We start from the raw sequence: 57,671 nt of genomic DNA on the forward strand, positions 1-57,671 counted from the left end.
GAACAGTACCGGCACGGAACATTTTGTATCCAATCAACTCGGACAAAATTCGTTTTAGGTTTCTTCCGCTCCACCATAAAAAAGCAGGGTTTTATCCCTGCTTTTTTTGTGGTGAAACTATGTGGAAATGAGAAATTTTGAGTCGTAGGCGATAGTTCGCGGTGGCGACAAATACAGCCGCAATTCGCTTTGTGCGCCACACTCGCCACCAAGGGAGCGACAGCGACCGCCTCTCCCCTTAGCTCCACCATTTTCGTTAAAGGTTGAACACATAAAGTGTGCAACCTTTTTTATTTTCAATTTTCGCGGAAAGCCTGCGCGCGAACCCCGATTTTTCGTTGCCGCTTTGCTTTTTCGGCTGTTTCTCAGTTTTGTTTGTTGTGTTTAGTCGGTTCGTAGCGAGCCGCTTGTTTTATCAAGCACCCGCCACAGTGCCATTATACTTTAAGCGCAGTTATATAGTTGAAAATGCCGTTTATTTGTGATATAATATAAATATCTTAAAAGGCGGTTTAATCGAAATGGAATATATAAAACTCACTCTTGAAAATTTAGATAAAGAACATATCTGTTGCGCTATCTCAAACAATAAAGATATTCAAGTAACGAGCAAAAAAGCGTGGCTATCCGAAAGACTTAAAGACGGTTTGGTGTTTTTGAAATCTACCGAGCGTGGTAAATGCTTTATCGAGTATATACCCGCCGAAAACGCTTGGTGTCCTATCGAAGCGGACGGCTATATGCACATAAACTGTTTTTGGGTTTCGGGTTCGTTCAAGGGACACGGCTATGCTAACGATTTATTAAACGCTTGTATTGCCGATGCAAAAGCGCAAGGCAAGAACGGCATAACCGTTATATCTTCACCGAATAAAATGCCGTTTTTATCAGACCCGAAATATCTCGCCTATAAAGGTTTTTCGGTAGCGGACAAAGCCGAGCCGTTTTTTACATTACTGTATATGCCTTTTGACGATAATGCACCCGTTCCGAAATTCAAAGACAGCGCAAAAACGCCGCAAATAGATAAGCAAGGTTTCATAGTTTATTATTCGCACGGTTGTCCGTTCACGGCTAAATATATTCCGATAGTCGAGCAAGTTGCGAAAGAAAAAGGCATACCGTTTGAAAGCGTGTTGTTAGACAGTAAAGAAAAGGCGCAAAAAGCACCTATGGCGTGGACAAATTATGCCGTATTTTACAATGGGCAATATGTATCCAATGAAATTCTTAACGAGAAAAAGTTTCTTGACCTTGTAGCACAGTTGGCTTGAATTATAAAATTCGTTTTACGTTACATATTCTCCACCATTTTCGTTAAAGAACGAACCGAACAGGTTCGTTCTTTTTATAAAACTATCAATTCACTATTCAACGCTTATACATAGCGGAAAATGTAAATTTTACGCCGACGGAGCAATTCTCCCAAACTTGACAAACCCGTTTGCAAGTTATATAATATTACGGTATAAAATCAGTCGAACACGGCGGAGGTAAAAATGGAACAACTTTTGCTTAAGGCATGTCAAAACGGACAAAAGGGCGTTGTTATCGCCTTTCTCAAAAAGGACGGCATAAACGTGGACGCGGTAGACGGCGCGGGACTTTCGCCTCTGCACTACACATGCAAAAAGGGCTATAAGGATATAGTAAAACTTTTGTTAGACAAGGGCGCGAACATAAACGCGATTTCCAACACGTCGGTGTCTCCCCTGCACTATGCCGCCGCGTCGGGCAACAAAGAGGTAATCAAACTTGCCGCAGACGGAGGCGCGGACGTTAACGCAACGGATAAAGACGGCAAAAACGCGCTCATGTACGCAATAGAGGCGAAAAAAGCAGAAGCCGCAAAATATCTGATAGAACTCGGCGCAGACGCGTCGGCGGCGGACAACGCCGGGCGCACCGCGTTAGACTACGCCAACGCTTACGGACTCGTTCAGCTCATAGGAAATATTTCCGCGGACGAGGCGGGCACTACCGACGCATACGGCAACACGCCGCTTCATCAGGCTTGTCACAATGGGCAAAGCGAAGTGGTGAAAGCCATGCTTGCGAGCGGCAAGTGCAATATAAACGCACGGAACGACGGTATGTTTACCCCGCTTTGCACCGCGGCGGAAGACGACAATTTATTGATTGCCGAGCTGCTGCTCGACGCGGGCGCGGACGCGAACATAAGCGGCGAAGAAGGCAACACGCCGCTACACTACGCCGCAAACAACGGCAACGAGCGGCTCGTTAAAAAGCTGATAGCGTGCGGCGCAAAGCTCGACGAGCGCAACGAAGACGGCGAAACCGCGCTCATACTCGCGGCGTACGGCGGCTACAACTACATAGCGGGCGCACTCATAGACGGCGGCGCGGACGTTACGGTTGCCGACCTTGACGGTCACACCGCGCTTTACTACGCCACGGAAGCAGGCTACAACGATATAGTGGAAAAGCTGATTACGGCGGGCGCGGAAAACTGACAAATTAAGGAGAAGATAATGGATATCAAGCAGCTTACCGAAAAACTTTCCAAATCGAGCACAAGTTATCAAGGTAAATACGTGCCCTGGTGGAGCAATCGGGAAAACGACTCCATGCACAGATACAACATATTTTCCAAGGAAGAAATCGAAGAAGCCGAAGACGCCGTTGCTTCCGCGGCAGACGATGAACTAACCTCACCCGTTTGCGCGTACAAATACACGCTGTTGCACTTGCTCGTGTGGCATAACTTTTACAATGCCGTAAAATCTATAGCAGAGCGCAAACTCGATATAGACTTAACCGACGGCGGCGGCAAGGGCGTAACTCCTTTGATGCTCGCGTGTTACCGCTCCAATCTCGAAATGGTAAAACTGCTTTTATCCGCGGGCGCGGACAAGAGCCGCACCGACTCCGAGGGCAGAACGTGTTGGCATTTTCTCTCGGGCACTCGCACGGAGCTTGTAGGCGATTTTTACAGCCGAAACGCAAGCAATCCTCAAGTTATCGAAATAGCAGATTTGCTCGGCGACAATTTCGACGCTCTCGACTCAAAGGGCTATTCTCCCCTTGCGTATCTCGTAAAGAGCAACGACAACGAAACTTCGAGCCGCTTGTTCCCCAAGCTCCTCGACATGGGCGCAAAAATAGACTACAAAGACGAGAACGACAATTCCCTGCTTTTAATCGCAATAAAGAACAACCACAACACGGTCGCGCTAAGCCTTGCGCACGAAAAATCGCTCGTGAACGAAGCGAACTCCGCGGGCGAAACGCCGTTGCAAGCGGCGAAAGATTTCAGAAAAGAAGGGCTTTGCATTGCGCTCAAGGAAAACGGCGCAAACGGCGAATGCGAATACACCCGCCTTCCCCTCTCCGAACTAAGCCGCATTACCTCAAACGCATTTGCATTTGATAAAGAAAACGACTGCCTTGCACCCGCTATGTTTTTAATGCAAAAACTAATAAACACAATAGACTCGGACGACGACGACGAAATCAGACATTTGGCAAACCTTCTTCCCGACGTTCTGCGTAAAGACGAAAGCGGTGCAATTCTCGATATGGTGCAAAAGGCGGGAATAAGTCTTACCGAAAAATACAGCAGCGGCGGGGTTTGGTGCTTGCGCGACAAGTGCTTTTCGTGGCGTGCGGGAATAGGCGCGATAAAAAAGCTCGTATCTATGGGCATAGATATAAACTCCGCCATAGCGGACGGCAAAACGCCCATACACATAATTGCCGCTCAATCCGGACCGAACTGTTTCGGAAACGAGAAATGCACGTATTTCGAAGAGGCGGCGCGGCTGTTCGACGGCGAGTCGGCAACCGTGCTCGATAACAGCGGCGTTTCGGCCATGCACGCCGCCGCATATTCGGGTCACGCGGAAATGCTCAAAGTAATGGCGGAACTCGGCGCGGACGTAAACGTAACGCAGGACGCGCCCGCGCAGGCGGGCAACACCCCGCTTCACTCGGCATGCGAAAGGTTTCAAGCGAACGCGGTAAAAACGCTTATGGAACTCGGCGCGGACGACTCGCTGAAAAACGTTAACGGTTTGACCGCGGCGCATATAGTCGCCAACAAAAAATCTTATTTCGGGGGCAACGACCGCGAGCGCATGGACAAAAACAGACTGAAAATACTCGAAACTCTCAAAACGCTCGACGAGCCGAACAACGACGGAATTACTCCGCTTATGCTCCTGCAATTCGAAAATCTGAATTTCTTGGTTGCCGCGCAACAAATACTGCTCAGTCGCGGAGTCGACGTAAACCGCAAGGACTCGCGCGGCAGAACGGCTCTTATTTTAGCTACCGACAATCACTGTTACAAAGACGCCGTAAAAGAGCTTATACGCGCGGGCGCGGAACTCAACGCCGCCGACCAAAAAGGCAAAACCGCGTTGCATTACGCGCTCGCTTACGGCTCGCAAGACGTTGCGAGATTTCTTATCAAAAAGGGCGCGGACTACAACCGCGCCGACAACGGCGGCGTAACCCCAGTTTCCCTCGCCGCCGAAAAGGGTTACGACACCGTACTCGAACTCATGACCGATATCAAATAGGCTACAATGCAATTGGTTTTTTAGGCTTAGAATTTAATTCGGTAACCGTCGTACGATACCTCTATCCCGCTGCCCGCGAAAATCTTTTCCACGTATTCGTGAGTGCCTGTGTGGTTGTGCGTAATGTGCGTTATTATAAATTTCGATGATTTATCGCACGCGCCCGAGGATATCAAGTATTCTTTGAGCTTTTTGTTTTCGTCGTGGTTCATGTGCCCTTTGTAGTAGCTGTCGCCCATTGTCGCGTCCATTACCACGCAGTCGAATTTCTTTCCGTAATTATTTATAAAGTCAAGCGTTTCTTCGTACGGATATCCGCTGTCTACCAAATACAACAACGCTTTCTCGCCGTCGTCTATTATGTAATTGAGACTGTCTTCTTCGAACGCGTGGCATGCCTTAATCGGCGTTATTTTGTATTCGCCCGCGGTAAACGGCTCGAAGGCACGCACAACATGCAACACTATGCTTTCGCGAATTTCCTTGCCTATGGGAAACAGCTCGAACGTGCCCTCGAATCGGCGTTTTACGTCCTTATTACCGTATATATTCAACTTTTCCGCCGCCATATTGTGCGCGAAGCCGCCGCCGCGCGTGTCGAGTATTTCGGGCACGTAGTGGTCGGCGTGCGTGTGGGTTATGAGCAAGTGCTCCACATGCCCCAAACCAAACCCGTGCGCCAAGCAATGGGCGTGAGTAGCCGCGGGCAAATCGATAAGCAATTTTCCGTCTATAAGCGTTTGGCTGAGCGAGCGCAAACTCTTGCCGCCCGCTTTCCTCGCCGCCTTGCAATGGTCGCATTCGCAAAACAACGCGGGAAATCCCTCTCCGCCGCCGCTTCCGAGTATTTTAAGTTCCATAAAGTTCCCTCCGCATGTTAACGTTCGAATATAATTATACTCTCCGATTATACCGTTTGTCAATGCTTTATTTCGGCGAATGACAAAGAACTTAAACAAAAAGCCCGCCTTTGAAGGACGGGCTTTTTGCGTTTGATTTTATCGCGAATTAAAGTTCGGCGAAATATTTTATGGTTCTAACCATTTGGCTGGTGTAGGAGTTCTCATTGTCGTACCAAGAAACAACCTGAACCTGGAAGAGGTCGTCGCCCACTTTGGACACCATGGTTTGGGTAGCGTCGAACAACGAGCCGTATTTCATGCCGATAACGTCGCTGGAAACGATGGGGTCTTCGTTGTAACCGAAGGAAGCGGAAGCCGCCTTCTTCATTGCGGCGTTGATGCCCTCTTTGGTAACGTCTTTGCCCTTAACAACGGCGGTAAGTATGGTGGTGGAACCGGTGGGCACGGGCACGCGCTGAGCCGAGCCGATAAGTTTGCCGTTAAGCTCGGGTATAACGAGACCTATAGCCTTTGCCGCTCCCGTGGAGTTGGGAACTATGTTGGCTGCGCCTGCGCGGGCACGGCGCATATCGCCTTTGCGGTGCGGTCCGTCGAGTATCATCTGGTCGCCGGTGTAAGCGTGAATGGTGCTCATTATGCCGGACTGAACGGGCGCGTAGTCGTTGAGAGCTTTAGCCATGGGCGCAAGGCAGTTGGTGGTGCACGAAGCAGCCGAAATTACCTGGTCGTCTTTGGTAAGAGTGTTCTCGTTAACGCTGAAAACAATGGTTTTAAGGTCGTTGCCTGCGGGCGCGGAGATGATAACTTTCTTTGCGCCTGCGGTGATGTGAGCCATGGATTTCTCTTTGGAGCAGTAGAAACCGGTGCACTCGAGCACAACGTCTACTCCGAGTTTGCCCCAAGGCAGGTCTTGCGCTTTGGGCATAGCGTATATGGTTATCTCCTTGCCGTCAACGGTAATGGAACCGGGAACTTTAACGGTTTTGCCGTCGGCTTCGAATACGGGTTCTTTAGACGATACGGTGTGCGTATTCTCGCCTATCTTGCCGCAGTAGCCGCCTTGAGCGGTATCGTACTTGAGCAGGTTTGCAAGCATAGCGGGGCTGGTAAGGTCGTTGATAGCTACTATCTCGTAACCTTTCGCGCCGAACATCTGACGGAACGCAAGGCGTCCTATCCTGCCGAAGCCGTTGATGCCGACTTTTACAACATCTTTGTTTGCCATATTGGGAAATCCTCCGAAGATTTTTTTATTGCGTATATATGATATACTTTTTTTGCTTTTTTTGCAAGCAAATCAGCGGTCTTTTTGCAAAAAACGGTTTTTAGTAAAGATTTAATTCTTTCAGCCGAGCCGCGACAGCCGCCTCGGGCGCGTTGTAACGCTCGGCGAGCGACTCGAGCACCGCAGGCAAATGCCTTTCTCCGTCTACCGTGGCGCGATTTACCCCGAATTGCGCGTAAAGCTCCGCAACCTGCCGCTTAAATCCGTTTTTGGGCAAAAGCAGTTTGAGCGCGAAACTCGCCGCGCCCTCCTCCGCTTCAATGAGCGCAAACGCCGAATTTATATTCGCGCTTACGTTGCGCTCGCTTTCCACCGACTCCAAGCCGAACGACAGTTGCCCGTTCTCCTGCTCCCCGTTTTTCACTCGGTAAAACAAATACTCGGCGCAAAGAATGGCGAGCGTAAAGTTATACAACGCGCCGTTACCGCTCTCTATAACGTCGCGTTCCACTATAGCCGACGGAGCGACGCAATCCGCAAAACCGCAACGGAGATATATCCGTTGCGGCTCGAAAACAGCCGTGCCGAGAATTTCGGTACAGTCGCCGGTTATGTATTCGCACATTATCTCCAGTCCCAAAAAGCGTGCAAAACGCTCCATAGACACCGCGCCGCCGTTTAGCGACGCGCGGTCGAACTTATACAAAATATAAGACGCCGTGTCTTCGGCAACGTATTTCGCGCCGAAATTCAGCTTTATATTTTGCGCAAAATCAATCATTTCGCGGCGTACAACCTCTTGAGATATTTGAATTTCTTGTTTCCGAGCTTATCGAGCAAAAAGAAATGCAATTCTCTGCGCGAACCCATGGTAAATCCTTTCGCGTCGAGAATGTAAGCCTGCGTTTTTCCTATAAAGAGGTAAAACGCTTCTTCGCGCTCCTCGGCTTTTAATATTGCGTCGTAAGATATCTGCGTGTCTTGCGCCGTTACGTACTTGCTCGACTCGTTTGCCATCATGCGGTCGGAAGCAAATCTGAATATCTGCGTGGTTTCGTTTTTGATTAGCGGCGAATTTTTGAGCGCGCGCTCTATCATGGCGCGGGTGAAAATCACGTAGAACACGGGAAGCGAAACGCCCACTATAATTACGGGCACGGAAAAAGGCATTCCCAAGTCTTTATCGAATAAGCACGCAATGCCTATGCCAATCAAAACCGCCATTAAAGCGAAAGCTATCCAAATGCGCTTCATTGCCTGCGTGCGGTTGTATTTACGCATGAGTTGCGCGCTCAAAATCGTTTTAACCTCTATCATTTCCTTTCCCCGCTTTATTTAAGATTTTCGGGATTTAAGCATTCGAGTTCGGGAAGAACGAACCTGCCGTCCTTTCTTATGAGCACGCCGTCGAACCAAATTTCGCCGCCGCCGTATTCGGGAGTTTGAATGAGCACCAAGTCCCAATGAACCGCGCTGTTGTTGCCGTTGAACGCGTCTTCGTAGCTCGCGCCGGGCGTAAAGTGAATAGAGCCGGAAATCTTTTCGTCGAAAAGTATATCACCCATGGGTTGCGTAACGAACGGATTAACGCCTATCGCAAACTCGCCCACGTAACGCGAGCCTTCGTCGGTGTCGAAAATGGCGTTGCACATTTCAGTGAAATTGCTCGTTGCTTCCACGATTTTGCCGTCTTTGAACACAAGGCGCACGTCTTCGAATTTAACGCCCTGTTGAATACTCGGCGCGTTATAATGTATTACGCCGTTTACGCTGTTGCGCACGGGCGCGGTGTAAACCTCGCCGTCGGGTATATTCATGTTGCCCGCGCACTTTATCGCGCCTATTCCCTTTATGGAAAAGCTGATATCGGTATCACGCGCAACGAGCCGCACTTTGTCGGTCTTGTCCATAAGTGCTTTGAGCGAGTTCATTGCCTTGTCCATTTTGGAATAGTCGAGGTTGCACACGTTAAAGTAAAAATCCTCGAATTTTTCGGTGGGCATGCCCGCAAGCTGAGCCATGGAGTCGTTGGGATAGCGAAGCACCACCCAGCGAGTTTTGCACACGCGAGTGTTGTGGTGCACGGGGTGACTGTAAAGCACGGCGTACTGCTCGGTCTGCGCACTCGGAACGTCGCTCGTTTCGAACGAGTTGAACGAGCCGCGCACTCCTATATAGCAATCCATATCCTGCATTCGGTAAATATCGTACTTGCACCAATTCTTGAAATATTCTTCGTTGCCGCCCATGAGCATTGCGCGGTGCACCTTGTTGTCGCGAATTTCCACAAAGGGCTGTCCGCCCGCTTCGAATACTTTCTTTACGAGTTCGGTAACTATTTGACTGTCGGTTTCAAACGCTTCTATGAGCACCTTGTCGCCTTTCTTCACTCTTACGGAATAATTTACGAGATTGCTCGCGAGTTTTTCCACTCTGGGGTCTAACATTATTATCTTCTCCTTTTGCAGTAAGCGCGTTGTTGCGTTTCCGTCTTCAATTCAATTATAGTACCCCGCCGAAAAAAAGTCAATTTATTTACGTGAATTCGATAGCCAAATTACACTATATATAGTATAATAGAGTCGCATTACATAAATCGGAGGTATTTTTATGCCATTAGTAAACACTAAGGAAATGTTCCGCAAAGCGTATGAGGGCGGTTACGCCATAGGCGCGTTCAACGTGAACAACATGGAGATGATACAGGGTATCGTGGAGGCAGGCAAAGAAGAAAACGCCCCCCTCATTCTTCAGGTTAGCTCCGGCGCGCGCAAATACGCAAATCCCCGCTACCTCAAGAAATTGGTTGAAGCCGCGGTGGAAGACAGCGGACTTCCCATCTGCTTGCATCTCGACCACGGAGACACCTACGAACTCTGCGTTTCGGCTATTGAGGACGGGTTCACTTCCGTTATGATAGACGCAAGCCACCACACTTTTGCCGAAAACATCAAAATCACCTCGCAAGTGGTTAAATACGCGCACGACCGCGGCGTTGTCGTGGAAGCCGAGCTCGGCAGACTCGCCGGCGTTGAAGACGACGTAAACGTATCCGACGCTAACGCTTGCTACACCGACCCCGACCAGGTTGAAGAATTCGTAAGCAAAACGGGCGTGGACAGTCTCGCCATTGCAATCGGGACAAGCCACGGCGCGTTCAAATTCAAAGGCGACGCCCGCCTTCGTTTCGATATCCTCGAAGAGGTTGCCAAACGCCTTCCCAAGTTCCCCATTGTTCTCCACGGCGCGAGCAGCGTTTTGCCCGAATACGTGCAGATAATACAGGCGAACGGCGGCTCTATGCCCGGCGCAAAAGGCGTTCCCGAGGATATGCTCAGAAAAGCCGCAAGCATGGCAGTATGCAAGATAAACATAGATTCCGACCTTCGCATGGCGTTTACCGCGGCGGTAAGAAAGCACTTTAACGAAAACCCCGCTCATTTCGACCCCCGCCAGTACCTCGCCCCCGCTCGCGAAATGATAAAACAGTGCGTTAAACACAAACTCGTAAACGTACTCGGCTGCAACGGCAAAGCCTAAAAACAATATATAACTAAATAAAAAACACCGCGTACAAATCGGCTACGCGGTGTTTTTGTGTGTTATGTATTACAAACAGCTTTACCGTAAACAACGCGGCTATAAATACCGCTCCGCGTCTTTGCCGTTTCTTGCTTTTCCCGAATTTATAATTCTCCATGCCAATTCATCCTTATCTACACTTTCTTGCATTATCGTTATATAATACATGTGTCGAATGTCAAATACCCTTTGGAAAATTCATACAAAAAAATACGCCCAAATATTGAGCGCATTTGTACGGGTTTGATGAATGAGATTGCCACGGGCATAAATGCCCTCGCAATGACGGGTTTGGTGATACATGTCATTGCGAGCGAGTGAAACGAGCGTGGCAATCCCCAACATGGAACACGTACAGCGGCTGTGCCTTTTCTCTCGGCTGAGATTGCCGCGTCGGGCTACGCCCTCCTCGCAATGACGTGCAGACCGTATGAGATTGCCCTTCTTGATACTTTTATACATCATTCTCTCCTCCGTACTGATTTTTATAAATCGAATTGATATGAATAAATAAATGGGTAAATAGCTATGGCGTACACATCGTCACACACATTTGGCACATATTCGAATTCTTTCATAGATACAAGATTTAAGTATTTATCCCCTCTTTTTACCGCAGGAATATATCCCGGAAATCTATCTTGTTTTACATATAAAAAATATCTTTTTTCCTCATCAATATTTGCTGCTTTGAAATGACTGTCGGTATAAGTTTTGCAATTACCATTCTCATCCATTTCCAATTCCACTTTTATATTATCCTCAAAAAAGTATCGCTCCCACGGTTCGCTCGCATCATCAGATAATCTGTCTTGCGTATACATACCGTATGTTGCACAGCCAAACGATACTCCGCCGTTTGCGTTTATTTCTACATATACAAATCCGGTAGGCTCGAATTCCACCAAAAAATACTTGAATTCGTCGTTTTCGTCATATAACTTGAAAAGCTCGTAGCCGTCGTACTTTCCCGTTTTTATATACTTTTCTTCCACCCTTTCCGACACTCTTTGTACGTGCTCTTCTTCGGTGTAATAGTTTGCCGGATGATTTATGGGAATACACCCGCTAAAAGTTATTACGCACAGTATCACCGTAAACAGCGCGGATATAAACACCGCTCCGCGTCTTTGCCGTTTCTTGCTTGCGCCGACTTTTACTTTTACCATACAAATCCCTCCTTGAAATAAAAAAGCGCAAAAGTAAATAAACCGATTTACTCTTGCGTTAATTAACCAACCGTTTTCATAACGGATACCTCCATAATCTTGTTAAAAACGAACGCTGCTCTTTGTGCCCTGAATCAGCTCCTTTTAGGGTAATTTTTCTTATATATTGATTTTAGCACACGTTCCAAACTTTGTCAATACCCTTTTGAAAAAACATTCCCTTTTCTCTATTATACGGTTTGTAGTAAAATGTTTTCAGCCGCAGATAGCGGAAATAAAACCTATAAGGAGAAAAACAAAATGACAAACTTTACCCAACCAACCGTGAACGAGGACGAGTTCAACTACTACCTGCCCAAAATCAAAAAGTTTTTGATTGAGGAATGCGAATTCGAAACACGACCGTTCTATGTAATTCGCAACCTCACTATTCTCATTGCGAGAAACATGAGCGCGAACAATCTGAAAATCGCGAACGAGTACACAGCCGTTACGGGCGACAAAATGAAAGGCAACTCCCTGCGGGTTATGCTCACCAAGTTTTTGAAAGAAAACCACAAAATCATAAGAGCGGCGGCGAAAAAAACTCATTGTTATAACTTGCAAAGCCAATTCCGCGGAGTCAAATCTTTTATAGACGATATTTCTTTTATGTTCTATTCCGAATAACGGCAGATTAGTTGTAATTACCCTAAAACAGCGTAAATAAACAAAAAAAGGAGATTATGAAAATGTTAAACAGCAACCTTCCTACCGAGAGCGAAATCAGCTCTTTCTTACCGCAAATCAAAAAGTTTTTGATTGAGGAATGCGAATTCGAAACACGACCGTTCTATGTAATTCGCAACCTCACTATTCTCATTGCGAGAAACATGAGCGCGAAAGACAATCCCAAACTCGCAAACGAGTATACCGCCGTTACGGGCAGCAAGAAAAAAGGCGACTCTTTGCGAGTCATGCTCACAAAGTTCTTGAACGAGAACTACGAAATCATAAAAGCAGCGGCTTGCAAATATCACACGTGCACTTTGAGAAAAGACTTTAAAGGAGTCAAGAATTTCATCGACGAAATCTCTCTTATGTTCTTCTCCGAGTAATACGGATAAGAACCAAACAAAAAAATACCTACTCTTATAGATATGTTTTATATTTCCCGCAAAATTCAATCGTTTGCGTTCTTTCATTTTTCGTGATATAATGATTGTGCGATAAACAGTAATTTAGCGGAGAGCGTCTAATGAAAAGAAAAACAGCTTTTATCGTTGAAATCGTAAAAATAATTATTAATTGTGCAATCGTTCCGTTGTATTTCATAAAGTTTTTTTGTGATGAAGCTGTATTGCCGGGCTATAATGAAAACGGCGAGCAGATTATTGGTAGGTATTATTATTATTACAGCATTTTCGATAAAATCAACAGAGATGGAATTGCGTATCTGCTGTGGTGTGCTATTGCAATAATAATCGCATCAATTACGCTCTCAATTTTGCGTATGACGGTGAAAGAGAGTAAAGCACTCAAAATAGCAAGCCACATAGTCTTTGGTGTTGCAATAATTTTGTTCTTTGTCTTGTTATTTATTGCAGGTAATATAAGATACGGATATTAAATTTATTTGATATATAAATTTCAATTTATCGTTATTAAAATGTATAGTTAAAAGCTCTCAAACAAATTTGTTTGAGAGCTTTTTATAATCGTATGTCTGTTCCCTATGGGGAGTGCGCATTAAGGCAGACCGAGAATTAAGCTATCGTAGGGGGTGTTGCGGGCTTAACCTGTTTACACATTTTTCATTTCGTCGATTGCAGACAAAATTTTCTTTTTAAGCTCGGCATATTTCTCGGCTTTGGCTTTTTCCTCGTCTATTAGTTTGGCGGGAGCTTTCGCCGTAAAGCCTGCGTTGTTGAGCTTGCCGAGAGCACGGGCAAGTTCGGACTCGCACGTTTCGAGTTCTTTATTGAGCCGCTCGAGTTCCGCCGCGGGGTTAACGAGTTCGTCCATGGGAATGTATATCTCCGCCCAAGGCGTGGCGACGGTGGCGCACTTTCCGCTCGGCTTGCCGAACGTAACGCTGTTGCCGCCCGCGAGTTTTTCCATATATCCCGCGCCCGCTTTAAGCAACTTTTCGTTGCCCTCGGCGGGAACTATATACAACGCCGTGCGCTTGTTCGAGGGCACTTTCATGTCCGCGCGGAGCGTGCGTATGCGAGTTATCATTTCCATTACCGCGTCCATTTGCTTTTTTGCGGCGGCGTATCTCGGCGCACCCGAAGGATACTCGCTTACCATAATGCTTTCGGTTGCGTTTTGAGGCAGGTTTTGATATATCTCCTCGGTTACGAACGGCACTATGGGGTGCAACAACTGCAATATGTTGCGAAGAACGTGCACGAGAACGCTCACCGCGTCAGAGCGCACTCCCCTGTCGGTGCTATACAGACGAGTCTTGCTAAGCTCTATATACCAATCGCAAAAATCGCTCCAGGTAAAATCGTAGAGCGCGGAAGCGCAAAGCCCCACCTCGTATTTGTCCATATATTTCACGCAGGTTTTTATTACGTCGTCGAGCTTTGTGAGTATCCACTTGTCGGCAAGCGTGAGTTTCACCTTTTCGAGCGCAAGCACGTCGGCGTTTTCGAGATTAAGCACGGTAAAACGCGCGGCGTTCCACAACTTGTTCATAAAGTTGCGATACCCCTCGAGCTTTTCGGACGAAAAGCGAATATCGCCGCCCGCCGATATGCCGCACACGAGCGACATTCTCAGTGCGTCCGCCCCGTGCGTTTCTATGATTTCGAGCGGGTCGACGCCGTTTCCGAGCGACTTGCTCATTTTGCGCCCCTGCGAGTCGCGCACTATGCCGTGTATAAGCACTTTGTGAAAAGGTATTTTTCCCGTATGCTCGAGCCCCGAGAATATCATGCGGGCAACCCAAAAGAATATTATATCGTATGCGGTCACGAGCACGTCGGTGGGATAAAAATAGTCGAGGTCGGCGGTTTTGTCGGGATATCCGAGCGTGGAGAACGGCCAAAGCGCGGAACTGAACCAGGTGTCGAGCACGTCGTCGTCCTGACGAACTTTGCCGCCGCAGTGCGGGCACGCCGAAATATCCTCTTTGCTAACCGTCATTTCGCCGCAACCGTCGCAGTAAAACGCGGGTATGCGGTGTCCCCACCAAAGCTGACGGCTAATGCACCAATCGCGGATATTCTCCATCCAGTGCAAATATATCTTTTTGAAGCGTTCGGGCAAAAACTCTATGCTCTTATCGTTTACCACTTTTATGGCGGGCTCGGCGAGCGGTTTCATCTTCACGTACCACTGCCGCGAAACCATGGGCTCTATCACGGCGTGGCATCTGCTGCAATGCCCCACGTTGTTGTCGTGATTTTCGATTTTTACGAGCAGTCCCTCTTTCTCGAGGTCGGCAACCATTCTTTTGCGAGCCTCGAACCTGTCGAGCCCCGCATACGCGCCCGCGTTTTCCGCCATTGTGCCGTCGTTATTCATAACGCATATCGTTTCGAGTCCGTGGCGTTGCCCCACCTCGAAATCGTTGGGGTCGTGCGCCGGCGTTATCTTCACCGCGCCCGTGCCGAAATCGCTCTCAACGTATTCGTCGGCTATTACGGGTATCTTTCTGCCGGTGAGCGGCAACACGAGATTTTTGCCTATCACGGAAGCGTACCGCTTGTCTTTGGGATTTACCGCAACGGCAGTGTCGCCGAGCATGGTTTCGGGGCGCGTTGTGGCAACGGTAATATATCCGTCTTCGCCGTCGATTTTGTATTTTATGTGCCAAAGGTGCGAGGCGGCTTGCTCGTATTCCACCTCCACGTCCGATATAGCGGTTTTACAGCAAGGGCACCAATTGGTAATACGGTTGCCGCGGTAAATAAGCCCTTTATTATATAGATTAACGAACACCTCGCGAACGGCTCGGCTGCACTTTTCGTCCATGGTAAAAGCGAGCCTGTCCCAATCGCAGGAAAAGCCCATTTTTTTGAACTGCTTCACAATCCTGCCGCCGTACTTGTCTTTCCAAGCGTAAACGCGCTTAAGGAATTCTTCGCGCCCCAGCCCCTCTTTGGTAAGCCCCTCTTCGCGCAAAGTTTCCATAACTTTAACTTCGGTTGCCAAAGCGGCGTGGTCGGTGCCGGGAAGCCACAGCGTTTCGAAACCGCGCATGCGCTTATAGCGAATTATGGCGTCTTGAATGGTGTCGTCGAGCGCGTGCCCCACATGGAGCTGACCCGTCACGTTGGGCGGCGGTATAACTATGGTAAACGGCTTTTTGTTTTTATTCGGTTTTGCCGCGAAATACTTTTTCTTTTCCCAATCGGCGTAAATTCTGTCTTCGAAACTTTTAGGTTCGTAGGTCTTGTTCATTTTATATGCTCCGTAAATATTACACAAAATTATAACACTATCGGGCGAATAAATCAAGTTTTTTGCGCACCATACACACAATCCCGAGTTTAGGCATAGTATGAGATATAAATGCCGCGTCGTAGCGTGCGGCGTTTGTAAAAAAAGGAGAAAAACAAAAAATGAAGAAAACGAAAAGACTACTCGCAACTGTTTTGGGCGTACTTGTGCTATGCTTACCGATATTCGGTTGCGAACAAAGCGACAAGAAAGTAATCAGACTGAGCGAAGTGACGCATAGCATCTTCTATGCTCCGCTGTACGTAGCCATGAATAACGGCTATTTCGACGAATACGGCATAGAAATCAAGCTCAGCAACGGCGGAGGTTCAAATAACGTTATGACGGCTATCGCCTCCAAATCGGCGGATATCGGTCTTATGGGCCCCGAAGCTACGGTATAAAGCCCCGCCTCGAAAGCTACCTAAAGTTACCGAAAATTACTTATTATTACTTAAAGTTGCCGATTTCTTCTCAATAATGCAAAATCTTTCTATATTGTACGCGTTAATGCAATATTTTACATGCGGCAATAATTTATACCGAAGTGTTGTAAAATATAAATATAAAAAATGTAGAATTACGAAATAGGGAGAAGCATTATGTTGAATTCAAAAGAAACCGACAAAGACGAAGAGATAGAAAAAGAACTGCCGAACATCAAACACTTTTTGATTTTCGACTGCGGGTTTTCCAAATTCACCTTCGACGTTATCACCAATCTTACCAAACTCGTGGCGCGAAATTTGTTTCTCGGCGAACTTGTAATGACCGAAGAATACAAGTATCTCGCAAGAAACGAGAGCAAGGGCGATACTTTGCGCGTGAAACTCACCTACTATATCAAGAACAACTACGACGAGGTGAGAAACGAAATAATGAATAAATACGGTTACAAAATGGAGAAAGATTTCGAGGGCGTGAAAACTTTCGTTGAACACATCACCACCGTATACAGCATGACAATCTTTTAACCGCGCGATTTACTTTTCCTCTTGCAACTTTACGCGGCGCAGTTCCCGCTCGCATTTTACGTGAAAGTCGCGGTTGTCTTCCGCATTCACGGTAAACTTTTCGAGCATAAACTCCGCGTCGGTCATGGTTTTGCCGTCGGCGGTTACATGGGTGATTTTAGGCCGGATACGCTTTTTACGCATATTACCGTATATGCGCGGCGGCTTGCCCGAGTTCATAGGACCGTTACATTCACAAAACAGTTACAATCATAAAACCATTACATAAGATAACGGTCTATGCTTTTTTATTGGACTTTTGGCGCGAGTAGTTGTATAAAAAGGAAGGCATTGAAATTTATGGCAAAAACAAACAATAAACTTTCCGCCGTATGAGAGCGGCTTTGTACTGCAGAGTGTCCACCCTCGAGCAAGCAACCGAAGGGTATTCAATCGGAGTACAAAAGGAAAAACTCAAACATTACGCAACCGCTCAAAGTTACGAAATAGCGGGAATATATTCCGACGAGGGATTTTCGGGCAAGAACCTCGCCCGCCCCGAAATGGAGCGACTGCTTTGCGACGTTAAATCGGATAAAATAGACGTTGTGCTTATCTACAAGCTCGACAGACTTTCGCGCAAGGTAAAAGACGTGCTCGAACTGGTCGAGCTTTTCGATAAGTTCTCGGTGTCGCTCTACTCGCTCGGCGAAAATCTCGACCTGTCGTCCCCTTTCGGCAGAGCCGCGCTCAAGATGTCGGCAACCTTTTCCGAACTCGAGCGAGAAACCATAGTAGAGCGCATGGAAATGGGCAAACACGCCCGCGCCAAAAGCGGGAAATACACCTGCCCCGGCAAACCGCCTTTCGGCTACAAACTCAACAGGGAGCTTGACAGGCTGGAAATTGTGCAAAACGAAGCCGAGGCGATACGCGAAATGTTCGTTAAATATACCGAAGGCTGTTCGTTCAGAAAGTTGTACGAATATTGCAAACTCCGCTTCCCCGATATCAAATATTTTTCAAACCCCATGTGTTGCAAGCCGATTATAGAGCGGCCGCTTTATGCCGGCTATTTCAATCATTGCGGCGAACTCATAAAAGCGGTAAACTGCGAACCGATAATCTCTTACGAAACATATCTTAGGGCGCAAGAGGTTGTGGAGCGCAACCGCACCGTTCGCGAGCACGACAACACCCCCTACCTGCTCACAGGACTTATTACGTGCGGCGCGTGCGGCAGAGCCTTTTGCGGCAAGCGCAGAGAGCACAAATCTTGCGGCGAAACCAAATATACATACACCTCTTACGGATGCGCGGCTCGACTCAAATTCAATCCCGCCGAACACGGAAGCGCGCCCTGCCGAAACGAAATTTATCCCGCCGACGAATTGGAAAAACTAATAGAGCGAGCGGTTTGCAACCTCGAGTTCGCCGAGTTTGCGAGCTTAATTCACGGCTCCACACTCGCCGACGAACTGACGGCGCAAAACGCCGAACTTAAAAAGCAAAAGGAGCGAATGCTCGATTTATATCTAAGCGAGCAAATAGACAAAGACACCTACGCCGACAAATTCGAGGAACTCGACAAGAAAATACGAAAGAACGCTGCCGTTATAGAAAACGAGCGGCGTTTTGTTTCAAACGCGCCGCAAATTTCGATAAGCAAACTCAAAGCCATACATGCGGGCTTTGAGAGCGCGTCCAAAAAGCAAAAGCGCGAACTGCTCAAACTGCTCATAGAAAAAATAATTATAGACGGCGAAAGCGTTACTATTAAGTGGAACGTGAAATAGCTCTCACCTCTTTTTTGGGTCTTTTTACGAAGCAACGCTTTACTGCCATGTGGAAGGACAAAAAGACTACCCCGTTATATTCGGACAATTGACCCAGCGCGACGGCTCTTTTCTCGTAGCCAAAAATCCCGAGCCTAATTTCAAATGGTCGGACACCGAAGGCAAGCACATACTCGCGGGGCGTAAAGGCGGCATGCCGGCAATGACGCTCGAATACGTGATGAACCAAGCGGGCGTTGACACCTCTGGACCGAATTTCGACACCACGGTGCAATTCGACGTAATGGTGGGCGCGTTCGAGGGAAACAACGCGTGCGACTACTGCACCATGTTCGAGCCGACCGCCTCGGAATTTCAGGCGGCAGGCAAAGGCTACATCGTAGCGAGCGTAGGCGAAGCGAGCGGCTTTGTGCCGTATACCGCTTTCTCCGCCAAGAAAAGTTACATTGCGGATAACAAAGACACTGTAACCGACTTCTTGCGAGCCGTGATACGCGGATACAATTTCATGAAAGAGAACGACTCCGAAACGGTAGCCAAATCGCTCGAAAAATCGTTTGCCGGCACTACTCTTACATCTATAGCCGCGGCTGTGGAAAACTATCTCAAAATAGACGCATGGTGCCACAGCCCCGTTATGAAAGAAGAAGATTTCAATCTTTTGCAAGATATAATGACCAACGCGGGCAACTTAAGCGGCAGAGCGGATTTCTCTCTTGCCGTAGACAACTCGATTGCCGATATCGTAGCGGCGGAACTGCTTTAGCCGCAAAGGAGTCGGCTATGGAAATACTGAAGATTGACAACGTTTCGCTAATATATCAAACCGACGAAGCGGAAACCGAAGCTCTCAAAGACGTGAACTTAAGTATACAAGAAGGCGAATTCGTGGCGGTTATAGGTCCGAGCGGCTGCGGAAAAACCACAATACTCACGCTTATTTCCGGTCTTATGAAACCCACGAGCGGCAAAATATATCTCGACGGCGAGATTATAGACCGCCCCGTAGGCGACATAGGATACATGCTGCAACGCGACCACCTGTTCCCTTGGCGCACAATACTTTCAAACACACTGCTCGGGCCGGAACTGCAAAAAAAGAAAACTCCCGAGGCGGTGGAATACGCGAGCGGGCTCATAGACAAATACGGCTTGGGCGAGTTCAAAAAAGCGTATCCCAATCAGCTCTCGGGCGGCATGAGGCAACGCGCGGCGTTAATTCGCACGCTCGCCTACCGCCCCAAAATACTGCTGCTCGACGAACCGTTTTCCGCGCTCGACTACCAAACGCGTCTTAAAGTATGCGACGACGTGCACGGAATAATCAAGTCCGAGAAAAAGACCGCCATACTCGTAACGCACGATATTTCCGAAGCGATTAGCCTTGCCGACAGGATAGTGGTGCTCACGCACCGCCCCGCAACCGTAAAGAAAATTTACGAACCGAAGCTATCCGGCTCGCCGCTCGCTCGGCGCGAAGACCAATCGTTTTCCCGGTGGTTCGACGTGATTTATAAGGACGTAAGCGTATGAAAAAGACTTTAACGCTCAGGGAGCGATATTTATCCGACAAACGCAAGAAAAAAATAAAGATAATAGCCCTGCAAATAGGGTTATTGATACTGTTTTTCGGGCTGTGGGAACTGCTCGCGCAAACCGAGGTGATAGACTCGTTTATCACAAGTTGCCCGTCGCGCATGTTCCGCACGCTCAAACTGCTCGTTAAGCAAGACCTTTTCAAACATCTCGGCATAACTCTTCTCGAGTGCATTTGCGGCTTTTTGATAGCAACCGTGCTCGGCACGATTATTGCAATACTGCTTTGGTGGTCGAAAACGCTCAGAAAGGTGCTCGAGCCGTATATAGTGGTGCTCAATTCCCTGCCCAAAATCGCGCTCGGACCGGTAATAATAATCTGGATGGGCGCGGGCTACGGCGCGATTATCGCCATGACGGTGCTTATCTGCATTATAGTTACCATAATGAGCGTGCTCGCGGGATTTATGGAGTGCGACGAAGACAAGATACTTTTAATGCGGGCAATGGGCGCAAACAAATTTCAGATACTGTTTAAGCTCTTGCTCCCCGCCTCCCTTCCCAATCTGATATCCGTACTCAAGATAAACGTGGGACTCAGTTGGGTAGGCGTTATAATGGGCGAATACCTCGTTTCGAGCGCGGGACTCGGTTACCTCATTATATACGGCGGGCAGGTTTTCAAACTCGACCTCGTTATGACAAGCACAATGATACTCTGTTTGCTCGCGGCTCTCATGTATCTCACCGTTGCTCTCATAGAAAAGCACGTAAAAAAATCGAGATAAACGCGATAAAAAAACAACGCAAAAGCGGCGGATAGTTCCGCCGCTTTTTACATGTATTTAATATTTATGTATTAAGTATACCCCCCCCCGTTGAACTTTTGTCAACAGATTGAACGCCCTTTCCGAAAATTTTTTTACGCGGTTTTGCCGCCTTGCACACGAACTTAATACACATAACTATGTATATCAATCCCACAACGCCCACGAGCGGATAGAAAAGCGAAACAACGCGCGTAAAGCCGAGAAAAGAGGTGACCGTGCCGGCTATGACAACCACTGCGGAATTGAATACTTTTCCGCCCGCCTTACCGCCGAGATACCCCACGAGTCCTCCCACCGCCGTGAGCATGGTTGTGAATATGCTTATTCCCGTTACCGCCGCAAGCAGAACGTAAAGCCACTTGCCCGCGCCCGCCGAAATTTCGAGTATGGGCATTTCCGCCGAATAGTTACCCGTGCAATTGAGTGCGGTTATGATTAGCGCGAGCAAAGCGGTTATGCTCGCCGCGGCTATCGCGCTCGAAAGCACTATCTGCTTGCGGGTCAGTTTGCCCAAAGTGGTAAGCACGGTGGAGGCGAGCATCATGTTCATGCTCACGTACATTGCCGCTATGGGAAATATGCGCATGCGAAACATGCCGAGCGACGCATCCATTACCTCCGTGCCGAACGACGCGAAACACACTGCGGCGAGCACGGCTATTATAACGGGCACGACTATAAAGTTGCAATCGAGCATACCGCTCACGCCCTTAGAGGCGATAACCGCGCACAACACGGCAGCCGCCGCTCCGAACACGGGAAAGGGCACGAACGGTTTTAATAGACTGTTTAATCCCGCTATCATGGCGGACAAAACGATTAGATTGTTTACAAGCAAAAAAATATCCGCCGCAAAATGGTATTTGCCGAGCAGAACGGAATTTATTTTATCGAAACTTTTTTCGCCTATTCGCGAGCCTATGGAAAGAAAGAGCATGCAAACGAAAAAGATGCTCACGCCGCACACGGGCGCAACAACTATCGAAACGCCGCTTCCGAAAAACGACACTATTTCCCGTCCCGAGCAAAAGCCCGCGCCGATTACCGTGCCCACAATAAGCATGGCTATAGAAAAAATCCTGCGCATACTTATGTGTATGTTCCGCAGGATTGAAATATGTACTTGTCATTGCGAGCGAGCTATGCGAGCGCGGCAATCTCCTACATGGAACAAGTACAGCTACTGTTACTTTCTAATGCACGAGATTGCTTCGCTTTGCTCGCAATGACATACTTTTGCCGCTATTCCTCGCTTACCTCTTTTTCGCTTGCCGAAAGAGCGGGTTCGGCGGCAATCTTTTTCTGCCTGTTTATTATCATGCCGTTTATCATAAGTTCGAACACGCACCCCAAAAACTCGGCGGCCTTTTCGCAAAGCATTATTCGCGTTAGATAAATCTGCATGTAATCCATGGTAGACGAAATATCGTCCATGAATATCACAAGCCTTATTTTGCGCTTTACCTTATCCACAACGAGGTAATTCTTTTTTATAGCCATATTCACCCTATCGTGAATATCCTCTGCGTTATACGTTTTTTTGCGCACGCGGCTGCGGTGAGCGTCCGACTTATCGGCGATTATGAGCGCGGCGGATATGGGGTTTACGGGCAGTCCGTTTTCTTCCTCGTGATTGCCTATCGCGCCTATTATGAGAGCTATTTCCGAAACGTCCATGTGCATGCGGCTGAGCGCGTCGTATGCGAGAGTCGCCCCCGTAAGCCCGTGGTGCTTGCGGTTTATGGAATTGCCTATATCGTGTATCCAGCCCGCTATCGCTCCGAGCTCCACCGTGCGTTCGTTGTAATCGAGTTCGGCGAGTATGTTGGCTGTGGTTTTGGATACGTAGCCCACGTGCCGAAGTCCGTGCTCGGTATAGCCCATATATTCGAGATTTGTATTAGCGCAATCTATAAGTTTGCGAAACTCGGTGTTCGCTCTTATCATATCGAGCGTTATAATTTTTCTCGCCATAAACTCACCTCCGTTAGCATTTGGTTTCTCATGTATGGGATTGCTTCGCTACGCTCGCAATGACAAGGTTGTACACGTCATTGCGAGGGTGCTTGCACCCGTGGCAATCTCAGGCATGAACAGGTACAGCTACTGTTACTTTCTATTGCAGGGGATTGCTTCGCTACGCTCGCAATGACAAGGCTCACCGCAATGACAAGGTTGTACACGTCATTGCGAGGGTGCTTGCACCCGTGGCAATCTCATGCATGGAACAGGTACCGCTACTGTTACTTTCTATTGCAGGGGATTGCTTCGCTACGCTCGCAATGACAAGGCTCACCGCAATGACGGATACACCGACTATTCTATGCTTTTCATAGCCCTATAATACGGGTCGTCGGTAAAATCGCGGGAGTCCTCCACTACGCCGCCCATTCTCTCTATGGCGTTCTTTATTTCCACATACTCCATGTAGTTGCAAGTGTCGAGCGCACGGTACAGCATCGCCGCGGCGCGTTCGTCGCCGTACTTGCCCATAAGTCCCGCGTAAAACGGCACGTTGTCGCCGCTCGAAAACAGCTCTTCCAAAAGCCTGAGCGTGCGGTCGTCGTGCTTGGCGTTAACGAGCACCTCGGCTATCATGCCCTTTTGCGCCATGTTCGCGTTAGGCACTGCGTTATACAGCTTGTCCGAAATTTCGTCGGCGTGCTCGCAAAGCACCTCTATGCCTATTTCGCGCAGTCCCTCGTCGGCGGTTTCGTCGCAAATCAAATCCGCGTAAACGTCGAGCGGGTGGCTCTCGTCCATTTCGGTGAGCAGGTTAGCCGCTATGGTTTTCGCCTTGACGCACTGCGACGTGCGGATTAAGTCGCGCAAGCCCTGCGCACATTCGCGCACCTCGGTTATTCTGTCTAACAGCAGTGAGCTGGGATTTTGCTCGCCCTCGCACGACGACGTCATGATTTTTATGAGGTCGGGCGCGTCTATGTTGTAGAAAAAGGCGTGCGGAGAAAGTCCGCTCAATTGCTCGAGCGGCTCGTTTGACCACTTTTCGTAAAGCTCGGGCATTTTGTCTTCGAGTTCGTCTTCGTTTTCGAGTTCGTCGCGGTGCGCTTCGTACCACTTTATAACGTATTCCTCGAAGTTTTTGTCAAAATCAAACATTGTATTTCTTCCTTTATTTATTTCTTGGCTTTCGCGGAGCTTTTTCGCCCCTCCGAAAGCTCTTTGTATTTCATATAAGTTTCTCTGTCCGCACCGAACATTTCGATACAGCTTTCGTCGCTGCCTATAATTTGTATCACTTTCATGCGCCCTACGAGCACAGCCGCCGCCGCGGTTTCGTCTACGTTCCGCACGCCCGAGAGCGCGGAGCACAGTTTATTAAACTCGTAGTTGAACTCCTTTTCAAACGCCTGACACCCCAGTAGCGCAATTACCGAATAGGCGTTCACGTATGCGTCGCGCATTTTCGCGCTCGCCTTAGCCGGCGGTCTGCCGTAGTGCGGGCGGCACACGTCGCGGCAGGTAACGAATATCGGGCGTTTCTTAAACCTCCGCATTGCTACGGGAAACATGATTTTTCTATCCGACTCCGAAAGCCCGGGGTCCATAAGGCAATCGCGTATATAGTTTTCGTAAAAAGGTATTTCGGCAACGAGGTCGCAAAGCAGTCGCTTGGAGTTTTCGCTCCCGAACTTAAACACCAACAAAACGCCCGTTACGAGCGAGGAGTCGCAAAGTTTTTGCTTTACGAGTTCCCTGTCGTTTTCGCAGGATGCGAGCACGTCGTTGAGGTCGGCGAGTATTTGCGTTTCCACCTCTTGCGGAATATCGCAAACGAGCGAAAAGTCGGTTTTGTCAGTACTGCGGGCTATGAGCGACGCAAACACTCTCACCGTAGCGTCGTACGGATAGAGTGCTTGCAACGTAACCATGATTTTACGCGCTTCGCGGTTGTCGCCGCTGTTGGAGAGAGCGATAGCGTAGCACAGCATGGGCATCTTTTGCGGCGAAACGCGCAAGAGCTTGCGCCCGTACTTTATAACCGACTCGGCGTTGCCCGTTATTGCGGATATGTTGACCATTCTCGCAAGGTTGGAAATATCGTCGTCCGATACCTCTATATCCTCAATAGCCGTAAGATATTGTTTCTCTCGCCCCAACTTGTAGAGCGCGAGCGCGGCGTTTATTTTGCTTTCGGTGTTGGGCGAAACCGAATTTGCGTACTCGGCGCACTCGAGAGCGCGGGCGTAGTCGCCGCCGTCGTTGTAAATCGTTGCAAGTTTAACGCAGGCGTCGGCATAAGCCGCGGTTTCTTTGGGAACGGTTTCGAACATCTGCGCGGCAAACTCGAGCTGACCTATATCCATGAGTTTCTTGCCGAGATTGTATATAGCGCGGTCGGGCGACGGCTCTACTCTGAAATCCTTTCTCGCCCTGAATTCGGCGGTGGTTTCTATAAAGTCGAGTTCGCGGCTGTATCCCTTTTTAGCCGCATAATCCATATAGTATTTATACGCTTCCTCTTTTTCGGTGGAGCTGAAAATATCTATGAGTCCGAGCACGCTGTCAAACGAGGTGTCGGGGTCGCAGTCGGTGAGCGTTTTGTAATACATGAGTTGCGCCTCTCTCATAAGATTGAGATTGCGGTAACAGCACGCCATTTCCACCGTCATAATGGAGTGGTAGCCGTCTTGCGACTCGTTGCACGCCAAAACGTACGCTTCTCTGAAACTCTTGAGAGCGTCGGTATAATTCTCGCTCTCGTAACTTGCTACGCCGCGAGTGTAATAATAGTCCATGTCAGGTTTGAATTTTACTATCGTACCCAATTCGGTTATATCTCCGCTGATATCCTCTTTTTATTTTTTTGCCGTAAACGCTATTCTTTGCGTTTTTTCTTTGGGCTTGCAAGTCTTGCCGAACTCGTAAGACTTTATCTCTCCGAATCCCGCCGCCGCGAGTAAATCGAGTATTTCGCTCTCCGCGTGCGCGTACTGCACTTGCGTTTCGCACGTTTTTATATATGACGCACCTTGCGGCGAAAATACCGTAAAATCGATATTAAGCCTGTTGCCTCTCATAAAATTGCGCCAAACGTAAGTAACGTCGTCTTTGGTTTCACTGAACGTGTTGCCCGCGAGCACGTTTTTGAGCTTGTACTCGCTGCTTATATCGAAGGCGAACACTCCGCCTTTTTTGAGCGCGGCATGCACTTGCGCGAACGCCGCCGCGGGTTTGGAAATGTAATTGAACACGTCGCACGCCGCGATTACGAAATCGAGCTCGTGAGCAAACGGCATTTTTCGCGCGTCGCCGAGCACAAACTTTATATCCGCGCCCGCTTTGGCGGCTCTTTCCTTTGCCGCGGCAAGCATGCCCGCGCTCGAATCTATGCCGTAAACTTTGCAGCCCCTGCGGTAAAGCTCGAGCGTGAGCGTTCCCGTTCCGCACCCGAGGTCCGCGCCGTCGCCGCCGTGCGGCAAAAACTTACAGTACCAATCTGCGCGGCTCTTTTCGTCGTTCTCTCCGAAAAGGTCGTACACTTGCGACAACGCGGTATACATATTACTCCTCTTTTCCGTCGGAGTTTTCGGTTTCCGTCGTTTGTTCCGCCGCAGTGTTTTCGGTTGGAACGCCGTCGGTTTCGTTCGGCGTTTCCGAGCCGTCGTCGCTGTCTTCGTACTCGGCGTCTATGCTCCGCTTAACCGCCTCTTTCTCCTGCTCGAGCTTCAATAGGTCAGCTCGCGAGAAGCTGGTGGGAAGCGGCGTAAATGTTTCGCCTTCGTCTATGCTCGTAATCTTTTTGGGGCGTTTTTTGGGATTGTTGAAACGAATGTTTTTGTTCTTGCGGTCGCGTTCCTCCGCCGCCTTAACGTCGGCTTCTGTCTTTTTGTACATGCCGCGGTTTTTCACCGCACCTTCCACTCTGTCGTTTATAAACTTATCGTACGCCCAATGCGCATATACCGTCCAAACCAAAATTATATACGCAAAGCCCAAAAGCGCGAATATGAGCAGTCCGAACACGAACAGGAAGCTGGGCAATATCATCATGATAATCACGGGTATCGCGCTGAGTATGAGCATTATGAGGTTTGTGGGCAAAAGAGCTATCGCGAACAAAAAGCTGTTTTTTATGAGCGCGAACGTCTTGAGCTTATACGTTACCGCCTGCGTGGTAAGAAATATGAGCATACTCAAAAGGAGCAAGAACTGTATTACCGACACAGCTATGCCCACAATACGCCAAGCAATGTGGATTTCGTCCATGTTGTTGTATATGCCGATATTCGCCATAACGAGGAAAAGCGAGAGTCCCGCAAAGAGCGACGACCACAAAAACGGCAAAAAGTTCATTTTTATACCGCGGAAGAAATGACTCGCAACGCTCGTGCCCTCGCCCCACACAAGCCTGCGCATTACGTAGAACGCGCCCGAAAGACCTATGCTCGCTATCATTATGCACGGAATGAGTACGAGATACATTTGCATATCGAACTGAAAGGCGCGTTGTTGCCCGAGCGCAATCACGTCGGTAACGGGCAAGCCGGTGCCCGCGCCTATGTTGCCCGAATACGGCAAAAGCGAGCCGTCGGCGGTTTTAATCATGTTCATTATGAGCACCCAAGCTATAGCGGGCAGGCAGAACAACAACACCAACAGGTTTATTTTCACTATCGCGCCCAAGCGGTTGAAGAACACGTCTTTGAAAAGTTGAAAGCGAGTTCCGGGCAGTTTGTCGGGCGTGAAATCGGGCAAGTTGTCTTTGCCCATTGTGAGCCTGTATATCAATCCTTTTTTTTGTGCCAATTTTCTATCCTCTCTCTTAGTTGCCGAAAATCAATTTTTCGTATATGCGCACTCCCGTTTCGAGCGCGCGTTCGTCGAACCCGAAAGTATCGCTGTGAAGCGGCGAATTATGCTTTCGGTCTTTGCACCCCAGCCATATCATACAGCCGGGAATTTTGCCGAGGTAAAACGCGAAATCTTCGGCGGTGAAGCGCGGTTCGCACTCCTCTATTTCCGCAACGCTCCTCGCCTTAGAGAGCGACGCGGGATTGTTCACGAGCGGCGGATACACGGCGCGAACGGTGAGCCTGTGCTCCGTGCCGAATAAATTATCCGTTTGCACGAGGCGGCTTTCTATGCGCATCATGAGCTTGTCCGTATCCGCGGAGTCGAAATAGCGCAGAGTGCAATATACCGCGGCGGAGTCCGCCACTATGTTTCTCGCGCTCCCGCCCTCGAGCTTGCCTATATGAAATACGGTGTTGTTTGCGCAGTCGGCGTTGCAGTCCTGCGCGTTGTGCGCGAAACACACCGCGGCTTTGAGGGCGTCCGCGCCCTGCTTCACGTCGGCGCAGTGGCAACTCTTGCCCGTAAACTCCACGTCGAACTCCACGGTGCCCGCAAACATCGCGCCGCTGCACGAAGCAGTTTTGCCTATTTCGAGCTCGGGGCACATGTGAAACGCAAATATTTCGTCCACCCCGTCTATCGCGCCCATGCCTATCATTTTATCCGCGCCGCCCTCGCCCTCCTCTCCGAACTGGAAAATGAGGCGAACGCCGCACTGCGGTTTGCGATTTGAAAGCTCTTTGGCTACGGCGAGAAGCATTGCCGTGTGCCCGTCGTGCCCGCACGCGTGCATGTAGCCGTTTTCGGACTTAAAGTCGCAATCCGTTTTTTCGATTACGGGAAGCCCGTCTATATCGCAACGGAGCGCGATTGTCCGCTCGGAACTCGCGCCCTTTACGTCGCACACAATTCCCGTACCCAAACGCTTAAATTTGTGCCCCATAGCCGAAAGCTCTGCGGCGATAAAATCGCTCGTTTGGAACTCTTTTTCGCTCGACTCGGGCATACGGTGCAAGGCGCGGCGCATAGATATAAGGTAGTCGGTATCTCCCATAATAAGATTATATACTATTTCGTTCGATTTTTCAATCAATTTCGCACCGAAATAAAATAAAAGAAATAAATGTTTTTCAAGCGTTTGACAAACGCGTGCCCGTGTGATATCATTATGCTAATAATCAAGCGGTAAGAAAAGGCGACGGAGCACATACTATTTCGTTGCCTTTTATTGTACGAAAAACAACTTTTGCAAGGAGAACCGATAAAATGAAACAGTACAAAGTGGCGGTTGTGGGCGCAACCGGAATGGTAGGAAGAAAAATGCTCGAAGTTCTTGCCGAGCACAAAGTGCCGGTGGGCGAGCTCGTTCCATTCGCTTCGGCAAGGAGCGCGGGCGGCAAGATAGAATTTTGCGGCAAAGAATACGAAATAATCGAGCTTACGGAACAAAACGTAAAGGCGTGCAAGGCGGACTACGCTTTGTTTTCGGCGGGCGCGGGCGTGAGCAAAACTTTCGCGCCTATATTCGCCGAGTGCGGCGCGGTGGTAATAGACAACTCCAGCCAATGGCGCATGGACGAAAGCGTTCCGCTCGTAGTGCCGGAGGTTAATCCCGCCGCCATAAAGCTCAACCGCGGAATTATAGCCAATCCCAACTGCTCCACCATTCAGGCGGTTGTGGCTCTCGCGCCTTTACATAAAGCGTTCGGCATAAAGCGCATAGTGTATTCCACCTATCAGGCGGTTTCGGGCGCGGGCGTGGGAGGATACAACGACCTGCTCGGCGGAATAAGCGGCGAAGCTCCCAAAAAATTCCCCCGCCCCATTTTCGCAAACGTGCTCCCTCACATAGACGTGTTTTTGCCGAACGGCTACACCAAAGAGGAAGAAAAGATGATTAAGGAAACTCGCAAAATACTCGGCGACGACTCGCTTCGCATCACAGCAACAACGGTGCGCGTGCCCGTGTATTACGGTCACAGCGAGAGCATAAACGTAGAGTTCGAAAAGCCCGCCAAGGCGGACGAGGTACGCAAAGTGCTCGAAAAAGCCGACGGAGTGGTGGTTATGGACGACTCCGCCAACGCGGTTTACCCCACTCCCCGCGAGCTTGAAAACCGCGACGAGGTGTTTGTGGGGCGAATTCGGCAAGACGAAAGCGTGCCAAGCGGCGTAAACCTTTGGGTGGTTGCCGACAACATAAGAAAAGGCGCGGCGACGAACGCCGTTCAAATTCTCGAATATATCATATCGGGGAAGTAAATTTCTCACGATATTTCGGAGGTAACAGCCATGACGCTATTTGACGGATGCGGCGTTGCGCTCGTAACGCCCTTCGGTTCGGACGGGAACGTAAATTTCGACGCTCTCGAAAAACTTCTCGAGCACGTAATAAGCGGCGGCGCGGACGCGCTGTTTGCTTGCGGCACTACGGGCGAGCCGAGCACAATGAGCCAAAAAGAGCGCGAAAGCGTGATATCCTTTTGCGTAAAAAGAGCCGCGGGCAAAATACCGGTGTTTGCGGGGAGCGGTTGCAACAACACCGCCGAGGCCGCGGAGTTTTCGCGCAGGTGCGAAAAACTCGGCGCGGACGGACTGCTCGTTGTAACGCCGTATTACAACAAGTGCACGCAAAACGGCGCGTATCTTCACTACAAAGCCGTATCGGAGGCGGTGGGCATACCTATCGTTTCCTACAACGTGCCCACGAGAACGAGTTTCAACCTTGCGCCCCAAACTCTTTTGCGGCTCGCCGAACTCAAAAACGTGAAAGCCGTTAAGGAAGCGAGCGGCGATATAGACCAAGTGCTCGAGGCGGCCAGGTTGCTTTGCGGCGTGCTCGACTGGTACATAGGCGACGACAGCTTAACCGTGCCCGCAATGAGCATAGGCGCGAAAGGAGTTATAAGCGTAGCCGCCAACGTGTTGCCCGCGCAAATGCACGAGATAACCGCGCTGTGCCGCGACGGCAAATTCCGCGAGGCGGCAATGCTCGGATTTAAGATAAATCCGTTCGTTAAAAAACTGTTCTGCGAGGTAAATCCCATACCGTGCAAAAAGTCGCTCGAACTCATGGGCATAGAAGCGGGCGCACCCCGCCTTCCCCTCACCGAGCTTGAACCCGAGCACACCGAACAGTTAAAAGCCGAAATGCAAAAGCTCGGCTTGATACGGTAGGAGCGTAACGCAAATGAAAGTATTTATTGTAGGCATAAGCGGCAAAATGGGCAAAGCGGTGTGCGAACGCGCAAACGAACTGGGCTACGAAATCGCCGGCGGACTTGACAAAGTAACGCTGTCGGAATTTCCCGTATTCCAAAGAGCCGCCGACGTAAACGTAACCGCCGACGCGATAATAGATTTCTCCCGCCCCGCTCTTTTACAAGAGGTAATCGCGCTGTGCGAAAAGTTAAACTGCGGCTGCGTGCTCGCAACAACGGGCTACAGCGAACAAGAGGAGCTTAAAATAAAAGAGCTTTCGCAAAAAGCGGCTGTGTTCAAATCCGAAAACATGAGCTTGGGGGTTAACGCGCTGTCTTTGCTCGCGCAAAAGGCGGCGGCGATACTCAAAGATTTCGATATCGAAATAACCGAAACTCACCACAACCAAAAGGCGGACGCGCCGAGCGGCACTGCCAAACTTTTGTGCCGAGCTTTGGAGCGCGGTCTCGACTACTCCCCCGAATACGTATACGGCAGAGCGGGCGCATGCCAAAGAAAGCCGCGCGAAATAGGCGTGCACGCGTTGCGCGGCGGCTCGGTCGTGGGCGAACACACCGTAGGCTTTTACGGCGCGGACGAAACGGTTACGCTCTCGCACTCGGCAGGCAGCAGAAAAATTTTCGCCGACGGCGCACTCAAAGCCGCCGAATGGTTGCAAAAAAAGAAATCCGGCATGTACGATATGCGCGACATGCTCGGACTGTGATATTTTATAAATAAATTATGTGATACAAAAAAGTCAATCGGGCAATTTGATATCGGCGCGAGCGCAAACTTGCGCCGATTTCAATATATTTCTCGCTCCTCTATTTCTTACCGAGATATTTGTCCATAAAGTAGCACGGCACAGCCGACCAAGCGTGGCACAAACTGCCCGCGTCGCCGAAATCCGCCTCGCCGAGCGCGGTTTCCCAATAAGACGTTGCGCCGCTCTTGAGCATGCCGCCGAAAATTCGGCAAATTTCGTTCAAGCAAAACTCTTTGTTTGAGGTGTATTTCATTATGGCGTCGTATTTCCATTGCAAGGTTGCAAAAGTGCACTCGCCCATGCCATCGGGCGGACTCATGAGGGCGGCAACAACCTTTTCGGCTCTCTCGCGCTCTATTCCCGCCATAGCCAAAACCGCTTGAGTGTAGCCGTGCAATCCGAACTTTTTGCCGCTACCGTCTATAAACGACATATACAGCCCGCTTTGCTCGTCGTAGAATTTTTCAAACGAGGCTTCCGCCCTCTCGGCATAGCGAACGCATTCTTCGGCTTTTTCCGCATTGCCTTCGGTTTCGTACAAACTGCCGAGCGCGCGCGACGCGAGCGCAAACAGCGCGGTAAGTATGGCGTCGTAAGTTTGGGGTATCTCCGAGTCGCGGAAAAACACGCCGCCGTCCAGCCCGTCCACCCACTCGTAAAAATTCCAATATCTTTCGGTGGTGAAACAGGCAAGTCCGTTTTCGCAAAGCCTTGCGGCAAAGGTGCGCCACATACACTCGGCGGCGGGCAACAGCTCGCGCACGAACTCGCCGCAATAACTCTGTTGCGCGTTTTCGTGCAAAGCAAGCAACCAATAGAGCGCAAACGACGGAATTGTGATTGTGTTTCTCGCAGGCGGGCACAGTTCGGGAAGCCCGTCGGCGTTTATGCTCGCCGCGATATCGCGCAAAGCCGCGCGAGGCAAATCGATTTCCCCGAAAACGCCGTAGCCGAACAGCATTTGATTGCGCGAGTCCATGCTGTAGAGAGCCTGCTCGCGCCACGGGCAATCCTCGTAATGAACGTGCGCACACAGCTTCAAAGTGCGCTTGCCTACGGCGTAAAGCTCGTTCAAAAGCCTGTCGCCCCAATCTTTTTGAATTTCGGCAAACGGATAGAGGGCCTCGCGCAACGTGCACGCGCTCAAAGTAAGCTCGTCAGTATCTGCAAACAGCGCGATATATCTGCAACCCAAACGGTGCAAATCGTCGCAAAACTCGTTGCGCCCCGCCTTAAGCGAAAGTTCCGCGCCGAAGTTCCTATCGCCCACCGCCGTTCTCGGTCTTAAATCGGCGAGATGTTCGCCCCAGCCGAGCATTGCGGCGCAGTTTTCGGGCACGCTTACGTCGAATTGCAAATAGCCCGCGGTTTCCGCGCCCAAATCCATTATAACGTATATGCCGCCGCTCCCGTCCGACTTGAACGTAACCGCTCTATCGAGCGACGCTCTTTCCGTCCGCCCCTCGCCCGTCATTTCGGCAAACCTGCGTGCTGACAGCCAGGCAAGTTGCATGCGTTCCGCCGCCGTGCCGCCCTGCTCGCATTTGTAAACGCCTTGAGCGCAAACAGCGCTCTTTACGGGCGCGGTGAGTTCGAATCTTTTAACGGGGCGTTCGCGCTCCTTAAATTCCGTTTTTACCGAAACAGCTTTAGAGTACGGCACTTCGGGCGCGGATAAATCGTAACGCCAGCAAGGTCCTAACTGCGGAGTAACCGAATAATCTTCGTCCGAAATCGCGGAGTAAACGCGGCAGTTCGTGTTTTCTCCGCCGCACGCCAAAACTTTGTCGTCCTCGAGAATTTCGAACGCAACGCAGGGCGATACTGCGCGGCAAACCGAATAGTCTCGCTCTATATGGTGAGCAACGAGCCGAAACTCGTTTTCGCCTTTTACCGCAAATTCGGCGATATCTATGCCATCCACCGTTTTCGCGCCGAACGAGTCAACGTATTGCCCCAAGCCCGCGAGTTTGCCGTTTACGTAGGCGGCGTATTCCCAGTCCGCGCCCACGCGCAAAGTAACTTTGCCGCTCCCGCTTACCGTAAACTTTTCGCAAAACTCCGCATACGCGTTCGCGGCGTCGTCGCCTGTCCAAATCCATTGCATAAAATTACCCTCCGAGCCTATATTCGCACCCCTGATATTCGCGCCGCGTTTTCAGGCGTAAATCCCCACTTTTTCGGCGGCTATTATTCCGTCTACTATCATATTTTGATAAAAAATGAGATTGTCGGCTAATCGAGAATATTATACACCATTTTAACACCGTGCGCAACAAATATAAACTCGGTAAAATTTTTCTCTTGCGCTTAAAAGCCGAAACGCTACCCGTTGCCGTAAGCAAAGCCAACTAAACTCAGTTTATTTTCAAGCGTATTTCGGCAAGGTTTTTTCAACTTTTTTGCAATAAAAAAAGAGAACCCTCGGAGGGGTTCTCCCGTAATATTAAACTTTTCGATTCTTACAGGCGAATTTCTATATTCGCAACCTTGCCTGCCGCAAGCGAAAGACCGCTTACAACGCCGCTTTCGTAGTCCGCTTTTTCTCCGCCCGCGGGCTTGCAAACAAATCTCTTTGCGCCCTCGGGCAGTTTGAGGTCTACTTTTACCGCTCTGCGCGATTTGAGCTTTAAGAGCACTACGCCCTTTTTCTTATCCCAGGCAAGCGAGGTAACCTCCACGCCGGTGCGCGTTTGAAGCCCCGAAACCTCGCCTTTGGGCAGTTGCGACGGAAGCGCGGGCAAAATCTTGATTGTTTTGGGGTCGGACTGCACGAGCATTTCCTGCAATGCGGCGGTAACGCCCATGTTGCTCTCCACGGTGTACTGCGCCCACTTGCCGTTGCTGCCCATGCCCATGCCTCTCCAGTCGGTTGCGGAGAACACGAGGTTGTTCATCGCCATGCAACGGGTCATGTTGGATATGATATCGAACGCCGCGTCGCCGTCGCCGAGACGGGCGAACACAGACGCGTAGCGGCTCAGGCTCATGGAGGTGTGCTCCGAGCTTGCTCCCGCTATTTTCTTGCGGGCGGCGAGAGTAAACGCCTTGTGCATATCGGGATTTTCTTCGGTAATTTCTCTGCCCGGATAAACGGGATAAAACATTGCCGTAGACGGCGAAGTATAGTTGTCGGCAAACGAGGGGTCTATATATTCGCGCACGGTGCCGTCGTCGTTGAGTTTGTATTCGGGCATGCGGGTGAGCATATCCTTCCACTTGGGAATTTCGGATTTGTTGATTGCGGCGCGCTCGCTTCCCTCTATGAGATTTACGAAAAGCTCCTTTACTATGGCGAAATCCACCGCCGAACTGCGGGCTATCTCCAAAGTATCCGCGCCGCCGTTCGCGTAGTTGGCGGGCGTTGTGTCGGGCGAATACGAGGGGCAACTCTCGTATTTGTTGCCCGCGTCTATCTTGAGGAAATTCTCGTAAAACAGCGCAACCTCTTTCATAAACGGCAACGCGCGGGTTTTAAGGAATTTCAAATCGTCGGTGTACAGATAGTAATCGTAGAATAACTGCGCTATCCATCCGGCAACGCCCGTGAAATGTATTACCCTGCTGTCTACCATTCCGAGCACGCCCGTGCCGTGCGCCATTACCGACGGAATGAATATACCGCGGCAACCGTAAAGGCGGGATGCGTTCTTTTTGAGGTCGTCGAGCACGCTTTCGTAATAAGTAAACACGCTGAGCATTTGGTCGGCAAGGTTGCCCGTAAGCACGTGAGAGTATGTGTTTTGAAGGCTTCCCGCGGCGTTCACCTGCGCAAACGGAGCTTTATAGTCGCCGCACCACAATCCGTAAGGCGACAACGGGTGCGACGCGTCGGACGAGCCGCATATCATGAGATATCTGCCGTATGCCCAAAGTTTTTCGGTAAGCGCGGGGCTTACTTCGCCCTCGGTAAACGCCTTTCTCAAAAGGTCGTCCGCCGCCATATCGCGGTTTTCGGCGTCGAGGTCGAGCTCTGCGGACGCAAACAGTTTATTATGGAGCGGAGTGTGCTCTTTGAGCAGTTTTTCATACGTGGATTTAACGGCTTTGAGCGACTCGCGAATTGCTTTCCACTCTTTTTCGCGCTGACTCTCCACAAACGGACGGATAAACACGAGTATTTTTTCCGCGCCGCGTATGGTTATGCCGTCGGTTTCCACTATCTGCTCGCCGCCGTAGTGGTTTATAAATCCCACCGCGCCGAAATCCGCGCCCGAATCGCTGCGGGCGGAAAAGAGCATAAAGTATTTTTCGTATTTGATATTGAGTCCGTCGGGCAGTTTGGAAACCGCGTCGGGAGTGCGCACGTTGAAACGGTCGTGCAAATCGAGCGAAAGTTTAACGTCTATCGCCTTTCCGCCCGTGCGCGTAATCTCGTAAACAATCATGTTTTGGGCGCGTGACACGAACATGGAGCGGTCGTAGCGGGTTGCGCCGTCTTTGAACGAAACCGAGGTTTCGCCGTTTTCCATATTGAGCACGCGGCCGTATTCTTTGGCGGCTCGGTCGAGTCGCATATCCACGTGAAAATCGCACAGCGGCAAAGGATAACTGAGCGTGGGGCGATAATTCTTTGCTATGAGCGCGTTTTTGAGCACGTCTTCGGCTTCGCGCACGTCGCCTTCGTCCACTTTTTTGCGAACCGCGGGAAGCTTATCGGCTACGTCCTGAAGCACGCCTACGCCGCCTTGCCACCAGCTGTCGCTGTGGGTTATCATAATAACGTCGTTAGCCGCGCCGCCGTATACCGCCGCGCCTATAACTCCGTTGCCTACGGGAATTGCCTCTCGCCAAGTAGACCCCCACCACCCCGCGGGCATGGTGAACTTAAGTGCATTTTTCGGTTTGCGTATAGTTACCATATATATCCTCAACCTTTTTTCATCGCGTTTTACTACTGTATTATATCACAGCTTTCAAGATTTTGTCTACCGTAAGACCGACCGTAAAAGGGCAAAAATGCTTTTTTTCGGCTTTTTTGCCCTCTCTTTATCGGTTTATTTTGCTTTACGCCCGCTATTATACGGATTTGGTAAGTTTTATCACTATGCCCGAATGCGGCGTAATTCCCTCTTCGGGATTGGATTTCGCGTAACTGCTTAGCTTCTGCCAATCTTCGGTTTGGTTATCGGAAGCGGGCAGGTTTCTGTCGTTGAACACGTGCTGTTCGAATTCCACCGTGCACGAACCTTCTATCTTCATGGAAGCAAGTTCGTAGCCGTAAGGCAATCTGAACGTGACGTTTTCTTCGTTGTTGAATTCGTACTCCATGCCGTCTGCGCTCTGCCCCGACTCGCGGAAGCTAACCTTTTTCACCGCCGACGCATTTTTGAGCCGCACGGTTATTTGCGACTTGTCGAGGTCTATGGTGGAGAACGAAATTTCGCCGTCGGCGGCGTCGCCTATGCTCGGCGTAACTCCGCCCATAAGCGAGCTTGCGCTTCCGTTATAGCTCTTAACGTAGGCGTTCTTTTCGGCGTCCCATTTAAGGTCGCCCACCGCGTAGCGGATATAATCGTAGGCTATGCGGTCGTGAACCTCCACCGTAACCGCAGAACCGTCGTACACGTAAACGAGAGAGTCGTTATATATCGAATCGTAATACGAGGGCACGTCGAGCGCGGATGACGAGAACGAGGTGGAGAACGACGAGAACAGCATAATCATTACCGACGCTATAACGCACACGGTAACAAGACCTATGCGGTTGAGATAGTTCCACGGCGTCTTTTCTTTTATGATTTTTTTGGAGGTCACCTCGGTGAACTTGCCTTTCTTTGCGCGGTCCTCCACCTTTTCGGTAACCATGCGCTCATAGCGAACGGTGCGCTCGGGGAGCTTTTTGAACGCCTTGTCCAAAACGGGTTTGAGGTAGTCGGCAAAGGGCGCTATAAAGCCGGCAAGAGCTATCATGAACGCCATGAGCACAACAATGGAAACCGCGGGGAAAAGCGTTTGCGCCGCGAACATTACGGGAACGGCAACGGGAAGAGTAAACACCGCCGCCCACACGTAGAGAAACAGCCTGTCTATATCCATGCCGAACTTGGCTTTGAATTTGTTTTTAGCCGCCGCGGTTGCAATCATAGCCGCGAGCGAGAATATCGCCGCGCAGGTAAACGGATAACTTATCGCGGGCGCGGCGAACGAAAGTATCACAGCCGCAACCGCAAACAGCACGGTGTTTCCGCGAACCACGTCCGCCGCTCTCACCGCAAACGTGCGCTTAAGAATAATATAGAAGAACACGGCTATCGTAATCGCCATTATGCTTGCCGATACGAACAGTCCGCCGCCCGCAAACTTTATAGACGAAAGCCCTTGGAACGGGAGCACGCCGAAGCCGCACAGCAAGAGCGCGAACAGGTAATAAAGCCCGAGCATTACGAGCATAGAGCCGAGGATAGCCACAAGCTGAACTGCGGCTCCCGCGAGCGTCTTGCCCCACGAGAACGCCTTAGTTCGCATATTGACGATTGCGGCGGCTATAAGCATTGCCGCGATTACGCCCGCTATAACGTATGCAACCGCATTGGAATAGCTTACGGTGAGCACGTCGAGATAGGAGAAATACACTCCGTCAACGTCCGATTTTATATCGCCGAGCGAGGAGTTCGCAAAGCACTCCACAAACTTGCTCATTGCGTTTGCCTGCTGACTTACGAGGTTATTGTTAACGGTTACGTCGTCCGACGTGGCGTAGTCGTTAAATCCGCCGCGGTTATCGAACACGAGCGAACCGTAGTCGCCGAACGCCTTGTTTCCCGCATTGTTGCCGCCCGACGCGAGCACCTCGAGCGCACTCGAGGCGAGCGCACTGCCGTTGAAAGACGCGTACTTATTCATTACGCCCAAAGAGCCGTCGTTGCCGCCGTAGAGCATGAGCGTGCCGCCCGTGCCGCCTACGCGGAAATCGCCCGCCGCGCGTATGTTCTTTGCCACGTTATCGAAGCCCGCAAACTGATTTACGAACGCGCAAGCTCCGAGGTCGCCCTCCTGCCCCGCGTCGCCGAAAAGAAACACCACCGTGTTTTTGGGAGCGGCATTGCTCGCAAGCATGTCCGCGGCGGTTTGCAAAAGCGCACCGGTTGCCGACGCGTCGGCTGCGCCTCCGAGATACGCGCTGTCGTAACGGGCGTGCAAAAGTATCGCGTCCGCGCTCTCGCCGGGTATTGCGAGTATGAGATTTTCCACCTCGCGCTCGGCGGCTATTTCGTCGCCGTTTTGCGAATCCTGTTTAACCTTTGTTTTCTGAACGTACAGCGAAGCACGGTTCTTGCCCTCGGCGGTCTTAGAGTATTCGGCGGTATCGTTGCCGTCGTCGTCGAGTTCGCCGTTCTCAACCAATATCGCGCCCGCTTTCACAAGCTCGGTTTCTATATAGTCGCGAACCGCTTTGTGCGCTTCGGCGTCATACGAGTTGTGAGGGCGGTTCTCCTCTCCGCCGGACTGAGCAATCTTTACGGCGTAGTCGAACGCGGCGTTCACTTTGGAGTCGGCAAGATTGCCGCCGCTCATTCCTACGCGCGAGTCAACCATTCCCAACACGAGCATAAGCACTACCAAAGCCGCCAAAATGGGATAGTAAACGCGCTTGAATATCTTCATCAGGGTGATAACCTCCGTCATTTTACAAAAATGCTCTTATTATTTTACCACACCTTAACGCAAATTACAAATCTTTTACAGCCACATTTGTGAATATTTGCAAAAATTATTTCAGCAAGCGGCGCATGCGTAACGCCCCACGCGGAAAACGGGAGTATCGAAATCGAGCACCAATAGCCCGTTTTTCACCTCCGCCGCCCTCGCGATTATTCTGCGGTCGGCTATGCGCGAATACATTGTCCAGCCGTCTACGCACCAAAGCGGTTGCACGTCGCGCATATATCCGTATATCCTGCCGTCTATGCCGAACGCCCCTATGCGCCCGAATTCGGAGTCGTATTTTATAACCACGGGCTCGCCCGCCCTTAAGTTTTCCGTTCCGATTGTGTCTACCGCAACAAACATGTTCGTGTCCTCTCTCGTTTTTTTCTGCGCACATTATACCACAGTATTGTTGACAGCGTTTGTCAACAATGATAAAATAATTTACATAAAACGAAAAAAGTTTTTATCCGAATTTTTCACGGAGGACAAAGCATGAACGCCGACAGCATTATGATAATCTATTTCACTCTGTTAGCCAAACGGCGAAAAGTGAAACGAAACGAACTCGCCCTGCGCTCGGGCGTGAACGTGCGCACGGTGAGCCGCGCCATAGACGCCCTCACTCTCGCGGGCGTGCCCGTGTATTCGGAAACCGGTCCCGACGGCGGATATTACATACCCGACGACTACGTTATAACAAAGGCGGCTTTTACGGCGGAAGAAAAAGCGCGCATAGCAAACTGCATACTCGCCGCAAAACAAAATTTTTCGGACGGCGTGTGCGATACCGTGCTCGATAAGCTAAGATGCCTCTCCGCACGCGACGAAAACTTTTTGATACGCTCCGAAACGCTCGTAATAGACGCGTCGGGCTGGAACTCGCCGCAACACCTAAACGCCAAAATAGCCGCGCTCGGAAAGGCCGTGGAAGAGCGACGCACGGTAAAGATGAAATACGTCGACCGCTACGAGTTTTCGTCCGAACGGTATTTCGACCCCTACTGCCTCGTGCAAAAGAGCGGGCTTTGGTACGTGTACGGCTGGTGCAGAGCGCGAAAAGATTTCAGACTGTTTAAGCTAGCGCGCATAAAAGACGCCACTCTCACCGACCACGTATTCGAAAAAAAGCCGAGCAACGTGTACGACAAGTTGCGCGGCGATTTCGAAGGCGACGACCGAGTGGATTTCACCATAGAATTTTCCAATCTCATTTTGCCCGAGGTGGAGGAGTGGCTGGGCACGGAAGCGATATCGGATACGGGCAGATGCTACACCGCGCACGCCGAAATGCCGGGCGGCAGTCAGCTCGTAAGCAAACTTTTGAGTTTCGGCTCGAGCGTAAAGGTGGTATCGCCCGCCGCGCTCGCCGAAGAACTCGAAATAGAATGCAAGCGCATGCTCGCAAACTACGCGTGACACGGTAGCCCGCGGCTATCGCCACTTTTCGTATATCTTTTTAGCCTTAAGCACGCGCTTAACGTAGTTGCGCGTTTCTTCGAAGCCGTATTCTTCCCTTCCCTCCGCTATCCAACGCGCCACGTTGCCCTCGCCCGCGTTATACGCCGCGAGGGCGTCTTTTTCCGAAAACTTACCGAGCAGGTATTTTAAGTGAGCCACGCCCAGCCTTATGTTTGCGGCGGGGTCGTCGAGCCGTTGGGCGAGTTCTTCGTCGCCGAGTTTGGAAGCCGTCCACGCCGCCGTTTGCGGCATGAGTTGCATGAGTCCCACCGCGCCCGCGCCGCTTACCGCTTTGGGGTTGTAGCCGCTCTCGGTACGTATCACTCCGCGCACGAGATTTTCGTCCACTCCGAACTCGAGGCAACTCGCCTTTATTTCCCTTTCGTAGCCGAGCGGATAGCGATAAGACAAAACGACGGCAAACATGAGTATTGCCGCCGCCGAAACGATTATTGCCGCTATGGCTATTTTCAAGGCTTTGGGAATGGTTTTACCTCCCCGACTTATCGGTCAGCTCGCAGTATATTCTTATAACCTGCGCTCGCAGTTCCGCCAAACTCCCGCCGTTTCGTATCACGATATCGGCGCGGTTTTCGCGTTCCGCGTCGGACATCTGCGAAGATATCATTTTTCGCGCAAGCGTTTCGTTTATAGAGTCCCTCGCCGTAAGCCGTTTTATACGCTCGCTTTCCGAGCACGACACAGTGATTACAACGCTCGCAAGTTTATCCAAACCGCTCTCGTACAACAGCGGAGCAACAATCATGACAACGCCGAAAGCCGCGCGGTCTGTGAGCCGTTCTATTTCTTTGCATATGAGAGGATGAGTAATCGCGTTCAGTTTTCGAAGCTTCGCGCCGTCGGCAAACACGAGTTCGCGCAAATATCCGCGATTGAGTACTCCTTCGCAAAACGCCTCGGGAAACTGCTCTTTTAGAGCGGACTTACATTCCGCTCCGTCGGCAACTGCGCGAGCGACAACGTCTGCGTCTATAATATATGCGCCCGCGGACTCGAACATTTCCGCCGCCGCGCTTTTTCCGCTCGCAATTCCGCCCGTAAGCCCTACTATTTTTTTATTCATTGTTTTTCCTTTATATTTCCAATGCGGGAGATTGCTTCGTCGGGCTTTGCCCTCCTCGCAATGACGGGGAAACCCACTTATGCGTCATTTGCAATCGAACCAACTTTTGCCCTCGCTTATATCCACCACAAGCGGTACGCTTAGCGTGAACGCGTTTTCCATTTTGTCGCGCAAAATCTCTTTTACGGCGGCAACCTCGTCGAGAGCCGTTTCCACTATGAGTTCGTCGTGCACTTGCAAGATAAGACGGGAACGCATTCCCTCGAGAGCGCGGCTCACGTTGAGCATGGCTATCTTTATTATATCTGCCGCCGTACCCTGAAGGGGCATGTTCATTGCCGCGCGTTCGCCGAACTGCCGAGTAAAATACACGGGCGAAAACAGTTCGGGTATTTTTCTCCTGCGCCCCAAAAGCGTGGTAACGTATCCGTTCTTTTTGGCTTCGGACACGCAGTTGTCGAGATATTCGCGCACGCCGCTGAAACGCTCGAAATAATTTTCAATGAATTTCTTAGCTTCGCCCTTGGCTATTTTGAGCGACGAGGCAAGCCCGAACTCGCTAATTCCGTATATAATGCCGAAATTCACCGTTTTAGCCGTGCGGCGCATAAGCGGCGTAACCTGCTCGAGCGGCACTCCGTACACTTGCGCCGCCGTGTACGCGTGTATGTCCGTTCCGTCGAGATATGCCCGCCGCATTGTAGGGTCGCCCGAATAATGCGCCATAATGCGCAATTCTATCTGCGAATAGTCGGCGGATACGAGAGTGAAACCCTCACGGGCGAAAAACAGCGAGCGCAGAACTTTTCCGTCCTCTTCGCGCACGGGAATGTTTTGCAAATTCGGCTCAACGCTGCTAAGCCGCCCCGTAGTGGTAAGAGTCTGCCTGAATTCGGTATGCACCGTTCCCTTCGAGTCTATAAGTTTTCGGAGTCCGTCCACGTACGTGGCGTTTAGTTTGGTAATAAAGCGATACCTGAGTACGAGCGGTACTATGGTATAGGAGGCGTCGAGCTGTTCGAGTATTTCCGCGCTTGTATTGTAAGTCTTGGCTCCCTTTTTCGGATAGGGTATGCCGAGGTCTTCAAACAGCACTTTCGCGAGCTGTTTGGGCGACTTTATATTAAACGCCTTGCCTGCCGCCGCGTGTATCTGCTTTTCGAGAGATTTCTCCTCCGCCGTGAATATTGCGCCTATTTCTTCGAGCTTTTCCCTGTTTACCGCAAAGCCCGCCTGCTCCATATCGAAAAGCACTTTCACGAGCGGAAGCTCTATATCGTAGTAAAGTCTGTGCATGCCCGTTTCTTCAAGCTCTTTGTCAAGACTTTTTTTAAGTCCGAGCATGCCGCTCGCAATATCTTTGCGGTCTATCGAGTACGCGTCGAGCAGACTCTCCAAGGTCGCGTGCGGCACAGTGGCGTCGGCAATATACTGCGCCAATCGCACGTCGAAAAAACCTTGTGCGACAAACTTGAAATTCTTATATAAATAAGTAATAAAACTCTTGGAATCGAAAACCGTTTTGGTCACTTTCGGGTCGCACAGCATATCTTTCAACGCGGCTATCAGCTCGCTTTCGCTCACTCCCGAAGAAAAGAAATCGTAATGCAAACTCACGGTGTACTCCGTCTTTTCGTCCACCGCCAAATGAAAGAGTTCGCCCTCCACGTAAAGGGCAACGTCCGACTTGTCTTTAAGCACGCTCTTTATTTCGTCAAGCCCCACGAGCATGCGCTCCTGCGCTTTTTCGCGCTTGGGCGCAACGGGAAGCCCCACCGAAGTGTCGAAAAGTTCGCCGCGGCGTATAAGCGACTTAAATCCCTGCCGCTCGAAAAATGCGAACACCTCGGACGAAAAAGGGAATTTGTAACCGCAGTCGGATAGCTCGCACTCCATCGGCACCGCCGTGTCTATGGTTGCGAGAGTTTTGGAAAGATACGCGCTTTCTTTGCCATCGATAAGTTTGTTTTTGAGCGAAACCGGCGTAACGGAATCGATTTGCGCGTAAACGCCGTCGAGGTCGCCGTACTTTGAAAGCAATGATTTCGCGGTTTTATCGCCCACGCCCGCAACTCCGGGGATATCGTCGCTGCCGTCGCCCGCAAGAGACTTGTAGTCTATAACTCCGCTCGGAGTAAGACCCATTTTCTCCTCGATGGTGTTTAAGTCGTATTCGTCGGTGTCGGTTATGCCGCGCCGCGTGAGCAAAACACGCGTTTTTGCGTCTATAAGTTGCAAGCTGTCACGGTCGCCCGTAACAATATACGTTTCGGTATCGAAGCGTTTGGACAAAGTGCCTATGAGGTCGTCCGCCTCGTAGCCCGCAAGTTCCACCCGCTTTATGCCCATTACGTCGAGCATCTCTTTGAGCACGGGCATTTGCGCGGCAAGCTCGTCGGGCATGCCCTTTCTGCTCGCCTTGTAGCCGTCGTACATTTTATGCCTAAACGTAGGCGCGTGAACGTCGAACGCCGTAACTATATAGTCGGGCTTTATGGTGTCGAACATTTTCACGAGCATGGTGGCAAACCCGAAAACCGCCTGCACCTGCTGTCCCTGCGGATTATTGAGCGGCGGCAAAGCGTAAAACGCGCGGTTTATAAGGCTGTTTCCGTCCAAAAGCAATAATTTTTCCATTTATTTATTGTACTTAATTTTCCGGCTTTAGTCAAGAAAAAAAGAGTTTGACTTTAATTCGTTTTGTGTTATACTATATAATATAATAAACGCAAAGGAGAAATCATGGCGGATTGGCTCGATAAAACATTTTTGGGGTTCGATAAAAGCATTTTTTCGGCAATGCACGAACTCAACAAAGCCGCGGGTGGATTTTTTAACGGCTTCGCGAAATTCGTTTCGTTCTTCGGTGAAATAGGCTGGGCGTTTATCGCGCTCGCTTTTGTATTCCTGTTTTTCAAGCGCACGAGAAAAGAAGGCGTTGCCATGGCGTTCGCGCTCGTTATCGGCGCGTTGGTCACCAACATTTTGCTCAAAAACATAGTGGGACGCGCTCGTCCTTTCACCCGCGAGGGCGAACCGTTCGGCGAGTGGTGGCTTGCCGCGGGCGCGAGCCCCGAAGACTCGGCTTCCTTTCCGTCGGGTCACACCACCGCCGCTTTCGCATCTATGGTAGCGTTTTTCATAACGGGAAACAAACGCTACAGTTGGACGGGGCTTGTATTCGCCTTTATAATGGGGTTATCGCGCATATATCTTATTGTGCACTATCCCACCGACGTACTCGCCGGCATGATTATAGGAACGTGCGCCGCGCTCGCGGGCGTAGCTCTTTGCAAACTCTTATACGCCAAGAGCCGCGGCAAATTCAACGAATTACTCAACGAATTCAGCATAATAACGTTTTTCAAGAAAAAACCCGCCGACGAAACGAACGCAAACGAATAATCTTACATGCCGCTATACGCGCACGCCCTCGCCTTTCAATAACGCGACTTTTTTGTCGACGCCGCCGGCATAGCCCGTTAAATCGCCGTTTGCGCCCAGCACTCTGTGGCACGGTATTATAACGGAAATGCTGTTGTGCCCCACCGCGCCGCCCACAGCCTGCGCCGATACTCTTTTGCCAGTTTCGCGCTCTATCCGCTCGGCGATTTTTCCGTACGTGGTAGTCTGCCCGTAAGGAACGGCAAGCATTATTTCCCAAACTCTTTTGCGAAACGGCGAAATTCCCGAAAAGCTCAACGGCGGCGTAAAATCGGGAGCTTTGCCAGAAAAGTAAATATCCAACCATTTTTCGGTCTGCTCGAACACGGGCAGGTCTTTTTCTTCTATTCGCCCCTGCATATTGCTCGCAAAGTATTTCTGCCCATCGAACCACAGTCCCGTCAGTTCTTCCCCGTTGCTCGCAAGAGTCATCTCGCCCATCGGCGAACCGTATCTTTTTACGTAAAACATGATTTTAATTATAACACGCCTACCCGCAACAGGGCAATTATTTTTATACGGCCCGCAATTTCGATTGCCATAAAATTTCGAAAACGCTATAATTATCGTAAATCAAAAAAATTTTCGTTTGCGGGTGTGCAAATAAACAACCCGATAGGTGCTGAAAATGGCGATTGTGAAAGAAAAACAAGTAAACGGCGTTATAACCAAATGCGACTTGCCCGCCTGCGAATATTCGGCAAACCCGTATACGGGTTGCGAGCACGCTTGCAAATACTGCTACGCTTGCTTTATGAAACGCTTTACGGGGCACGAAGAAAAGTGGGGCGACTTTGTAGACGTTAAGTTTTGGCAACCCATAAAAAAACCCGCAAAATACGCTGGCAAAGAACTGTTTATAGGCTCGGTAACCGACCCGTATCAACCTATCGAAGAAAAATACGGGCGTACTCGCGCACTGCTCGAGGAACTGCAAGGAAGCGGAGTCAAACTATCAATCTCCACAAAAAGCGACCTTATTTTGCGCGATTTGGACTTAATAAAAACCTTTCCCAACGCCCGCGTTTCATGGTCTATAAATACTTTGAACGAAAAGTTTCGAAGCGATATGGATAACGGCGCGAGCATTATTCGCCGTCTTGCCGCAATGAAAACATTTCACGACGCGGGCGTACACACCACTTGCTTTATCTCGCCCATATTCCCCGAAATAACCGACGTAAAAGCGATAGTAAAGCAAGTTAAAACACATTGCAATCTGATTTGGCTCGAAAATCTCAATTTGCGCGGCGCGTTCAAATCCGCCGTAATGGATTATATAGAAACAAACTACTCCGCGCTACTGCCGCTATACGCCGATGTTTACCGCAAAGGCAACGATACTTATTGGCAATTTCTCGACGAAGAATTGCAAATGTTCGCAAAAGAGCAAAACCTCGAATACAAAATAAACGACGACAAATTCACCCGTCCTTTCAACTCCCCGCCTGTAATGGTAAACTTTTTCTACCATAGCAAAATCAAAAAATCCGCCGCAAAATCAAAGATATGACGACTTATTTTTTGCAACGTACGCATAAAAATCATTTATAAAAATCGGTCTAATCGCCGCAAGACTTTTAGACCGATTGATTTGTGTTTAGCTGATAAAAATACTGCCGACAATTATGCAACTCATTTCCGAGCATAAATTTCAAGCGCTCTTTCGGTAATCTCGCTTTTACCCGTCGCATACCCGTTGGCTTTTTGGTATTCGTGCAGTTCTATCAGCACACCTGCATCATCGGGGAGCGCGATATTTTCGACTTCTTCGCCGTATAAAAAGCGCGCAAAATTGTAAAGTCCCAAAGCAAAAAACGGAAACTGTTTGGTAAATTTGTTTTCGCCGAATTCATTCGAGCGGCCGTTTCGTTGTCTTGTGCTTTATGTATGGAATAATGCACTGCGCCGCCCATACCTATGCCCGTTCCCAACGCTATGCCCGACAAATAAACCGTCTACCATAAAACAAAAAAAGTATCCCCACGCAAAGCGTGGGGTTTTTCACACTGCGGGCATAACCCTAGTCTACTAGCCACGTGCCAAGCACGTTGGTACGGTCTGGCACTCGCGACCTAATCCTTGCTACCCGTAAACGGGTCTGTCTTGTCCATGAATCCCAATTGCTCTCCCATTCGGTCATTCCTTAACTGGTTTTCTATGTATTCCTTTATTTTTACTGCATCTTTTCCTGCCGTGTCAACGTTATACCCCTTACACCAAAATTCTCTGTTCTTGTATTTGAATTTTTGGTCGCCCCATCTCTCGTATATCATCAGACTACTCTTCCCTTTGAGAAATCCCATAAAACTTGATACGCTCATTTTCGGCGGTATACTCACTAGCATATGTATGTGGTCGGGACACACTTCAGCTTGTATTATTTCCACATCTTTCCATTTACACAATTCTCGCAGTATTGCTCCGACTTCTAATCTCCTTGTGTTTCCGTTGCAGTTGCCAGACCGCAACATTATCTTAACACAAGGAGATTTTTTTGCATAGCTATAAGCTCTTTGGAACCCCGCCACTATGGCGGGGTTTTCGGTATACAAAAAAGACCTCGCGAAAAACGAGGTCGATAACTTACGCAATAATTTCAAGGAAGACAGTTACCCCAAACACAAAAAGGAAAGCGACACCGACGTTTTTCGCATTTTGACATTCAAAACAATATTACGCATAGCACGCCTCCTTTATTTAATCTTGTTTGTAAAAAGCACCTATCATATTGATAGTATAATGATAGTATCACATAAAATCGAAATTGTCAATCGTTATGTCAGTTATAAAAAACTTGAATTGCGAATTGTACTGTGCCGGATATTTTTCCGCATTTATTGTGTAAATTAAAATATCGTTCGGCGAAATTAAACTTAATAACGCGAAAATAGTATCGATTTTCCACAATAACACGCACACGGTGCGTTACTCAAAAAATCATTGCATAAAAATAACGCCCTACGTTTTTAGTCCGTTAGGCGTTATGCTTTTTATTTCATTTGTTCATATCGGTAAAAAGAGCGTTGTATTTTTTTATGATTTCGAGATACGCTTTCCCCTTACCCCACTTTTCGTTCCAACTGTACTCGATGCCGGAACCGCGATCCACGAAGTCGCCTTCCAAATTGTTCGTCAACGGATCGTAATTCCAGAATAAAATCAAAGGGTAATCGGTATCGTACGCCGCCTTGGCAATGCCCTCGATTGCCGACAAAGCATCTTCGTACGTCTGCTTCTCTTGCGAATCGGCATACAGCCAACCGGACTCACCCAAATAGCATGTTTTGCCCATGCGCTTCGATTCGTCTTTCATATACGTAAGATATTCCGTCCAAGTTTCGTATAGCTTAAACTGTTTGCCGTCCTCCCCCAAAAGATTGTACGGCTTTCCGTCTATCGTATTGAGTTTTTCGGGGAAATCTTTTATTTTCGCTCCGTCCGCATAGCGGTGCATACACATGGCGTCCATTCCGTCCGGATTCAGTTTCGACAAAATTTCACGGTGTTGCGCCAACGTATCCACGTCGAACGTATTATGGTACGTAGAATTATACGCATGATTGCGTAAACTTTGATCCCCGTTGCCGACAATTCTGTTGTACGAATCGTATTCCTTTACCGTCTCGGCAAAACGGGAATACAGCAGATTGACTTCGTTCAATCGCATGTCCTCCGTCTTTCTGTACCCGTCGGGCAATAATGTTTCCCACGCCAGTTCGTTGCCGAATTCCCATCCGTATATAGCGGGCGAATCTTTGTAACGCGTGACGACTTCTTTCACATAGTCGTGTCTAAACTGCGATGACTGACTGTTTTCGTCGCGCACAGACTCTCCCATAGGTTCCTCGAAGTAGTTGCTGATGTTATGCAAATCGCCGAAAAATTCCACGAGCAGACCAATGCCCACTTCTTCCGCTTTTTTCACGATTGTATCGAGCGTTTCATAATATCTCTCTTTGCGTTGGAAATACCAATCCCACTTAGCGGCGCCGAGCGAGCTCGGCGGCTCGCAGGAAAACCGAATCACCTTCACGTCGTATTCCGCCAATTTTTCCAAAGCCGCGCAAGGCACCTCGGTACTCCACTTGTTGCTGAAGCAATAATTGAACATACTGTAATAATTTACGCCCAACCCGTGAAACGGCTTGCCGTCATGATACATTTCGCCGTCTTCGAGATACAGCCCGAGATGCTCCGGTTTCGTCGTGTTACCGTTGTCTTTGTCACAGGCGCCGAAAGAAAACATCGATATCGCAGCCAAAACACAGCAAATAAGACGTTTAATCGTTCTATTCACGGTGACCTCCCTTGCGCACTCTAACAAGCGCTATCGACGAAGCGCACAATAGCAAGAGTACCGAACAAATCGCGCCGTCGAAACCCACAAAACCGCCGCATCCGCAACCTTTGTCGGAAGCGTCTTCTTCCGGCTGCGGCGCATTTCCGCCGTTTTCTTCGTTATCTTTGCCCGGCTCTATGGTAAAAGCGGAAATTCGAATCTTATATCCGTAATTTTCGAGACTCAGCGAAGTTTTGTCATGATGGGCAAACACGGCGATATACCCGTTTTTGTCCCTTTTATCCACATCGATTTCTTCCCCGAAAGACTCACCCTTAAACGGCATTTCATCTATTACCGTTAAAACTTTTACGTCATCGTACCACGCCTCTATCTTTACCGCTTCCTTTTCGTCACCGTTTTCAACGCTCAAATTGCCCCATTCCAAAACCACGCTGTGCTTGTTGCCGTCCCATATTTTATCGGTGGTTACCGGAACGTAAAAATCGGGAATTTTAGACTCGTATTCGTTGCCCGCACTGTTTACGAACGTTTCTTCGGTAGGTTCTACGGTCGACCATCGAGTAAAATCGTGCGAACCGCCGTACTTGTATCTGCGCAATGTGAGCCCCAGCTGTTTTACGCGGTTAGCCTCACCTCCCGACGTTTCGGTGTCGAAGCAAAGCATATACGGATACCCGCCCGGGACATCCCACGGAATACCTATCGAAGCGGACGGCGATTTTACTTCTATATTTTGCATAAAAAGCACGCCGAAAAAGCAGCTAACCAACCATTCGCTTCCCGCTTGGTAATCGTCTTTACTCACGCCCGGGCCGAAGTCCAATTGAAAATCGAAGGATATTTTACCCGAACCGTATTTGCGTTTGGTATACACGGCGCTATTTATTCCGCCTCCGCCGTTCTCCCCAACGCCTATTATCTCAATTTCACGCTCGTCGTTAAAGCCGGCAAATCCCGCGTTTTGCTGAAAAACCCAGTCCTTGGTAGAGGACAGCATATCCGTCGTCTCGCTCTCGGCAAAAGCGACGGAAGACGGGAACGCCGCGCGTATGCCTATAACCAAACCGAACGCAGCAACAAGCAGCCATAAAACTTTTCTTTTCATCTTCTTCTCCTTTATTTTTATAAATTTTGTTCTATCAATACGTTATATTTTTTAACGGAATCGAGCGTAGCCTTGCCTATCGGCCATCTTTCATTCCAACTTGCCGCCCAACCCGTGCCGCTCATATCCGTTTTGCTTTCGAGTTCGTCGGTATACGGATCGTAGTTCCAAAATATCGTGAGCGGGAAGCCCTCTCTAAACGCCGCTTCGGAAATGGCGTCTACCATAGCTTTGCACTCCGAGTAATCGAGACGCCTGTCGGCATCGTCATACGTAAAGCCCGTTTCACCGAGATAAGCTATTTTGCCCAGCGTTTTCGCCGTATCCGTTAAATACCTGAAAAACTCAGACCATGTTTTGTATACGATACCATTTTCATTTTCGTTTTCGTCAAAACGACAAATGGCGGTTTCGGGCATAATATTCGGCTCGTTCAATCTTTTGACGGTATTGGAATATTCATGCCAACTAACACCTTCCATGGGATAGAGATATCGCATCATTTCGAGTTGCTGATTGCGGGTGTCGCGTTGCCAACTGTCTTCTTTATAGGCGTGATACGCGCAAGGACGGAGTCCCGCATCGCCCGAACCGATAAACCGATTGTGTTTGTCATACTTTTTTACGGTCGCCACAAAACGTTTATACACGGCGACTATGTCATCGCACCCAAACAGCCTTTGTCCGTTCTTCCAAGCGCAAATAGGCAACTGCGCTTCGAGCATGATCTCGTTACCGTATTCCCACCCCCATATTGCGCGAGATTCGCCGTATCGCTCGATAAACTCTTTAACGTATGTATCCATGTAAGCGGCGGACTTACTATCGCACGAGCGAAAAGATTCTCCCACGTCCTCGCCGTAATAAGAAGGGATTACCCTTTCCGACCAAAAAAAGCTGCACAGCAACCCGAGCTGCAATTCTTCCGCTTTTGCAACGATTTTATCTAGGATATCGAACCACTGTTTTCTCCTATAGAAATAGTTCGAAAAAATCTCCGTATCGTAAGTAGCGTTAACAGGTACGCGCAATAGCCTTACGCCGTAGCTTGCAAGCGTTTCCATGCCTTTAAGCCCTACGCTTATATCGAAGTCATGACTGAGCGCATCGTAAAAAAGCCCTAGATAATTGACCCCTATGGTAGAATACGGCTTGCCGTCCTTTTTCAAAATTCCGTCTTCGGTATAAAGTCCTATCCTCGAATCGATTTCAACCATTGTTTACGCTCCTCCGTTTTTACGTGCTTGTATGATTTTATTGTAAGAATTTGTGTAGTAATCTATCAGCCCGACATACTTTCCGAACAAATTTTCGCGCATCGAAGCGAACAATCCGTCAAGCGTTTGCCCGTCCGGAATTTTGGCGTTGCTCCAGGCGTATTTTCTCACGCCTACGTATTCTTTACCGTGCGCTGTATCTATCCTAAGCAGATTTGTGTCGGAAGACGGTATGGCGGGCAACATAACGCCTTCGGAAACGTAACAATCCGGATAGGAAACATTGTTGCGTATCCTGTCTATCCACGTTTTTTGCTGCAAGGTGTAGTCGGCATACAGCCGCGACGACATGTTTACGCTCTCAATCAAGCAGTATATTCCCGAATACGGTTTTGCCGCCGCGAACTCCGCCTCTTTGCCCTGCGGATACTTCCAAGTGTCGTATGTCGTTCCGTTTATCGTAACGTCTTCGCCCTCGATCCAATGAGCGCCTTTAATGCCGTATTTTGCCAGCTCGTAATTTTCCCGAGAAGTATACAGCCAATTCATATATTTCATAAGCAGTTCGGTGTTTTGCGATTTATACGGAGATATCATACCCATAAAAGCATATTCGCGGCGCAGATTTCCTTTGGAAGTTTGCTCACCGTCCGCTTTTATTGGCGCCAACATAATGCAGTCCACTCCAATTTCGGACTTTAAGTTTTGCGCCATAGTGGCCTGTGAGGTAACTTCGGGCCATTCCACAAACACCGAACCTTTGCCGGACGCGAAATATTGCTTTAAGTCCACCGTGGTGGCACTCGGATTTTCTATCCATAACTCTTCCGTTTGCAACGTTCTTTCGAACTTCATAAGTTCGAGATAACCGGGAGCGGCATAGGAAGGAATGATTTTTCCGCTCTCGTCCGATACCATTTTGCCGTAACCGACCGATTCGAAACATTGCCCTATCACTTCGTCCACTTCCCAAGACATGCCGACGAGCGGACGCATCACCGTAGAATTGTTTGCTTTCAGTTGCGTAAGCAAGTCGTAAAACTCGGATATCGACAGCGTCTTGCAGTTCGGAGCGGCTATATCGTATTCGTCGGGATTGTAGTCGGTGTTCGCCATGTGATCTTTGCGTACAAGTATGCCCCAACCCGAAGTATATTCTTGCGAAGACAGTGCGTACAATCCGTCATTATAGTATCCCGCATAATAGGAAAGCCCATCGGGATCGTACTGCTCCGTGTTATGATACTTAAAAAATTCCGGCGCATATTTTTTGTATTCGTTTAAGTTAATTGCCGCATCATCCAAAATGTAGCCGTTGATAGGCGTATCGCCTCCGTAATGAAACACGAAACCGTCTAGTTGGACCGAAGCGCTCGCCATAGCCTGCCCCATTTTATTGCCCGCAACGCCGGTGCCCACCGCTTCTATCTGTAAATTAATCTTTTCGCCGGTATCCGCCTCGAACTTTTCTTCTATAGCCGCTCGCACTTCGCCGTCGTATGTCCCCAATCTGCCGTTATACTCTACATACACCACAATGGTGTTCGCGTCTGTTTTGCCGCCGCAACCCGCGAAACCGATGGCCGCAAGACACACGGCAAGCAAAATAACGATTATTTTTTTCACTTTCATACGTTCCTCCCGTTAACCTTTAACCGATCCCACCATCAATCCGTTGATGAAAAATTTCTGCAAAAACGGATATATACAAACTATGGGAAGCGTGGCGACAACCACTGTCGCCATTTTCATAGACACCGGCAGCGTTGCTGTACCGCCCGAACCGGAACCCTGCGTATTGTACTGTATATACTCACGCAAAATAACCGCTATGGGCATCATGTTTCTGTGCATACCGTCGAAATACAGCACCGACGCCGACCACTGATTCCAAAACCCTACGATAAAGTACAGTGATACTGTAGCCACTACCGGCAGAGCAAGCGGCAAATATATTTTGAGCATTATCAAAAAGTCGTTTGCTCCGTCCATTCGCGCCGATTCTTCGAGAGAATCGGGAATATTCGTAAAGTACGTTCGAACCAAAATACAGTACCATGGTGTAAGCGCACCCGGCACCACTATAGACCAATAGGTGTTCAACATATTTAATGCGGCAATCAATAAAAACGAGGGTATCAGTCCGCCCGAAAATAACATTGCAAACACGATAAGCCCGTTAAAAAACTTACGTCCCGCAAGCCGCTTTCTCGAAAGCGCATACGCCGCAAGCACGGTACAAAAAAGTCCTATTACGGTACCGAGCACTGTAATGACAACCGTATTGAAAAATGCCGTATAAATTTCCGATCCCTTCCCGAAAATCATTTTATACCCCTCAAGCGTAAGGCTTTCGGGGAACAGCGAATACCCTTTGTGATAATACGATTGGGTGCTCGTAAAGCTCATTACGAGAATGAGCACATACGGCAAAACGAAACATATCCCGAGAACGGAAAGAAACGAATAATTGAATACGGTAAACGCTTTTGCGGAACTGCTTCTTTTTCGCATCACATTATACCGTCCTGTCCGAGTTTTTTGGTGGTCAAATTCGCAACGACGATGAGTAGCAACGACACCAGACTCTGCACGAGACTCGCCGCAGTGCCGAGCGCATAGCTGCTTGCCGCGCCCGAATTGGCGAGTTTGTACACCCAAGTCGAGATTACGTTCGTAGTCTCTCCCAAAATATCGTTTTCGCCCACAAGTCCGTATATCTGTTCGAAGTCATCGGTAAAAATCTTACCTACCGACAGTATGAACACTATGGTTATAGTGGGCATTATGCCGGGAAGAGTGATGTGCCAAATTTGCTTCAATCTGTTCGCGCCGTCAAGTTCCGCCGCTTCGTACAGCTCGGAATCCACTGCGGTGACAGCCGCCAAAAACATGATGGAACTCCAGCCCATATTTTTCCACAAATGCGAAATCGTAAGTATTCCGTACCATTTGCCGGGTTCGGAATACCACGAGACCTTTTCCCCTCCGCATAAAACAATAAACCGATTGATAAGTCCCTCGTCCGTATCCAACAAAATCAATATCATGCCGGATACGATAATCCATGAAATAAAATTCGGCAGATACGATACGCATTGGATCGTGGATTTGAACAGCTTGTTTTTCACCTCGTTGATGAGAAGAGCGAAAACGATGGGTGCGCAAAAGCAAAGCACCAATTTGAGAAGGGAAATTTTGAGCGTATTGAGCACCATTTCCCAAATGAACCCGCCGTCGAATAAGGCTTTGAACCATAAGAACCCTACAAACGGCGATCCGAATATTCCCAACCTTGCCTTATAGTCCACGAACGCCAAGTAGTATCCTACCATCGGTCCGTAGGTAAACAGCAACAGAACCGCCATGCCGGGCAATAGCATCAAATATAGCCATACATTGTTTTTAAGCGTTATTCCCAGCTTTTTTAATTTGTTTTTTTTGATATTCAAGTATATCTCCTTGGCAAATGTGTCGGGGAATGACGGAAAGATAAAATTCTCTTTCCGTCATTCCCCCGTACGGTTTTATTCGACGGGCGTCGGTTGCGCTATCGTGCCGTCAAAATAAACTTCTTCGAGTTCGAATTTGCATGACGTATGGAAGATACCGAAGTTGAGCGGCGAATTCCACACATCCCAGTTCACGTTGCTACGCGAAGCGGCTACGTAAAAGGTGTATCCATCTTCCGTATTGTTATCCATATGCCAATCGGCATAACCGATCTTAACAAGCGTACCGTTGATGCGGATTTCCACTCCTGTGCCGAGGTAGGTACCGTTCGCGTCAAAGTCGTCGGCTACCCGTATCGTTAATATAACATTCGTATTCACCAAATTCTCATTCCACAAATCGCTTGCCGCATAAGAGATATCCGGATTTGCGTTACCGCTGAGATAAACGTGTATGCTGCCGCCGTCGAACGAAAATCTCGCATTCGCCGGCCAATCATAACCTGCCGTTGGATGTACGTCGGCTATTCCACGCAGCCCTACGGCAATATATCCGAATGCGGTCATACGGAATTTTACGCTTAAGGTGTAGTCATACAGGTTTTCAGTCAAATAAACGGGATGTTCCGTTCCCGACCATACGCCGTCGGCATTGGCACCGCCTCCTGTTTTGTTGGCAGCGTCCGTCACAACGTTGCCGTTGCTAAGCCCCGTAACGATAACGTTTTTAACGCCGAGCACCGTATCGTGATACAAGTATTCAATCGTAAAATTTTGACGCACGTTGTGCTTATAAACAGCGTATTCGGTTGCCGTCAGAGTTTTGGTGTAGTTTCCGTAATGCAGTTTCACGGCGATTTCGGACGACTTGTCTCCTCCTTCGACCGTACAGGTGAATGGAATGTCTATCGTGGAATTTATCGCTCTCTCCACCGTATCCGCACTCGCGTCGGCGCCCGTAAACGCAAACACAGGAGCGCCCGTAAGCTTGGTAACCGTCACTTGCACCGTCTCTACCGTCGCATCGTCCAAGGTATAAACGAGCGTATACGTGCCCGCCGCAGTAAACGTATGCGTACCCGATACCGAAACGCCATCTATCTTAACCGTCGCGTTTTTCACTTGCATACCGAAAATTTTCGTATAAGCGGGAATCGAGAACGCAACCGAATCTTTGTCCGTGTCTATATCGAGCGCGTATGTTTTTGACGCGACTATATCCGTTTTGATTACCGGCGTTACAAGCGTGCCGTTTTCGTCATGGATATACATGGAATTGATGCGGGTATCCTTGCCAAACCCTCTGTTATCGAATTGCTTGCCGTAGATAGGCGAAGGCTCCCAGCCGCCCAAAGCCGCAATTTGCGACATAAGCAACGTATCCGAGCCGATTTGAACGCCGTCAAGCCACAGCGTAACGGTAACGGAAACTATCTTTCCCCCGTCGGCGTTATTCACCACCTTGTAGCAAACCATATGGTCGCCTACCGTTTCGAACGACTTCGGCAAACCGTACTGTTTCATCGCTTGATCCTTACTGTTGACTATGCAAACGGTACCGCCGTAAATGCGATAAGCCAACCCGTTGGGATATACCGAATAGTCGGTCTTTTCGATACGCTCCATACTGCCGCGGATTGGCAAATACAGCATGTCGAATCCGCCAATGTGCGAGATATGCATAGTTACGGTGTTTTCCCAGAGAAGTTCTCCCGTGTAGAATATCTTGTATTTGTCGCCCTCGTCGAACGCAAACGTCGCAATATCGGTTTCGCCGAGTCCCGAGGTATTCGTCACGGCGTACTCGTCTATTTTCTGTCCCGAAATATAAGCGGTTACCGTATAGTTTATAGGCAATACCGGCTTATATGCGGCAAGATTTTCGCCGATAAGGTTTTCCACCGTATAACCGTTCGCGTAAGTTATCTTGTATGAAAATCCGCTCGTCTCGATTTCACCGAGTAGCTTGACGGACGAGATAACCGGCAATTCGCTTGCCGTAGCCGTTTGCGTCACGATGCCGGTTGTGGTCCCCGACCAAACCGGATCGGACACGGCGGCTTTCACGCTCACGCTTGCCGTATAATAAACGATACCTTCATGCGACCACTCTATGCGCAAGCCTTCCATATGCTCAACGCCTATCGTCATCTTCGTAGCGTCCGCATCGATAAGCTCTCCTACCGCAGAGTTGCCTATATACAGCGTGCGCGTAAGCGCTTGCGGTTCAC

General features: G+C 49.5%; 50 protein-coding genes and 1 pseudogene (1 of these 51 running past the window's edge). 19 read left to right on the top strand and 32 right to left on the bottom strand.

Annotated features, from left to right (window positions below):
• Positions 1–521: 521 nt before the first annotated feature.
• The 3 genes from NFR55_RS04000 to NFR55_RS04010 all read left to right on the top strand — a co-directional run bounded on the left by NFR55_RS04000 (position 522) and on the right by NFR55_RS04010 (position 4,544).
• A complete protein-coding gene (locus tag NFR55_RS04000) occupies positions 522–1,274 on the top strand; it encodes an N-acetyltransferase (protein ID WP_251546489.1) in 753 nt (250 codons plus the stop codon).
• Between the two features lie 225 nt (positions 1,275–1,499).
• Entirely contained in the window at positions 1,500–2,474 is a 975-nt protein-coding gene (locus NFR55_RS04005) for an ankyrin repeat domain-containing protein (protein ID WP_251546491.1), read from the top strand.
• An 18-nt stretch (positions 2,475–2,492) separates the two neighbouring features.
• The gene (locus NFR55_RS04010) at positions 2,493–4,544 is read left to right on the top strand and encodes an ankyrin repeat domain-containing protein (protein WP_251546493.1); all 2,052 of its coding nucleotides are present in this window, start codon (positions 2,493–2,495) and stop codon (positions 4,542–4,544) included.
• A 26-nt stretch (positions 4,545–4,570) separates the two neighbouring features.
• On the opposite strand, the gene NFR55_RS04015 is transcribed toward NFR55_RS04010, so the two are convergent.
• The 5 genes from NFR55_RS04015 to NFR55_RS04035 form a co-directional block, all read right to left on the bottom strand.
• Complete coding sequence (locus tag NFR55_RS04015; RefSeq protein WP_251546495.1) at positions 4,571–5,404, bottom strand: MBL fold metallo-hydrolase; 834 nt, start codon at positions 5,402–5,404, stop codon at positions 4,571–4,573.
• A 148-nt stretch (positions 5,405–5,552) separates the two neighbouring features.
• A complete protein-coding gene (gap, locus tag NFR55_RS04020) occupies positions 5,553–6,632 on the bottom strand; it encodes a type I glyceraldehyde-3-phosphate dehydrogenase (RefSeq protein ID WP_251546496.1) in 1,080 nt (359 codons plus the stop codon).
• 100 nt (positions 6,633–6,732) lie between these two features.
• Positions 6,733–7,413: a hypothetical protein gene (locus tag NFR55_RS04025; RefSeq protein ID WP_251546498.1), complete on the bottom strand. Its 681-nt coding sequence runs from the start codon at positions 7,411–7,413 to the stop codon at positions 6,733–6,735.
• Complete coding sequence (locus NFR55_RS04030; protein WP_251546500.1) at positions 7,410–7,949, bottom strand: YcxB family protein; 540 nt, start codon at positions 7,947–7,949, stop codon at positions 7,410–7,412. Before NFR55_RS04030 ends, NFR55_RS04025 begins: the two co-directional genes overlap by 4 nt.
• Positions 7,950–7,963: 14 nt before the next feature.
• Positions 7,964–9,079 (bottom strand): aminopeptidase, encoded by a 1,116-nt coding sequence (locus tag NFR55_RS04035; protein WP_251546502.1) that lies wholly within the window; start codon positions 9,077–9,079, stop codon positions 7,964–7,966.
• Positions 9,080–9,242: 163 nt separating this feature from the next.
• Between NFR55_RS04035 and fba the strand changes: the two genes are divergently transcribed.
• Positions 9,243–10,172, top strand: a complete 930-nt coding sequence (fba, locus tag NFR55_RS04040) for a class II fructose-1,6-bisphosphate aldolase (RefSeq protein ID WP_251546504.1) — start codon at positions 9,243–9,245, stop codon at positions 10,170–10,172.
• A 13-nt stretch (positions 10,173–10,185) separates the two neighbouring features.
• On the opposite strand, the gene NFR55_RS04045 is transcribed toward fba, so the two are convergent.
• Together NFR55_RS04045 and NFR55_RS04050 are read right to left on the bottom strand one after the other, a co-directional pair.
• Entirely contained in the window at positions 10,186–10,332 is a 147-nt protein-coding gene (locus NFR55_RS04045; protein ID WP_251546506.1) for a hypothetical protein, read from the bottom strand.
• Between the two features lie 367 nt (positions 10,333–10,699).
• Complete coding sequence (locus tag NFR55_RS04050; RefSeq protein ID WP_251546508.1) at positions 10,700–11,383, bottom strand: hypothetical protein; 684 nt, start codon at positions 11,381–11,383, stop codon at positions 10,700–10,702.
• 300 nt (positions 11,384–11,683) lie between these two features.
• Here NFR55_RS04050 and NFR55_RS04055 point away from each other — a divergent pair, with 300 nt between their 5' ends.
• The 3 genes from NFR55_RS04055 to NFR55_RS04065 all read left to right on the top strand — a co-directional run bounded on the left by NFR55_RS04055 (position 11,684) and on the right by NFR55_RS04065 (position 12,992).
• Positions 11,684–12,052, top strand: a complete 369-nt coding sequence (locus NFR55_RS04055) for a hypothetical protein (protein ID WP_251546510.1) — start codon at positions 11,684–11,686, stop codon at positions 12,050–12,052.
• A 62-nt stretch (positions 12,053–12,114) separates the two neighbouring features.
• The gene (locus NFR55_RS04060; RefSeq protein WP_251546512.1) at positions 12,115–12,480 is read left to right on the top strand and encodes a hypothetical protein; all 366 of its coding nucleotides are present in this window, start codon (positions 12,115–12,117) and stop codon (positions 12,478–12,480) included.
• A 140-nt stretch (positions 12,481–12,620) separates the two neighbouring features.
• Complete coding sequence (locus NFR55_RS04065) at positions 12,621–12,992, top strand: hypothetical protein (protein WP_251546515.1); 372 nt, start codon at positions 12,621–12,623, stop codon at positions 12,990–12,992.
• A 173-nt stretch (positions 12,993–13,165) separates the two neighbouring features.
• On the opposite strand, the gene NFR55_RS04070 is transcribed toward NFR55_RS04065, so the two are convergent.
• Positions 13,166–15,778 carry a valine--tRNA ligase gene (locus NFR55_RS04070; RefSeq protein WP_251546527.1) on the bottom strand — a complete coding sequence of 871 codons (2,613 nt, stop codon included), beginning with the start codon at positions 15,776–15,778 and terminating at the stop codon, positions 13,166–13,168.
• Between the two features lie 161 nt (positions 15,779–15,939).
• On the opposite strand from NFR55_RS04070, the gene NFR55_RS04075 reads away from it, so the two are divergent.
• Both NFR55_RS04075 and NFR55_RS04080 read left to right on the top strand, forming a co-directional pair.
• Positions 15,940–16,221, top strand: coding sequence for an ABC transporter substrate-binding protein (locus NFR55_RS04075; protein WP_251546529.1), 282 nt, complete (start codon positions 15,940–15,942; stop codon positions 16,219–16,221).
• 198 nt (positions 16,222–16,419) lie between these two features.
• Complete coding sequence (locus NFR55_RS04080; RefSeq protein WP_251546531.1) at positions 16,420–16,791, top strand: hypothetical protein; 372 nt, start codon at positions 16,420–16,422, stop codon at positions 16,789–16,791.
• Positions 16,792–16,800: 9 nt separating this feature from the next.
• Here the strand turns inward: NFR55_RS04080 and NFR55_RS04085 are convergent, their stop codons facing one another.
• Positions 16,801–17,010 carry a hypothetical protein gene (locus NFR55_RS04085; protein ID WP_251546533.1) on the bottom strand — a complete coding sequence of 70 codons (210 nt, stop codon included), beginning with the start codon at positions 17,008–17,010 and terminating at the stop codon, positions 16,801–16,803.
• Positions 17,011–17,162: 152 nt separating this feature from the next.
• On the opposite strand from NFR55_RS04085, the gene NFR55_RS04090 reads away from it, so the two are divergent.
• From NFR55_RS04090 to NFR55_RS04105, 4 genes are read left to right on the top strand one after another with little or no spacing between them, the layout of a single operon-like run.
• Positions 17,163–18,566, top strand: coding sequence for a recombinase family protein (locus NFR55_RS04090; RefSeq protein ID WP_251546535.1), 1,404 nt, complete (start codon positions 17,163–17,165; stop codon positions 18,564–18,566).
• A 49-nt stretch (positions 18,567–18,615) separates the two neighbouring features.
• Positions 18,616–19,332, top strand: a complete 717-nt coding sequence (locus tag NFR55_RS04095) for an ABC transporter substrate-binding protein (RefSeq protein ID WP_251546537.1) — start codon at positions 18,616–18,618, stop codon at positions 19,330–19,332.
• A gap of 17 nt (positions 19,333–19,349) precedes the next feature.
• Positions 19,350–20,099 (top strand): ABC transporter ATP-binding protein, encoded by a 750-nt coding sequence (locus tag NFR55_RS04100; RefSeq protein WP_251546540.1) that lies wholly within the window; start codon positions 19,350–19,352, stop codon positions 20,097–20,099.
• Positions 20,096–20,890, top strand: coding sequence for an ABC transporter permease (locus tag NFR55_RS04105; RefSeq protein ID WP_251546570.1), 795 nt, complete (start codon positions 20,096–20,098; stop codon positions 20,888–20,890). Before NFR55_RS04100 ends, NFR55_RS04105 begins: the two co-directional genes overlap by 4 nt.
• A 64-nt stretch (positions 20,891–20,954) precedes the next feature.
• On the opposite strand, the gene NFR55_RS04110 is transcribed toward NFR55_RS04105, so the two are convergent.
• The 7 genes from NFR55_RS04110 to NFR55_RS04140 form a co-directional block, all read right to left on the bottom strand.
• Positions 20,955–22,019 carry a hypothetical protein gene (locus tag NFR55_RS04110; RefSeq protein ID WP_251546572.1) on the bottom strand — a complete coding sequence of 355 codons (1,065 nt, stop codon included), beginning with the start codon at positions 22,017–22,019 and terminating at the stop codon, positions 20,955–20,957.
• A gap of 155 nt (positions 22,020–22,174) precedes the next feature.
• Entirely contained in the window at positions 22,175–22,906 is a 732-nt protein-coding gene (locus tag NFR55_RS04115) for an HD domain-containing protein (RefSeq protein ID WP_251546574.1), read from the bottom strand.
• A 342-nt stretch (positions 22,907–23,248) separates the two neighbouring features.
• Positions 23,249–24,052, bottom strand: coding sequence for a hypothetical protein (locus NFR55_RS04120; RefSeq protein WP_251546576.1), 804 nt, complete (start codon positions 24,050–24,052; stop codon positions 23,249–23,251).
• Positions 24,053–24,069: 17 nt separating this feature from the next.
• Positions 24,070–25,722 (bottom strand): tetratricopeptide repeat protein, encoded by a 1,653-nt coding sequence (locus NFR55_RS04125; RefSeq protein WP_251546578.1) that lies wholly within the window; start codon positions 25,720–25,722, stop codon positions 24,070–24,072.
• A 30-nt stretch (positions 25,723–25,752) separates the two neighbouring features.
• Positions 25,753–26,457 carry a class I SAM-dependent methyltransferase gene (locus NFR55_RS04130; RefSeq protein ID WP_251546580.1) on the bottom strand — a complete coding sequence of 235 codons (705 nt, stop codon included), beginning with the start codon at positions 26,455–26,457 and terminating at the stop codon, positions 25,753–25,755.
• A 1-nt stretch (position 26,458) separates the two neighbouring features.
• Positions 26,459–27,703: a YesL family protein gene (locus tag NFR55_RS04135; RefSeq protein WP_251546582.1), complete on the bottom strand. Its 1,245-nt coding sequence runs from the start codon at positions 27,701–27,703 to the stop codon at positions 26,459–26,461.
• 16 nt (positions 27,704–27,719) lie between these two features.
• Positions 27,720–28,805, bottom strand: a complete 1,086-nt coding sequence (locus NFR55_RS04140) for a M20 metallopeptidase family protein (RefSeq protein ID WP_251546590.1) — start codon at positions 28,803–28,805, stop codon at positions 27,720–27,722.
• A gap of 212 nt (positions 28,806–29,017) precedes the next feature.
• Here NFR55_RS04140 and NFR55_RS04145 point away from each other — a divergent pair, with 212 nt between their 5' ends.
• From NFR55_RS04145 to dapB, 3 genes are read left to right on the top strand one after another with little or no spacing between them, the layout of a single operon-like run.
• Complete coding sequence (locus NFR55_RS04145; protein WP_251546592.1) at positions 29,018–30,013, top strand: aspartate-semialdehyde dehydrogenase; 996 nt, start codon at positions 29,018–29,020, stop codon at positions 30,011–30,013.
• A 30-nt stretch (positions 30,014–30,043) separates the two neighbouring features.
• On the top strand, positions 30,044–30,928 hold the full coding sequence (gene dapA / locus NFR55_RS04150; RefSeq protein ID WP_251546594.1) for a 4-hydroxy-tetrahydrodipicolinate synthase: 885 nt from the start codon (positions 30,044–30,046) through the stop codon (positions 30,926–30,928).
• Positions 30,929–30,941: 13 nt separating this feature from the next.
• On the top strand, positions 30,942–31,679 hold the full coding sequence (gene dapB / locus NFR55_RS04155; protein WP_251546596.1) for a 4-hydroxy-tetrahydrodipicolinate reductase: 738 nt from the start codon (positions 30,942–30,944) through the stop codon (positions 31,677–31,679).
• Between the two features lie 100 nt (positions 31,680–31,779).
• On the opposite strand, the gene NFR55_RS04160 is transcribed toward dapB, so the two are convergent.
• From NFR55_RS04160 to NFR55_RS04175, 4 genes are all read right to left on the bottom strand, one after another.
• Positions 31,780–33,828, bottom strand: a complete 2,049-nt coding sequence (locus NFR55_RS04160; protein WP_251546598.1) for an alpha-L-rhamnosidase-related protein — start codon at positions 33,826–33,828, stop codon at positions 31,780–31,782.
• 355 nt (positions 33,829–34,183) lie between these two features.
• Positions 34,184–36,583 (bottom strand): glycosyl hydrolase family 95 catalytic domain-containing protein, encoded by a 2,400-nt coding sequence (locus tag NFR55_RS04165; RefSeq protein WP_251546600.1) that lies wholly within the window; start codon positions 36,581–36,583, stop codon positions 34,184–34,186.
• Between the two features lie 157 nt (positions 36,584–36,740).
• Positions 36,741–39,329 (bottom strand): M28 family peptidase, encoded by a 2,589-nt coding sequence (locus NFR55_RS04170; protein WP_251546602.1) that lies wholly within the window; start codon positions 39,327–39,329, stop codon positions 36,741–36,743.
• A gap of 111 nt (positions 39,330–39,440) precedes the next feature.
• On the bottom strand, positions 39,441–39,734 hold the full coding sequence (locus tag NFR55_RS04175) for a hypothetical protein (protein ID WP_251546604.1): 294 nt from the start codon (positions 39,732–39,734) through the stop codon (positions 39,441–39,443).
• Between the two features lie 132 nt (positions 39,735–39,866).
• Here NFR55_RS04175 and NFR55_RS04180 point away from each other — a divergent pair, with 132 nt between their 5' ends.
• Positions 39,867–40,790 carry a helix-turn-helix transcriptional regulator gene (locus NFR55_RS04180; RefSeq protein ID WP_251546606.1) on the top strand — a complete coding sequence of 308 codons (924 nt, stop codon included), beginning with the start codon at positions 39,867–39,869 and terminating at the stop codon, positions 40,788–40,790.
• A 15-nt stretch (positions 40,791–40,805) separates the two neighbouring features.
• Here the strand turns inward: NFR55_RS04180 and NFR55_RS04185 are convergent, their stop codons facing one another.
• The 3 genes from NFR55_RS04185 to polA all read right to left on the bottom strand — a co-directional run bounded on the left by NFR55_RS04185 (position 40,806) and on the right by polA (position 44,553).
• Entirely contained in the window at positions 40,806–41,306 is a 501-nt protein-coding gene (locus NFR55_RS04185) for a lytic transglycosylase domain-containing protein (protein WP_251546609.1), read from the bottom strand.
• A gap of 16 nt (positions 41,307–41,322) precedes the next feature.
• Complete coding sequence (gene coaE / locus NFR55_RS04190) at positions 41,323–41,916, bottom strand: dephospho-CoA kinase (RefSeq protein WP_251546617.1); 594 nt, start codon at positions 41,914–41,916, stop codon at positions 41,323–41,325.
• An 84-nt stretch (positions 41,917–42,000) separates the two neighbouring features.
• Entirely contained in the window at positions 42,001–44,553 is a 2,553-nt protein-coding gene (gene polA, locus NFR55_RS04195) for a DNA polymerase I (RefSeq protein ID WP_251546619.1), read from the bottom strand.
• Positions 44,554–44,658: 105 nt separating this feature from the next.
• Between polA and NFR55_RS04200 the strand changes: the two genes are divergently transcribed.
• Positions 44,659–45,321: a phosphatase PAP2 family protein gene (locus NFR55_RS04200; RefSeq protein WP_251546621.1), complete on the top strand. Its 663-nt coding sequence runs from the start codon at positions 44,659–44,661 to the stop codon at positions 45,319–45,321.
• A 12-nt stretch (positions 45,322–45,333) separates the two neighbouring features.
• Here the strand turns inward: NFR55_RS04200 and NFR55_RS04205 are convergent, their stop codons facing one another.
• Positions 45,334–45,831: a methylated-DNA--[protein]-cysteine S-methyltransferase gene (locus NFR55_RS04205; protein ID WP_251546623.1), complete on the bottom strand. Its 498-nt coding sequence runs from the start codon at positions 45,829–45,831 to the stop codon at positions 45,334–45,336.
• 157 nt (positions 45,832–45,988) lie between these two features.
• On the opposite strand from NFR55_RS04205, the gene NFR55_RS04210 reads away from it, so the two are divergent.
• Positions 45,989–46,873, top strand: coding sequence for a radical SAM protein (locus NFR55_RS04210; RefSeq protein ID WP_251546625.1), 885 nt, complete (start codon positions 45,989–45,991; stop codon positions 46,871–46,873).
• A 562-nt stretch (positions 46,874–47,435) separates the two neighbouring features.
• On the opposite strand, the pseudogene tnpA reads toward NFR55_RS04210, so the two are convergent.
• From tnpA to NFR55_RS04250, 8 genes and pseudogenes are all read right to left on the bottom strand, one after another.
• A pseudogene (tnpA, locus tag NFR55_RS04215) lies at positions 47,436–47,801 on the bottom strand (IS200/IS605 family transposase); the annotation flags it as partial.
• Between the two features lie 557 nt (positions 47,802–48,358).
• Positions 48,359–49,660: a glycoside hydrolase 5 family protein gene (locus NFR55_RS04220; protein ID WP_251546627.1), complete on the bottom strand. Its 1,302-nt coding sequence runs from the start codon at positions 49,658–49,660 to the stop codon at positions 48,359–48,361.
• Positions 49,653–50,771 carry a hypothetical protein gene (locus tag NFR55_RS04225; RefSeq protein ID WP_251546629.1) on the bottom strand — a complete coding sequence of 373 codons (1,119 nt, stop codon included), beginning with the start codon at positions 50,769–50,771 and terminating at the stop codon, positions 49,653–49,655. Before NFR55_RS04225 ends, NFR55_RS04220 begins: the two co-directional genes overlap by 8 nt.
• Positions 50,772–50,788: 17 nt before the next feature.
• Positions 50,789–51,988 carry a glycoside hydrolase 5 family protein gene (locus tag NFR55_RS04230; RefSeq protein ID WP_251546631.1) on the bottom strand — a complete coding sequence of 400 codons (1,200 nt, stop codon included), beginning with the start codon at positions 51,986–51,988 and terminating at the stop codon, positions 50,789–50,791.
• 3 nt (positions 51,989–51,991) lie between these two features.
• A complete protein-coding gene (locus tag NFR55_RS04235) occupies positions 51,992–53,620 on the bottom strand; it encodes a type 2 periplasmic-binding domain-containing protein (RefSeq protein ID WP_251546632.1) in 1,629 nt (542 codons plus the stop codon).
• 12 nt (positions 53,621–53,632) lie between these two features.
• Positions 53,633–54,502: a carbohydrate ABC transporter permease gene (locus tag NFR55_RS04240; protein ID WP_251546634.1), complete on the bottom strand. Its 870-nt coding sequence runs from the start codon at positions 54,500–54,502 to the stop codon at positions 53,633–53,635.
• Entirely contained in the window at positions 54,502–55,440 is a 939-nt protein-coding gene (locus tag NFR55_RS04245; RefSeq protein ID WP_251546637.1) for an ABC transporter permease, read from the bottom strand. Before NFR55_RS04245 ends, NFR55_RS04240 begins: the two co-directional genes overlap by 1 nt.
• A 75-nt stretch (positions 55,441–55,515) precedes the next feature.
• Positions 55,516–57,671, bottom strand: partial view of a DUF5011 domain-containing protein gene (locus tag NFR55_RS04250; protein WP_251546639.1) — the final stretch only. The gene runs 2,419 nt beyond the window's last position; only the last 2,156 of its 4,575 coding nucleotides appear in the window; its start codon lies off the right edge, out of view; the stop codon is at positions 55,516–55,518.

Source organism: Pumilibacter intestinalis, from assembly GCF_943193005.1.
GTDB lineage: Bacteria > Bacillota > Clostridia > Christensenellales > Pumilibacteraceae > Pumilibacter > Pumilibacter intestinalis.

What these genes read in the sequence shown, in the direction of transcription:
- NFR55_RS04000 (WP_251546489.1), top strand. Translation starts at nt 522, where the DNA reads ATGGAATATATAAAACTCACTCTTGAAAATTTAGATAAAGAACATATC.
- NFR55_RS04005 (WP_251546491.1), top strand. Translation starts at nt 1,500, where the DNA reads ATGGAACAACTTTTGCTTAAGGCATGTCAAAACGGACAAAAGGGCGTT.
- NFR55_RS04010 (WP_251546493.1), top strand. Translation starts at nt 2,493, where the DNA reads ATGGATATCAAGCAGCTTACCGAAAAACTTTCCAAATCGAGCACAAGT.
- NFR55_RS04015 (WP_251546495.1), bottom strand. Translation starts at nt 5,404, where the DNA reads ATGGAACTTAAAATACTCGGAAGCGGCGGCGGAGAGGGATTTCCCGCG.
- gap (WP_251546496.1), bottom strand. Translation starts at nt 6,632, where the DNA reads ATGGCAAACAAAGATGTTGTAAAAGTCGGCATCAACGGCTTCGGCAGG.
- NFR55_RS04025 (WP_251546498.1), bottom strand. Translation starts at nt 7,413, where the DNA reads ATGATTGATTTTGCGCAAAATATAAAGCTGAATTTCGGCGCGAAATAC.
- NFR55_RS04030 (WP_251546500.1), bottom strand. Translation starts at nt 7,949, where the DNA reads ATGATAGAGGTTAAAACGATTTTGAGCGCGCAACTCATGCGTAAATAC.
- NFR55_RS04035 (WP_251546502.1), bottom strand. Translation starts at nt 9,079, where the DNA reads ATGTTAGACCCCAGAGTGGAAAAACTCGCGAGCAATCTCGTAAATTAT.
- fba (WP_251546504.1), top strand. Translation starts at nt 9,243, where the DNA reads ATGCCATTAGTAAACACTAAGGAAATGTTCCGCAAAGCGTATGAGGGC.
- NFR55_RS04045 (WP_251546506.1), bottom strand. Translation starts at nt 10,332, where the DNA reads ATGGAGAATTATAAATTCGGGAAAAGCAAGAAACGGCAAAGACGCGGA.
- NFR55_RS04050 (WP_251546508.1), bottom strand. Translation starts at nt 11,383, where the DNA reads ATGGTAAAAGTAAAAGTCGGCGCAAGCAAGAAACGGCAAAGACGCGGA.
- NFR55_RS04055 (WP_251546510.1), top strand. Translation starts at nt 11,684, where the DNA reads ATGACAAACTTTACCCAACCAACCGTGAACGAGGACGAGTTCAACTAC.
- NFR55_RS04060 (WP_251546512.1), top strand. Translation starts at nt 12,115, where the DNA reads ATGTTAAACAGCAACCTTCCTACCGAGAGCGAAATCAGCTCTTTCTTA.
- NFR55_RS04065 (WP_251546515.1), top strand. Translation starts at nt 12,621, where the DNA reads ATGAAAAGAAAAACAGCTTTTATCGTTGAAATCGTAAAAATAATTATT.
- NFR55_RS04070 (WP_251546527.1), bottom strand. Translation starts at nt 15,778, where the DNA reads ATGAACAAGACCTACGAACCTAAAAGTTTCGAAGACAGAATTTACGCC.
- NFR55_RS04075 (WP_251546529.1), top strand. Translation starts at nt 15,940, where the DNA reads ATGAAGAAAACGAAAAGACTACTCGCAACTGTTTTGGGCGTACTTGTG.
- NFR55_RS04080 (WP_251546531.1), top strand. Translation starts at nt 16,420, where the DNA reads ATGTTGAATTCAAAAGAAACCGACAAAGACGAAGAGATAGAAAAAGAA.
- NFR55_RS04085 (WP_251546533.1), bottom strand. Translation starts at nt 17,010, where the DNA reads ATGAACTCGGGCAAGCCGCCGCGCATATACGGTAATATGCGTAAAAAG.
- NFR55_RS04090 (WP_251546535.1), top strand. Translation starts at nt 17,163, where the DNA reads ATGAGAGCGGCTTTGTACTGCAGAGTGTCCACCCTCGAGCAAGCAACC.
- NFR55_RS04100 (WP_251546540.1), top strand. Translation starts at nt 19,350, where the DNA reads ATGGAAATACTGAAGATTGACAACGTTTCGCTAATATATCAAACCGAC.
- NFR55_RS04105 (WP_251546570.1), top strand. Translation starts at nt 20,096, where the DNA reads ATGAAAAAGACTTTAACGCTCAGGGAGCGATATTTATCCGACAAACGC.
- NFR55_RS04110 (WP_251546572.1), bottom strand. Translation starts at nt 22,019, where the DNA reads ATGCGCAGGATTTTTTCTATAGCCATGCTTATTGTGGGCACGGTAATC.
- NFR55_RS04115 (WP_251546574.1), bottom strand. Translation starts at nt 22,906, where the DNA reads ATGGCGAGAAAAATTATAACGCTCGATATGATAAGAGCGAACACCGAG.
- NFR55_RS04120 (WP_251546576.1), bottom strand. Translation starts at nt 24,052, where the DNA reads ATGTTTGATTTTGACAAAAACTTCGAGGAATACGTTATAAAGTGGTAC.
- NFR55_RS04130 (WP_251546580.1), bottom strand. Translation starts at nt 26,457, where the DNA reads ATGTATACCGCGTTGTCGCAAGTGTACGACCTTTTCGGAGAGAACGAC.
- NFR55_RS04140 (WP_251546590.1), bottom strand. Translation starts at nt 28,805, where the DNA reads ATGGGAGATACCGACTACCTTATATCTATGCGCCGCGCCTTGCACCGT.
- NFR55_RS04145 (WP_251546592.1), top strand. Translation starts at nt 29,018, where the DNA reads ATGAAACAGTACAAAGTGGCGGTTGTGGGCGCAACCGGAATGGTAGGA.
- dapA (WP_251546594.1), top strand. Translation starts at nt 30,044, where the DNA reads ATGACGCTATTTGACGGATGCGGCGTTGCGCTCGTAACGCCCTTCGGT.
- dapB (WP_251546596.1), top strand. Translation starts at nt 30,942, where the DNA reads ATGAAAGTATTTATTGTAGGCATAAGCGGCAAAATGGGCAAAGCGGTG.
- NFR55_RS04160 (WP_251546598.1), bottom strand. Translation starts at nt 33,828, where the DNA reads ATGCAATGGATTTGGACAGGCGACGACGCCGCGAACGCGTATGCGGAG.
- NFR55_RS04165 (WP_251546600.1), bottom strand. Translation starts at nt 36,583, where the DNA reads ATGGTAACTATACGCAAACCGAAAAATGCACTTAAGTTCACCATGCCC.
- NFR55_RS04170 (WP_251546602.1), bottom strand. Translation starts at nt 39,329, where the DNA reads ATGAAGATATTCAAGCGCGTTTACTATCCCATTTTGGCGGCTTTGGTA.
- NFR55_RS04175 (WP_251546604.1), bottom strand. Translation starts at nt 39,734, where the DNA reads ATGTTTGTTGCGGTAGACACAATCGGAACGGAAAACTTAAGGGCGGGC.
- NFR55_RS04180 (WP_251546606.1), top strand. Translation starts at nt 39,867, where the DNA reads ATGAACGCCGACAGCATTATGATAATCTATTTCACTCTGTTAGCCAAA.
- coaE (WP_251546617.1), bottom strand. Translation starts at nt 41,916, where the DNA reads ATGAATAAAAAAATAGTAGGGCTTACGGGCGGAATTGCGAGCGGAAAA.
- polA (WP_251546619.1), bottom strand. Translation starts at nt 44,553, where the DNA reads ATGGAAAAATTATTGCTTTTGGACGGAAACAGCCTTATAAACCGCGCG.
- NFR55_RS04200 (WP_251546621.1), top strand. Translation starts at nt 44,659, where the DNA reads ATGGCGGATTGGCTCGATAAAACATTTTTGGGGTTCGATAAAAGCATT.
- NFR55_RS04205 (WP_251546623.1), bottom strand. Translation starts at nt 45,831, where the DNA reads ATGTTTTACGTAAAAAGATACGGTTCGCCGATGGGCGAGATGACTCTT.
- NFR55_RS04210 (WP_251546625.1), top strand. Translation starts at nt 45,989, where the DNA reads ATGGCGATTGTGAAAGAAAAACAAGTAAACGGCGTTATAACCAAATGC.
- NFR55_RS04225 (WP_251546629.1), bottom strand. Translation starts at nt 50,771, where the DNA reads ATGAAAAGAAAAGTTTTATGGCTGCTTGTTGCTGCGTTCGGTTTGGTT.
- NFR55_RS04230 (WP_251546631.1), bottom strand. Translation starts at nt 51,988, where the DNA reads ATGGTTGAAATCGATTCGAGGATAGGACTTTATACCGAAGACGGAATT.
- NFR55_RS04235 (WP_251546632.1), bottom strand. Translation starts at nt 53,620, where the DNA reads ATGAAAGTGAAAAAAATAATCGTTATTTTGCTTGCCGTGTGTCTTGCG.
- NFR55_RS04240 (WP_251546634.1), bottom strand. Translation starts at nt 54,502, where the DNA reads ATGCGAAAAAGAAGCAGTTCCGCAAAAGCGTTTACCGTATTCAATTAT.